Origin of the sequence: Vibrio sp. Vb2960, from assembly GCF_033337665.1 — a bacterium.
Classification (GTDB): domain Bacteria; phylum Pseudomonadota; class Gammaproteobacteria; order Enterobacterales; family Vibrionaceae; genus Vibrio; species Vibrio alginolyticus.
This window is the reverse complement of record NZ_JAWORD010000003.1, coordinates 1-57671: the sequence shown is the minus strand read 5'-3', so window position 1 is coordinate 57671 and position 57671 is coordinate 1. Positions and strand designations below refer to the sequence as shown.

Genomic DNA, 57671 nt, shown 5'->3' with positions numbered 1-57671 from the left:
ACCAAGCATAAAACAGGTCAAACGATGGAAGGGGTCAGTATGCACCGCAACGTTGAACCTGGTGACATTGTATTTATTGACCAGAGCTTCTTTTAAGTGACAGGGAATCAAATGAACGGGACTCATCCAAATAATCTCCAGATGAACAAAGTAGAACTGATTCGTTTTGGCCATCACTTCAAAGCGATTAAAAAGAATTGGCTAAGCATCGCAGCATTCACGCTTCTGTTCTCATTAACTTGTACTTGGTATATCTACTCCAAAGCATCGATATACCAAGCTACAGCTACGCTACTCATCCAAGAGGAGCAAAAAAGCGCCCTTTCAATCGAGGAAGTATATGGCGTCGACACGACAAAAAAAGAGTACTTTCAAACGCAAATCGCCATTTTAAAATCGAATCATATTGCAGATAAGGTCATTAGAGAGCTGAACCTCACCCAATTACCTGAATTCACAAGCTCAGGGGGGTTAAATAAAAAAATCGACCAAATAAAGTCGATTCCTTTTGTTCAAGACCTACTGAATGTGGCACCAAGCCCAAAAGAAACCGCGCAGTTTTCAGAGTCCTATTATCAGGCACTTCAAGCTTTCAGAAGTAAACTCGATATTGAGCCAGTACGTAACACCCAATTAGTCAGAATTCGCTTTCGTTCTACCGATCCTAAGCTTGCTACGACAATCGCCAACGCGGTCGGCCAAGCCTATATTGACGCAAATTTTGAAGCCAAATTGGTCGTTACACAAAATGCGGCTACTTGGTTGACAAATAACTCTCAAAAATTGGAGGAGCGATTACGTAACTCGGAGCAAGCGCTGCAAGAATTCTTGTTAAAAGAAGGGTTGATCGATATAAACGGTATTGATGAAATTTACGCAAATGAGCTAGAAGAACTCACTCGCAAGCTGAATATCGCTGTTAATAAGCGTATTGAAGCGCAGACGTTAATCCAACTGTTACGACGTAAATCTTCGCAAAGTTTAGACAGCTTGTTGTCAATTGATGAATTCGCTAATCAAGCGCAAATCCGCGATCTAAAATTGTCGGAAGCACAGGCAGCCAAAAATCTCTCTGAACTGGCACAGCGCTACGGACCTAAGCATGATCGAATGATTCAGGCGAAAGCACAGCTTGCTGAAATTCAATCAAGAACCCAGCAACTCATCCGGGACATTTCCTTCAGTAAGCAACAAGACCTTCTTGCTGCAAAAGCGCAAGAGGACATGCTTCGAGCAGAACTCGATAACAAAAAGTCAGACTTCCAATCGTTAGGGTCACAAAAAGCGCGTTACGAACAGTTAAAACGCGAGGTTGAATCCAATAAGGCACTCTATGAAGCGTTCTTAAATCGTGAGAAAGAGACCAACGCCACCAGCGACTACAAGAATGTCACTGCTCGCTTTACTGATAAAGCCATCATCCCTCTATTCCCGGTGGCACCACAACGAATCAAACTGGTACTAATTGCCACCTTTTTTGGCTTTGCCATTGCTTGCGCTCTGGTCATCATCTTAGAAACGATGCGAGAAGTTATCCGAAGCACAGCCGATGTGCAGGAAAAACTTGGTGTTACGTGTTTAGGTGTGATTCCTATGGTCAAAAAACGCAATTTGCGTAAAAACGGCGTCAGTTATACCGCGTATTTAGATGATGAAGAAAAGCTATTTAGTGAAGCTTGCCGCTCCGTCAGAACCTCGCTTCTGCTCAGATTAACCAACACGAAGCAAAAGATATTGCCCTTTACCTCTGCTATTCCAGAAGAAGGAAAAACATCGACCAGTATCAATATGGCGGTGTCGTTTTCAAAAATGGAAAAGGTGTTGATCATCGACTGCGATTTACGTCGACCTTCCATCGCAAAGCGATTCGGTATTGCTGAATCAAGCCCTGGCTTAACGCATATCCTGACGATGGATACGCCAATCAAAGATTGTGTTACACATATAAAAGAAGCCAACTTAGATGTATTATCGGCCGGCCTAATTCCGCCAAACCCACAGGAATTACTGGCTTCTGATCGCTTTAAAAAGTTGCTCGAACATTTTCAAAATAAGTATGACCGGATCATTATCGATACGCCGCCCCTACTGTCAGTGAGTGACGCACTTATTCTTGGTCAATATGCCAATGGTCTGATTACCGTCATTCGCTCAGAATCAACAAAATCATCACTGGTTAACCTTGCGTTATCTAAACAAATACAACACTCAGTTCCATCTCTTGGCGTCTTAATCACACAAGCCAAGGCCAAGGAAGGAGAGACGCTTTATGTCCAGAAATACGCCTACTAACGTAAACCTATCTTGGTACCAAACCTTGAAAAGCCAAGAACAGCCGGTATTGATCTATCAAATGGGCAAAGTAGGTTCGAGTGCATTAGAGCATTCCATTCCTAACTCGATTCACTTGCACGACCTTATGACCGTCGATGCGCAAAAACAAATATCCCCCGTTAGAGCGCAATTGCATAAACCTCAGATCAATGCGTTAAAGCGACGACTAAAGCGTATAACGATGAGCCATATGTTAAAGCGCAAAAAAAAAGTTCGAATTATCTCGCTGGTGCGAGAACCGATCGGACGAAATGTCTCAATGTTCTTTCAAGCACTTCCTTTTTGGATGGCGGACAAATATCTAAAGGATGACAGCGCAATACGTACCGAACGACCGCAATTACTCCAAGAAGCATTTGATAAGCACATGAATCATCAATATGCGCTGCAGTGGTTTGACAACGAGATCAAACAACTAACAGGGATTGATGTGTTTAACGAGTCTTTTAATCACGAAGTAGGCTATCAAACATACCATAACAATAACTTCTCACTGTTGGTCATTCGAAGTGACAAGCTAACGCAGGCTAACTCCGCAGTTGAAGACTTTTTAGGTTACCCCGTGGATGTTGTTTATGAAAATCAATCAGACAACAAATGGTACTCGCCACTAATGAAAGAATTCAAAACGCAATTTCAACCTACACCCGAGTACGTTGAAGAAATGCTGAATTCTAAATTGACGAAGCACTTTTTCTCAAATGCAGAAATCACCGACCTTAAACAGCAATATCTGACCAATTAATCATGAAAACCAAGATTCTACATATTATCAATGATCTTTCTCAGAACGGCGGTGCTCAGAAGTTCTTAGTCGACCTTGTTTTAGAACATAAGCCTGAATACGAAATCAAAATTTTGGTCTTGTGTTATGAAAATGATTACTTACCAATGCTATCCGCCCAAGGTATAGAGTGTTTTAACTGGCGCACATTGTCATTGAGTGAGAAATTCTCTTTGCTGCGTTGGCCGGATGTCGTTCACGGGCACCTCTACCCTTCCATTTACCTAGCGCTATTGGCGGTAGGTAAAAAACGAATCCAGACTGAGCACTGTTCTTATAACCGTCGACGTGACTATCCGCTGTTTAAGTTCATGGAATACGTCTTATATTGGGGCCACGACTTGACGGTCAGTATTAGTGAAAAAGTACAAGATGAACTGGTGAAGTTCATGCCTCGCTACCAACACAAATATCACGTGGTGCACAATGGCGTTGATTTAAAAAGGTTTTCTATGACGCCAAGATGCGCCAGCCACCTAATCGACAAACAAGTTATCAAGATTGGAATGGTGGGCCGACTTCACCAACATAAAGATCATGAAACGCTTATCCAAGCACTTATCCATTTACCAAGACGATACGAACTCCACCTTGCGGGAGATGGAGAAAAAAAATCGTCACTGCAAGCATTGGCAACAAAAATCAACGTCGCGCAACGTGTTCACTTTCATGGCGTAGTTTCTGACGTTCCAGCCTTTTTGAACGACATGGATATTTACGTGCAATCGTCGCACGTCGAAGGCTTTGGTTTGGCGGCGGTTGAGGCAATGGCAGCAGGCTTACCCGTACTATCGTCGGACGTACCTGGTTTGGATGACGTCACCGGACGTGCCGAATATTTATTTCAAGTTGGTAACGCCACTGAACTGAGCCAAAAAGTTCTCCAACTGTGTGAAAGTGTTGAGCGGTATAACGCTGCAAGTCAATACTCCGTCAATAGGGCCTCTCTCTACACCATCGATAAATTTCGTGAAGGTTACTATGGAATCTACCAGCAGCTTTGCGCCAACAAATAATTCCGCGCCATCGAGCCATCGCGCCTCATTGCTTGCAGCATGCCTATTAGCATTATTCTTTATTCCTATGAAGTTTCGTGCTGGAGGAATAGCGCTAGCCCCATCTGACATCGCAAGCCTTTTGTCCATTGGTTTTACTGCATTAGTGGTATTGGAAGGAAAAGCTGAAAAACTCATGCATCCCTGTATGGGGTTCCTCGTATTGTTCACTGGGTATGTGTTCATAAATGGTCTGCTAAATCGCGTCCCTTCAATGCCGCTAGTTATAGAAACTGTGCAATGGTTAGCGATTTTGTGCCTACTGAGCCTAATGTACGCCTATGGCGTGTTTGATGACGAACGGGTAATGGTTTATTTCACGTATCTGTTGTTTTTCATCTGTACGCTCGTTGCCTTATGGCACTTTGCTCAGGGTTATCAAAGCGGGTTTAAGTTACTCGGGGTAAGTAAATACGGGTTCGGTGTACTGTGCTCACTACTGTACCTTTATCGAGATAAAATTCGCGCTTTCCACCTTTTGATGCTCGTAGCTTTAGTATTACTGGTGTTGTCACAAGAAAGAAAAGCGCTACTTGGTTTTTGTCTGCTTTTCTTCTTTGACCAACTGCTCGTAAAAAACTTAATGAGAAAATCGCTCAGCGAAACGTACACGTGGACGATTTTATTAGCCTTAAGCTTCATTGTGTTTACTGCCGTCACAACCACACTCTACGTTGGGTTTGAAACGCTAGCAGACACATTGGAAATAACCCAAGAAGACGTCTTATTTGCCAACCAAAGTGAAGCCCGCTGGGTATCGAATCTTCATAGAAAACTTTTACTTGCCAATGGGCTAGATATTTTATTTCAACACCCGGTGTTAGGTGTCGGCGCGAAAATGTTACCCAACTTTATGATCAGTTACTTTAATTATGATGAGCTGGCGATCTACACCCACAACTTTGTGTTAGATACCGCAATTGAATACGGATTGCTTGGTATCGGTCTGCTGTTTGGTGGTTATTTTCTTTTTATTCGCTTTTGCTTCCGTAGTCTTAATGAAAACAGAAAAAGCCTATTACTTGCGATATACGCCCTCATCATGGTGTTTTTCGTTGCGGTAAACACCACCATAATTTTAATACTCTTATTACCCGTCATGATCAGCATGAGCAACGACTCAAGGGCCATTGCTCATACTTTTCCGGTAAACCATCACCACGAATATGAATAATCAAGGATAGGATAGATGAAGTATTCAATCTCTCGACAATTTGAAAAGAACCGAGAACTCCAAGCTGATAATTTTGTTTTAGTTTACCAAATGGGCAAAGTTGGCTCCTCATCAATTGAGCACACGCTAGGGGAGAAAAATATCCCGAGCTATCACATCCACACCTTTGATGATCACGAAGAATTTCACATGTATCACAATAAAAAAGACGTGAGTAAATTCTTCGACTTCCGAAACCGCGCACTCTATCGCTTAGTGCTCAAGCAGCGAAAACGTATCTTACAAAAACGCGAGCAGATTAAAATCGTTACGCTGGTCCGCGATCCAATCGCAACTGTCTTTTCTCGCTTCTTTCAAGATCTCCATTTGCAATTTATCGAAGGCAAAAAGAACGATGCAATTCACCGAGATATGGAAGTCACGTATCAGCACCTCGAGCATTGCTTTGATAACTATATCAATCTCAACTATTTTGCGGACTGGTTCGACAACGAGTTAAAGCGTAATTTCAATATCGATGTGATGCGCCAAGAGCTGGACAACACTCAACCTTTCTTCACATTCCAGAACGCTCAGGCCAACGTCATGCTAATCAAATGCGAACAGCTCAGTTCTCTTGATAAAGAAATCGGTGAGTTTCTTGAGTTGCAAGACTTCGTGCTAAAAAACAGCAACGAAGCGAAAAACAAGTGGTACTCCAATATCCACCAACACTTTAAGAATCACTACGACTTCTCAAAACTGTTCTATATGTACGATCTTCCCTTGTATCGCCACGTTTATTCAGAGCAAGAGCGTGATGCTTTTAAACACAAATGGATGCAAACACCAGGGACAAAATCATCATGAAGAAAGTACTCCATGTTACAGAAGCGTTTGGAGGTGGCGTTCAAACCGCCCTCTATAGTTATGTTCACTCATCCAGAGACGAGCCTTATCAACATTTCTTGCTAGCCAGAGCCCGAGAAAACGACTTGACCAATGAGAACAACCACCACATTTTCGTACAGACAAAGTGGGTAGAAGGCGGCTTGCTTCAATTTATTCGCGATGCAAACCACATGATTGCATCACTTGGTCCCGACGTCGTGCATTTGCACTCGAGTAAAGCGGGATTTCTCGGCCGATTTCTAAAGCTTGGCAAGGCACGCTTGGTTTACACACCGCACTGTTATGCCTTCGAACGTGAAGATATCTCAGAGCTTGCACGCCAGATCTATAAAGCACTAGAGAAAGTAAAATTGAGCAAAATTGATGTGGTTGCAGGCTGTAGCCAACGAGAGTGTGACCTAGCCATTAGCATTGGTGCGAAACGTGCCGAACTGCTCAACAACTACGTGTCTTATCAAAGTGAAGATCGTATAGAGCGAAACAAGCAAGAAGCGCTGAAGCTCGTTGTACTTGGTCGTGTCGCGCCCCAAAAAGATCCTCAGTTTCTTATCAGCACATTGCAGTTCCTTAATCGGTATGCGCTTAACCGCCCGATAGAGATCACATGGATAGGTGGCGGTGACCACGTACTCGAACAGAAATTACGCACTGAAAATGTGGATGTAACGGGCATGCTGCCTCGCGATGAGGTAGTTGAAAAGCTCAAGGGTTCAGACCTTTATCTACATACTGCAGCATGGGAAGGGATGCCGTTAACCATTCTAGAAGCATCCAAGTTACATCTTCCTATGGTTATTCGGACCATCGGCGCAACCAAAGATCTCAACTACCCGTTTTTAGCGCTCACACCTGAAGAAATGGCCAAGCAGATCGCGCATTGTGTCAATCATTATGAAGAGATCGATTTTCGCCAATATACAGCAGAATTAAACGATGCCTTCAGTGAAGAAAAACAGCGCCTCGCACTCAATAATATTTACGGTTAAATGCCCCTATGTTTCACACTGTTCAACAAAAATTACTGTTGATGCCCAGCGGTAAAAAAAGCTTGTTATCTACTGGATTAAAAACCGCAATCACGCGTGTGTTGAGTGCGCTATTTGCTTTTTTACTGACTCTGATTGTATCGAAGACCAGTGACGCTTCGACGGCCGGTCAATTTTTCTTTTTATTCAACCTAGTCTCGCTACTCGCTATTGTTTCTCAGCTAGGTTTTGATGTCTCGTTAGTTCGTTACAATGCGATCGCTTTTAATAACAAAGAGAAGCTTGAACAAAGCCAAAACTATAAAACCGCACTTTATCGAAGTATGGCATTTTGCTTGCTCGCCATAGGCGTTTTGTTGGCAGGGTTTAATCTGTTTCCAGAACAGCTAAACCAGACTCAATCACCAATGTATGCGATTACTTTATGCTTGCTTTGTATACCTTTCTTGGTGCTTGCGCAAACCAACAGTCGGGTGCTTCAAGCATGTAGAAAAGTCGTATCATCTCTGTTTGCGTTGCAGCTTGGGGTAAGCATGTTGATGGTCATTTTTGTCTTTGCCCTAGACTATATCGGTCAGCAAAATATCAACAATCTAATGACCGCACTGCTTTTAGCGAGCATAGGCGTCGCGGTCATATCCAGTGCCAATTGGCTTGGCTCAGATCAATATCAAACATCGGCTTTCGTACCAAACAAAAAAATGGTCGCTTCTGCCAAGCAAGTCTGGGTTGGCAGTATCTTCACGAATGTTCTTCAATGGGGAAGCCTTGTTATTGCGGGCTTTTTTATCTCAACAGCGGAAATCGGTTTGTTAGCCGCAGCCCAACGCACATCACTACTGATTGGCTTTGTGCTGATTACCATTAACTTTGTGGTCGCCCCGATGTTTGCCTCTCTCTACAAAGAGCGTCAAATGCGCAAACTGCAGAACCTGAGCCGCTTGGCGTGCCGAGCCAATGTTGGTTTAGCGATTGTACCCGTAATTATTTGCACCCTCTTCCCCGAGTTTGTAATGCAGTTTTTTGGTGAGGAGTTTCTCGCCGCGGCACCACTATTAGTCGTCCTTTCTCTGGGGCAGTTAGTCAATGTTGCGACTGGTTCAGTAGGTTTTTTATTATTAATGAGTGGTCATGAGAGAACCATGAAATACATTACAATTTCCTCCGGTACGGTGTCCATCTGCCTACTTGTTACGCTTTGTCAAATGTTTGGTGTGATTGGTGCAGCGTGGGCAATGGCAATTGGCATGGCTATCCAGAATTTAGCTGCACTGTACTTTGTAAAACGTTACTTAGGCTTCTTTCCAATAGGTTAATTATGGCTTTAATACTGGCACGCACGAGTTTTGTTTTAGTCCTGATGCTAACCGCTTCACTCTCTTTGTGGAAAAGCTCTGACCTACACCATACTGCTTACCTGCAAATGGAAACCTACTTAGGCGGATCAAGTACGCTTCACTTTACTTTCAGTTTATTGATCGGCTTTTTATCGGTCTTCACGTTCCCTTCTCTGGTGAGCTCGAATAAAACCGACGTTTTTGGGATTCGTCTTTTGCTACTGCTGTTAGCTATCGTTTCAATGGAAGAAATAAGCCAACTTTTTATTCCAAATCGATCATTTAGTTTTGATGATCTCAGCACCAACTGGATAGGCGTTATCTCAGGTTACTTTAGTGCCAAGTTAATTCGCTTCATCCGCGCTCGATCGTTCTAGTAATACAGGAATCTCTGGGGGATTTGGGTATATAATTACGCCAAACAACCAGACTAACGAGTACATCATGCCATCTCATCCAACCAAGATTACTTTTTTTGAATTCTTAACCCCGTTGATCACGTCAGGCAAAAAGACGATAACGATTCGAGATGAATCAGAAAGCCATTACGTTCCCAATACAGAAGTCGAAGTTTTTACCTTAGAAACGGATCGTAAAGTCTGCGATATCAAGATACGTTCTGTAGAACCACTTCACTTTGAAGATATTAATGAGTTTCATGCCGAACAAGAAGCCATCGAACTACCAAAACTCAAGCAGCTAATTCGAGAAATCTACCCAAATACCGACACGCTCTTTGTTATTGAGTATGAGCTGATTAAATAACCCACAACAAATACTAGACGACTGGTCTAATTCATTCTATAGTACACTTCATGAACGCAAAGACGAATGACACACGCCAACATATTCTCGACGTCGGATACGAGTTGATCGTAAACCGAGGGTTCACAAGTGTTGGTCTTTCAGAGCTATTAAAAAAGGCCGCAGTGCCAAAAGGCTCGTTTTATCATTACTTCAAATCCAAAGAACAATTTGGTGAAGCGATGATTCAAGACTACTTTACTAAGTATTTTGAGCGTTTAAACGCACGCTTTACCAATACTGAACTGAGTGGCTACCAACGCCTAATGAGCTATTTCGAAGAAATGGTCAAAGTAGAAGACGACGTGTGTAATGCGAACAAATGTTTATTGGTTAAGTTAAGTGCAGAAGTCTCCGATCTCTCTGAGTCAATGCGCTTGGCATTACGCCAAGGAGCAGACAAAACCATTCAAGCGATAGCGGATTGCATTGACATCGGCATTCAAGATGGCTCAATCCCCAATGGTGACAGTGCGTTATTAGCAAGGCAGATATACTACCTTTGGAATGGCGCTAGCTTGCTGAACAAACTTTATCAAGATCAGGCAGCATTGACGCAAAGTCTGACCTATACTCAACACTTACTGCAGAATACGCGCACTTGCCCATAATGGGCGGCGTGGAAGCAGAATGAACACCCTACACACGTTTCACTGTCAGAAAAAGCGTCAGTGTTAACACAGTAAACCTTCCCGCTTTAAATAAGCGGGATATTTTGAAACAAATACTAGACGACCGGTCTAATCAACAAGTGAGATAGATATGACTAACGCAACAAATCGCAGAATCGTACTCGCGTCACGTCCCCATGGTGCACCGACACAAGAAAACTTTCGTTTAGAAGAGGTAACGAAACCGACTCCGAAAGAGGGTGAAATGCTATTGAGAACGGTTTATTTATCTCTAGATCCATACATGCGTGGTCGCATGAGTGATGCCGAATCATACGCTGACCCTGTTGCAATTGATGACGTAATGGTCGGTGGTACAGTTTGTCAGGTAGAAGCATCAAACCACCCAGATTACGAAGCAGGTGAATGGGTTCTTGCCTACACTGTTGGCTGGCAAGACTACGCTATCTCAACTGGTGAGATGGTCATTAAACTTGGTAAAGAACCGCAAAATCCTTCTTACGCGCTAGGCGTTGCAGGTATGCCAGGATTTACCGCGTACATGGGTTTACTCGACATTGGTCAGCCAAAACCAGGGGAAACCATCGTGGTAGCAGCTGCTACGGGGCCTGTAGGCGCAACAGTTGGTCAAATTGGTAAAATCAAAGGTTGCCGAGTTGTTGGTATAGCAGGCGGAGAAGAAAAATGCCGTTACGCTAAAGAGGTACTTGGTTTCGATGAGTGTATTGATCACAAAGCTGAAGACTTTGCAGAACAACTGAAAAATGCCTGTGACAAAGGTATTGATGTTTACTTCGAAAACGTAGGTGGCAAAGTATTCGAGGCTGTAATGCCACTTCTGAATACAAATGCGCGTATCCCACTTTGTGGTTTGATTTCTCAGTACAACGCGACAGAGCTGCCTGAAGGTACCGACCACCTTCCATTACTAATGGGTAAGCTCCTGACCAAACGAATCAAGGTGCAAGGCTTCATCATTTTTGATGATTACGGACATCGTTACGGTGAGTTTGCGCAAGATATTAATCAATGGTTGGCAGAAGGAAAGATCCAATACCGCGAACATCTAGTACAAGGACTGGATAATGCGCCAGAAGCATTCATCGGTCTGTTGGAAGGTAAGAATTTCGGCAAGCTTGTAGTACAGATTAACGACCCATTATAAAAAGGGATATGTAAATGATTAAACTTCACCACCTCAATCAGTCTCGTTCAAAGCGCATCATTTGGTTACTGGAAGAGCTAGATGTAAATTACGAGATTGTACCCTATGTCCGTGATTCCGTGACCTTCATGGCACCGCCAGAACTAAAAAGTGTTCACCCATTAGGAAAGTCACCTGTTCTTGAAGATAACGGCGAGATTATCATTGAGTCGGGTGCAATGACCGAATATTTGATTGAGAAATACAGTGACGGAGCCTTTGCTCCTGAGCGCGGTACAAAAGCACACACAGAATATTTGCAATGGATGCACTTTGCAGAAAGCTCCGCAATTTTACCTATGCTGCTAAAAATCTTCGTAAGCAAAGAGCCAAATGAAACTCAGTTTTTATCAGGCTATGCCGACAAGGAAGCAATGAATGTACTAGGCTACTTCGAGCAATCCTTAGAAGGCAAAACTTACCTAGTAGAAGAGCGTCTGACTGGCGCAGACATCATGATGTCTTTCATTGTCGAATTGGTTCAAAAGTTTGGTTTAGTTAATCACTTCCCTAATATTGAACGTTATGGGAAACAGCTCGCGACACACCCAGCATTTGCAAAAGCTGAACAACTTGAAGTGAAGTACTCTTAATTACTTCCCCCTTTCGCCCCTTTGATGACACGTAAAACTTCATTTAAGGGGCGATATTACTAGCATCGCAGACACGCTAACTGGATAGCGCTCCCCCCAGTCAATCGTATTCGAGAACGTCGATTGTTATGTCAATCAAGCTAATGTAGTAAATTTCTGATTCTAATATAGTTTCGATCATAGTCACCATCTATTGAATTGATAAGCAATATCAGTTTTCTCCTCCAGCTTTTCCGTAATAACCTCCTCTACAGTTTCTAAGGTATTGAGCCCTGGAGGGGGAAGAAAAATGACAAACAAGAAATTGACTACAGCAGCAGGTTGCCCTGTCGCACATAACCAAAACGTTATGACTGCAGGTCCTCGTGGCCCTCAACTATTACAAGACGTTTGGTTCCTTGAAAAATTGGCACACTTTGACCGCGAAGTGATCCCTGAGCGTCGTATGCACGCAAAAGGTTCTGGTGCTTACGGTACGTTCACAGTAACGCACGACATCACAAAATACACTCGCGCTAAAATCTTCTCTGACATCGGCAAAAAAACAGAACTATTTGCTCGCTTCACTACCGTAGCTGGTGAGCGCGGTGCAGCAGACGCAGAACGCGACATCCGTGGTTTCGCACTTAAATTCTACACTGAAGAAGGTAACTGGGACTTGGTTGGTAACAACACACCAGTATTCTTCCTACGTGACCCACTAAAATTCCCAGACCTAAACCACGCAGTAAAACGCGACCCTCGCACTAACATGCGTAGCTCTACCAACAACTGGGATTTCTGGACATCACTACCAGAAGCATTCCACCAAGTGACTATCGTAATGAGTGACCGTGGTATCCCAGCGTCTTACCGTCATATGCATGGTTTTGGTAGCCACACATTCAGCTTCATCAACGCAGAAAACGAGCGTTACTGGGTGAAATTCCACTTCAAAACTCAGCAAGGCATCAAAAACCTAACTGACCAAGAAGCAGAAGCAATCGTAGGTAAAGACCGCGAAAGCCATCACCGTGACCTTTACGAAGCGATTGAGCGTCAAGACTTCCCTAAATGGAAGATGTACGTACAGATCATGCCTGAGCTAGAAGCGGATGAAGTCAACTTCAACCCATTCGACCTAACACGTGTATGGTCTCAAAAAGATTACCCACTGATCCCAGTTGGTGAGTTCGAACTGAACCGTAACCCAGAAAACTTCTACGCAGAAGTTGAGCAATCAGCGTTCAACCCAGCAGCAGTAGTACCTGGTATCGGCTTCTCTCCAGATAAAATGCTACAAGGTCGTCTGTTCGCTTACGGCGATGCTCAGCGTTACCGTCTAGGTGTGAACCACCATCAAATCCCAGTGAACGCACCTCGTTGCCCTGTTCACAGCTACCACCGCGATGGCGCAATGCGCGTTGATGGCAACTTTGGTTCAACACTGGGTTACGAGCCAAACTACAAACAAGAATGGGCAGAGCAACCAGATTACTCTGAGCCACCTCTACGCATCAATGGCAACGCTGATCACTACGATCATCGTGTAGACGAAGACTACTTCAGCCAAGCGGGTGACCTATTCCGTCTGATGAGCGAAGAGCAACGTCAAACTCTGCTCGATAACACAGCTCGCGCAATGGACGGTGTACCAGAGTTCATCCAACAGCGCCACGTTCAACACGCATACCAAGCGGACGAAGCGTACGGCAAAGGTCTTGAAATTGCACTAGGCTTAAACAAGTAAGCGAACGCTGCAATCATTACACTGTGTGATTTAAAGACGAAAAAAAGGAGGTGCTCTACAGCACCTCCTGATTTCAAATCACTAATCCTTAATCACAAGTCACAAACCATGCTCAAGGAGATTCATTATGATTAACTTAGATTTCTTTAAGCTCTTTGATACCAAAGAACTGTTTATCTATTACTGATTCATCAACTACTGATTTTTAGCTACCGCTTTGATCAGTACTGATGTATCCATGCGACCTAAACCATCACGTTGAAGGTCTGCGTATTGCTCATCCACTTTCTTAGTCAGTGGAAGTTCTAGACCCACTCGCTCAGCTTCTTGCAGACAGAAACCTAAGTCTTTGCGCATCCAATCAATAGCGAAGCCAAAATCGAACTTGTCTTCAGCCATCGTATTTGCGCGGTTTTCCATCTGCCAAGAACCTGCAGCGCCATGCTTAAGCGTTTCTACAACTTGAGCGATGTCCAAGCCTGATTTTTGTGCCAGCAACAAAGCTTCACTCAGCCCTTGTAAAACGCCACCAATACAGATTTGGTTTACCATCTTACAGCGTTGACCCTGACCGTTTTCACCCAGTAGCGTCATCTGCTTCGCGTACACATCCATCGCCGGAGACACACGGTCAAAAATGCTTTGTTCACCACCACACATGATGGTTAGAACACCATTTTCTGCGCCCGCTTGACCACCAGAAACTGGCGCATCAATGAAGTGATTACCGTACTTAACACACGCTTCAGCCAGCTCAACCGCTAGGTCTGCAGAAGTCGTCGTGTGATCCACTAACACTGCATCCGCTTTCAAACCGACCAGAATGCCTTCTTCACCGTAAACAACGCTACGAACGTCATCATCATTACCCACACAGGTAAAAACAATGTCACAGCCTTCTGCGGCTTCACGTGGTGTTTCACAAGCCACACCTTGGTATTCTTCAGCCCACTTATCGGCTTTCGCTTTTGTGCGGTTGTATACTTTGGTTTCAAAGCCCGCTTTACTTAGGTAACCAGCCATTGGGTACCCCATCACACCCAGACCAATAAATGCTACTCGTTGTTTTTCCATTGCACGCTTCCCTTAGTTCACCTGACTGAAATGTTTCGTAACATGCTACTAAAGAATTGAAATCATTACTCGTGATTTCTCTTTCCACGGTCTCGATGATCCAGTATTTCAGTTCGTTTATTGCGCCTTCTACACCCCTTTACTTGACGATTAGCATAACAGTCAAAGCACTTAAAAAGGTTTACTACTGCTTAGCATGGAACATCGCTTGCCCACTCTTGTCCTTATTCGACCAGAAATTGATGTTGAACTGAGCATCATCGCTCATCTCAATACGGTGCCAGTACTGCGGTGGGCTGGTAGCAAACTGGCCTGCATTAATCACCACCACTACTTCTGCTTCTGTGGCATTTTCATCAGCAAAGCCGTAGTAAGTCACTTGCCCTTCCATGACGCAAAGCTGTCCAAACACTCCCTCAGCGGTATTGTGATGAGTCAGTAGCGCTGGTGGCACATTGTCTTTAGTGAAGAAAGGCGTTGAACGTTGAACAGTCCAGTCTTTAGGAATTCGTAGATGCGACATAATAATACCCTCTCTAATTACAATTCTTTTCGTTTAAATCGGTTAAGCCTGAGCGGCTTGAGACAACTCTCGAAGCAATGGAAATGCTTGGCTGACTTGTTCGCCCGTCACGACGAAGCCCATGAGTCCGCTATTTTCATCTTCAGCCTTTGCGGCAATACCAGTTTGAGAAATCTGCACACTCCAATTCGTCACCGAACTAAAATCGCCCGCCAGTTGAATTGGGTAGCTCGGCGTTTTCACCTTTACCATCATAGGCGGTAGTTTCAACTCTGCTTCTTGCCCCAGTAGTTGTTTGCCCAAAGCATTGGCACTTAGCACGATCGGTTGGAGGTACGGCATCATTCGACCTTGGATCTCAGCACAATCGCCTAATGCGAACACATTGGCTGCTGATGTCTGTAATCGAGCATCCACCTCGATGCCTTTATTGACACTCAACCCACAAGCCTTCGCTAACCAAGTGTTAGCACGTAAACCCGCAGCTGAAATCACTACATCGGCTTCGATTTCCTTACCTTTGCTCAAGCTTGCCACCAGCGAATCATCCGAGTGATTGATCGCGACAACTCCAGTCTCTAAGGCAAGTTGAATACCTTGCTGCTTAAGTTGGTTCTCCAGCGGCAATGCAACAAATTCAGGAATCAAGTTAGCGAGCAAACGGGAATTTGGCTCAACCACCGTAACGGCTTTACCACTGGTTGCGAGATCCATGGCGATCTCGACGCCGATCAAACCACCACCCATTACTAGAATTCGTTCCGCGCGGCTAATTTGCTCTTCCGCTAATTGATATTCTTGCAGCGAGTTCAGCGTTATCACCTCAGGTGCTGCACCACCAGATATTGGCGGCACAAAGGCTTTCGCGCCTGTCGCAAACACCAGTTTGGAATAAGGATAGGTTTGGCCGTTGGCGACCACTTGCTGAGCTTGCACGTCGACATGCTCAACCTTGGTATGGGCGAACAGTTCGATGTTGTGTTCCTGTGCAAACGCCTCACCACTTTTAACTACCAAGTCTCGGGCAGTTTGCTTGTTACTGAATACATGACTCAAATCGGGCTTGTTGTATTCCGCGCCATCATCAGCAGTAAACACTTGCAGCGGAATATGTGCGTCCATTCGACGCACTGTTTTCACCAATTGGTAAGCCGCAAAGCCGCTACCAATAATCACAATAGGTGCTTGCATATTCCCTCCTAACCGTTGTATTCAACGAAAACGTCTTTACCTAAATGGCATTCTGGGCACAAGAAGTAATCTGGCACTTCCGACCAAGCTGTACCCGGTTCAACACCTTGGTTAGGCTCGCCTTTAGCTGGGTCGTATACCCAATTACAAACCGTACAAACCATGCATTGACAACCTGCAGGATGCGCCTCGGTACTAGGGTTGCTAGGAGCAGTATCTACTACCGCCTGTGTTGTAGCTGGCGCAGCAGGTTGTGATTGAACTTGTGGTGCAGACGCAGCAATTGCCGGAGAAATAACAGGACTTGTCAGGTCATGCTTTGCCCATAATTTCGCGATGTTTTGACCATGTTCGCGACATTCACGCATCGCTTTACCATCTGGTCGCCATTTGGTTTTCAAACTCACTGCGGTTTCAAAGCCTGCGTCGGTCAATCGAGCATGGATACGCTCCACCGCGCCACCATTCCAACCGTAACTACCGAATGCAGCGGCTTTCTTCGCTTTAAAGCGCAGACCGGTAATTTCTTCTAGCATGCCTGCGATCTTCGGCATCATGACGTTATTCATGGTAGAAGAACCAACCAAGATGCCTTTTGAGCGGAATACGTTGGCGAGAATTTCATTCTTATCATGCTTAGAGACATTAAAGACTTTGACCGCCACACCAGGATCGACATCGTGAATGCCTTGCGCGATTGCATCGGCCATCATTCGAGTGTTGTTTGACATTGAATCGTAGAAAATCGTAATGCGATCTTCTTGATAATTGTCTGCCCATGCTAAGTATTGCTCGATGATTTGAACCGGATTATCGCGCCATACAATACCGTGTGACGTGGCGATCATGTCGACAGGCAAATTGAAGCTCAGCACTTCTTTGATTTTTGCGGTTACCAAGCTGCTGAATGGCGTTAAGATATTTGAGTAGTAACGCAAACACTGTTCCATCAACTCATTTTGATCCACTTCATCATTGAACAGACGTTCATCGCAATAGTGCTGACCAAATGCGTCATTGCTGAATAACACTGCATCGCCCGTTAGGTAAGTCATCATGCTGTCTGGCCAATGCAGCATCGGTGCTTCCACGAAGACTAATTGCTTACCGTTACCAATATCGATACTGTCGCCCGTTTTTACGGTTTTGAAGTTCCACTCAGGATGGTGGTGATGACCCACAATCGAATCAATCGCCGCTTCTGTACAGTAAATTGGCATGTTCGGAATCTTCTCCATCAATGCCGACAATGCGCCTGAGTGATCTTCCTCTGCATGGTTTACCACGATAAAGTCGATAGACTTAAGGTCGATTTCCATCTCTAAATTTTGGATGAATTGTTGACTGAATCGATGATCGACCGTATCAATCAATACGGTTTTCTCTTCACGAATTAGATAACTGTTGTAGCTGGTACCTTTTGTCATTTTGTATTCTGTACCGTGGAAGTCTTGAACTTCCCAATCGCGTTGACCTACCCAGTGGATGTTGTTTTTTACGTGAATTGTCATAATTACTACCTTGAATGACGGGATAAACAAAAATAATTTCTTCTTGTATTGCACTGGGCGCGCCAACTTTTAATTGCTATATATTTCAATATCTTAATTAAAACCCAACTTTAATGACTGTCATTTAGACACAGTTGAAAATAGTCATTTAGACACTACAATAGTCATATTGACACAATCGGTATTGGCTATGACTTCTTTAATCGCGCAATGGCTACACATCACGCAAGACCTTAACTCGGCGCTCACTCAACAGGCTCGCTTTGATACGTTATTAACCACGATTCGAGACGTATTGAAGTGTGACTCTTCTGCCCTTCTTTTGTATGAAGACCAGCACTTTAAACCTTTAGCGATCAATGGATTGGCGAAAGAGGTCCTTGGACGCCGTTTCTCCATTGAGCAGCACCCAAGATTAGAAGCCATTGCCCGAGCAGGCGATATCGTGCGCTTTCCCTCCGACAGCGACTTACCTGATCCATACGATGGCTTGATTCCAAACCACGATGACAAACTACATGTCCATTCCTGCATTGGTTTACCTTTGCTGATCGACGATCAACTGATTGGTGCCATTACGATTGACGCCTTCGACCCCAACCAATTTGATGGGCTACGCAACCAAGAGTTACGTTTTGTCAGCGCGTTGGCAGCCGGTGGTCTACACACTGCACTCCTACTAGAACAACTAGAGACACAAGCGAGCCTGCCACGTGATTCTTACGCCGAGAAACGCACCTTAAGTAATGAAATCATTGGCAACTCTCAGGGTATGAAGAATCTTCAAGAGCAGATTGATGCCGTCGCCGATACGGAACTGTCTGTGTTAGTGATGGGAGAAACAGGCGTAGGTAAAGAGTTGGTTGCCAGCGCTATTCACCATCGCTCTAGCCGCTCTAACAATACCTTGGTTTACCTCAACTGTGCGGCGCTGCCAGAATCAGTCGCGGAAAGCGAGTTGTTCGGACATATCAAAGGCGCATTTACGGGCGCAATCAGCAATCGTAAAGGTAAGTTCGAACAAGCCGATGGCGGCACACTGTTTTTGGATGAAGTCGGCGAACTGTCGTTAGAACTGCAAGCTAAGTTACTTCGAGCCCTACAATACGGCGACATTCAACGTGTGGGTGATGACCGCCATATTCGAGTCAACACACGCATTGTCGCCGCCACTAACCGTATATTGCATGAAGAAGTGACTGCTGGGCGCTTCCGAGCCGACTTGTATCATCGTTTAAGCGTCTTCCCGCTTCATGTTCCACCTCTTCGTGAACGTGAAGACGATGTGGTGTTACTCGCAGGCTTTTTTGCCGAACGCTTAAGAAGCAAATTGGGCTTGAATAGCATTCGTTTGTCTCCCACTTTGGTGCAGACACTCAAAGACTATTCATGGCCAGGCAACGTGCGAGAGCTTGAACATGTCATTAAACGTGCTGGTGTTTTGGCAAAAGCGCGTACCCACGCCATGGACATTGAGTTAGTTGAGCAAGATTTTGATATTCGAACGCCGAATCAGAACATCAAGAACGTTGAAAAAACGGAACAAAAATCTCGGCTTGAGCTACCAAAAGGCGGATTAAAGCCTGCCACAGACGCCTTCCAAAAAGCGATGATTGTTCGAGTTCTGGAAGAAAACCAAGGCAACTGGGCAGCAACGGCACGTCAGCTTGAATTAGATAACGGCAATTTGCACCGATTAGCAAAACGGCTGGGGATAAAATAGACACTAACGAATATCACCTAATATGGCATATTCATCGCCAAATAAAGAGCCGATGCCCAACCGCTCACTCAGCCCACTATAAGTAGTGAGCTGAGTGCTCAGATAGAATAGCCACCTAAGTTTGACGGTATTTTCTTCTAAATTTTATTGTCTTGAACCACCTCACAGATTTAATAACCCTTAACAATAAACACAATAATAGTTAAGGTATTTTTATGAGCCAGATCTAATAAAATTAAATATATAGTATTTATTTTAAGAATCTAAACTTTCAAAGTTCATCATAATAAATACAACCTCTATGTATACACTTTACCTTCAAAAAACATCAAAATATAATCCCTTCGATAAAAACACTTAAATGAATTTAACTGTATAAAAGTGAGGAGAATAAAAATATGGGATATGGGGCGACAGTATATTCATTAGATACTGAAAAGGTTTTTAACGTACTAAAGAATGAGCGTAATCCAGAGCTAGAAAAAGCCATCATGGAAAGGTGTCAAGACTCCTTTAAAGTGATTAATGAAATGCTGGAAAGTAGTGGCGAAAGCATCCGAGCTGAAGAGCTTCTTATGCAGATGCTGTCTGAAGAGATAAAATACAGTCACTTGGGTTACGCCTATGCTTACTTGCTTGAAGCTATATGTAAGATAACTGGTTATTACTTATCCAATAACTCTTGGTATCCTTGCGATGTAAACGATTTCTGCGATATTCCATTCACTAATACCGATTATCCTATAAAATTCCCATTCCCTGACGATTTCCCTGTTGTTTTTATGATAAAAAATCAAGATATTCACCAAGATAACGTTGACTTCGGAGGCTTATCAGAGCAACAAATATCTGAAGTCAAGAGCTGGTACACTCATGCAGTCGTAAACAATCGTGATTTGGTATTATTTTATTATTAATTTTAACTATTAATAAATTATCCAATAGTTAAAATAACAATAGAATATTAATAAAACTCTAGCTTATATTAAGATAGAGTTTTATCTATTTAACTGAATTTTATAATTTTAAAAACATTATATTTCACACCTAATTTATAGACTCTGTGTATAGTGTGTTCAGAGGCAATGTGAACTCATAGGATCAAAATCAAGTTCTAATTTTTAGAAGAAAAACCGATCGGCTTGTGTCAAAATGCGCCATCCCAACCAAAAAGTCTTAATGTAATGAACTACCAAGCTGCTATTTTTGATATGGATGGTTTGCTCCTTGATACTGAGCGCGTCTGTATGCATATTTTCCAAGAAGCATGTGAAGCCCAGAACCTACCCTTCTATAAAGATGTTTACCTTTCAATCATTGGTCGCAATGCAGCGGGCATTGAAGTGATTTTTCGTAAAGCTTATGGGGATGATCTTGACCGCTTACACCAAGAGTGGCGCGACCGTTACGACGCTGTGGTTAAGCACCAAGCGATACCGGTAAAAGAAGGGGTGATTGAGCTGCTTGAGTGGTTGAAAGGCCAAGGGTTGCCAATTGCAGTCGCCACTTCTACAGCAAAAGAAGTGGCACAGAAGAAGTTGGAGTTCGCGGGCCTAAGCAAGTATTTCGACAACTTAACGACAGGCTGTGAAGTGTCACACGGCAAACCTGATCCAGAGATCTACCTGCTTGCAGCAAGTCGTCTAAGCGTAGATCCAACCAAATGTCTCGCCTTTGAAGATTCAAATAATGGCGTACGTGCTGCGGTAGCAGCGAACATGATCACTTATCAAATTCCTGATTTGGTTGAGCCTTGTGACGAAATAAAGCAATTAGGCCATACTGTCGCACCTTCACTGCATGATGTGTTGCACACGTTAAAGCAAACTCGCTAGGCCTACTTGTCGTCTGTTCTCTAGAAGCTCAGCAATTTAGCTGAGCTTCTTTCTTGAAACCTCTCCAATACCGTAAAACCAAACAATTCTGCCACCCGTTTAGAGAGATTATTTTCACCTTAACTCTGGCTAATCACGACTTTTGATTTAACTCACGCAATCGCATGAAATAAGGCATTTGAGTGATCAAATAGCGGAACTGACCAGTACAAGCTTGCAACAAAACGTCAATATACCGATTGAAGCACGTTTTTGGAGTGAAAATTGGCTGATAATGAGAACTATTGGATAAGATCAATCCAAGTCAGCCTAAAATACAAAATGGAGAGTGTTATATGTCTTTACGTTTATTAGCAACAACCTTCGCATTAGTAGGAATGAGCTTTGGTGCCCAAGCCAGTGCCGAGTGTGAAGTGTCATTAGATGCTAACGATATGATGCAGTTTTCTACTAAAACATTGAGCGTACCAGCCACTTGTAAAGAGGTAAAACTAACGCTGAATCACACAGGTAAGATGCCAGCGCAATCGATGGGTCACAACGTGGTCATCTCTGACACAGCCAACCTACAAGCAGTCGGTACTGATGGCATGGCAGCTGGAGCAGAAAATAACTACGTAAAACCAAATGATGATCGCGTCTACGCTCACACAAAAGTAATTGGTGGCGGTGAAAGCACCAGCATTACGTTCAGTACTGAGAAAATGAAAGCCGGCGGTGACTATTCATTCTTCTGTTCGTTCCCGGGTCACTGGGCAATCATGCAGGGTAAATTTGAGCTAAAATAAAAGATTTAGCCAAGCCAAAAGAAGACTCATTATAGGGAAGCCAAGGCTTCCCTTTTTGATAGATAAAATAGCAATTGAGAAAGGTCTAACACGTCTGGAAACGTGACCAAGAAACTAGCAAGTAAGAAACCCTTGCTCCACTGAGATTAAGTTCTTTTACGAAAACTCATGGGTAAAAATCGGATTTTTGTTTTGCCTTTCCGAAACACTACTAAATGATAAAAGTCATTCAATACCATGTAACTCTTTCCAGTTTCCTGGATGAACCACATAGCCGAACAGAGCATGCCCACCATAAACCAATTCAGTCCCTTCCGGTATCCACAGCATCTGACCTGGGTGCACAAAATGTGTTTCACCATTTGCGGTCAGCTCGAAACAGCCTTCAATCACGAAAATAACTTCATCATAAAGCACTGTCCAAGCCACTTTAGCGCCTTCCCATTTAGCAAAGCCTACGCCTATGTTTGGTGAAATTTCTGGGCTTAACGCCCTTGCAACATACGCCATTCCCGGCGTATCACCACGAACATTGAAATCTAGGTTTTTACTATCAACGAGTTTGACTTGCTTCATAATTCACTCCGGCTTTGCCATTTTGCTAATTGGATACATGTTTTTACTCCCAAACCTAAAAAAGGCTCTGGCGGATTCAAACAAGGCATTCCTGTCACTTGCTGTATGTCATCCAATGATTTAGATGTCGCACCAACGACATAGTCAGCTAACAGTGTTCCAGAAATGGTTCCCCACGCAGCACCAACACCATTGTCGCAAGCGCTGGCATAAACACCTTCATCTAATTGACCAAAAAAGTTAGTAAAGTTACGAGAGATGGCATACACCCCACCCCATGTGTGAGTAAATGGTACGTCGGCCAGCTCGGGATAACGCGCCAGAAAGACCTGACGATGATCGTCGCGAATTTGTTCTCTGACTTTATCGTTCATGCTTGAGCCATATTTCGGCACGTGTTTGTAAGTATTGCGGATCAAAATACGTCGATCGGCGGTCATACGTAACGTCGTTCCCGCATGATCAGCTGGAGTTAACCCCCAATTCAGCTCACCTCCGTATCGCTGCATTTCTGCGTCGGTTAATGGACGCGTCCAGCTTGCAAACGTCATCACTGGAAGTAGTCTGTTTTTAAGATAACCAAACTCCCGAGTAAAAATGCTGGTCCCAAGCAGCAGTTCAGGGGCTTCAACAGAGCCACTATCTCCATGTAATACCCAGCAACCGTTTTCTTTACTGAGCTTGCGGATTGGCGAGTTCTCTAACACCTCGACGTTCTCTGGAAGGCTTTCCCCTAGCCCACGCACCAAAGCAGCAGGTTGCATTAAATAACCACCTGGCGTGTAAATTGCGCGGCTGTAGTAGTTTGTTCCCAAGACTCTCGCCAGCTCACTGCCATTAACATGGAAGTATGGTTCGCCAAGGTCTTTCATTAGGTGCTCAAAGTGATCGAGATACGCTTCACCGCGCGCCCCTACGGCTCCTTGATATTTGCCCTTTGCTGACCACTGACAAGAAATACTGTGCTTCGACACTAAAGTGTTTAGCTGAGCAATCGCAGAACGGTTGAGTGATAATAACTTTTGCTTGTGCTCAGGGTCGGGATGCTCAAGTGAAAACTTATGAGGCAAATCGATAACAAAGCCCGAATTTCTTCCTGAAGCCCCTTGGCCGATACGTTGCGCATCAATCAGTATAATTCGTGCATTAGGCATAAGTTCAGCTAAACGTCTTGCCATAGCTAGGCCTGCGAAACCGGCACCTAACACGGCATAGTCAGCACTTTGTTTACCTTTTAACGCCGATTTTTCTGGAATACTTGGCAACGCATGGTACCAACCACACGTCACGTCATCATTGGGTAAATGAATCATCTTTTTTCTCCGCTACGCTGCTGACAGTTTCAATGACAATTGATCTAGCCAAGGGCCGCGTAATGACTGTACTTTTCTTCCTAGCAACGCAAAACCGAGCATTGCTCCTTCTGGTGAATAAAACGCAGCGGTCAATTCATCTGCTTGGTTCTCGATGTACCATTGTCCCTGTTCTTCAGCGGCTACCGGGAAAATCGTGAGTGGAAGAATCGGCGTTTTTACAATCACTGGAGTTGGTGTTAACGAGATAGGGGCGACATCGCCTAGCAAGCTTTTCGCTACAGAAGGGATCATTTGATTAATCGGTGCAATATAGGGCTGCCAACCTTGCTCAGTTTCAACACAGTCACCTAGCGAGTAAATATTCTCATCACTCGTCTGGCCGAATTGATTCACTTTAATGCCACGGCCCACTTCGAGCCCTGCTTGCTCAGCCAGAGAAACATTTGGCTTGAGTCCAACCGCGCTCAGCACTAGATCTGCTTCAATCTGCTTGCCACTGTTTAGATGTAAAACCGCACTAGATTCCGACCTTGGTTCGATTCTGGTGATACTGTCTTGTAGAGCCCATTGCACGCCTCGATCGGCAAGTGCGCTTTGTAATGATTCACCCAACTGTTGCGGGATCAAACGCTCCATTGGCCATTGACCCAACCCGATAACTGTTACTTCATAACCGCTTTCGATCAGATCATTTGCGAACTCACAGCCAATTAAGCCATCACCTAGGATCGCGATGCGCTTTTTGTCTTGCAGCTCCGCTCTGAAACGGCGGTAATCAACTAAGTCGTTCACACTCATAACCCAAGAGCGATCGCCCTCAATTGGGATTTCAATCGGTGATGCACCTGTTGCCAGTACCAAGCGGCTGTAGGCGTATTTACCGATGGAGGTATGTAACGTTGAATTGGCACGATCGATCTGTTCAACACGGGTATGCGGGTAAACTCGGATATTGAGACGGCTTTCCCACTCCAACGCGCTCTCACTTTGTAGCGCGTCGCCGTCTTTATTCATGACCAGTGCATTAGACAATGCTGGTTTGCTGTACAAAGCGCCATCATCAGCGGTAAAGACAGTGATCGGAACCGTCTCAGATTGCGCTCTAAGTGCCGCCGCCAACTGGTAACCACTGTGGCCACTACCGATGATAACGATAGGGTCATTTGAGAATACAGGTTGAATAACTTCAGATGGAAGAGGCTGAGCCGTATTTGGCTGAACAGACGCTTCTACCGACACCGAAGACACAGCTGCAACCTCTTCTAGTGGCGCATCGTCGGTGATTTCGATCATTTCAAAATCGGCCTTACCCACTAAACAGTCAGGACATAACCAGTCATCCGGTACATCTTCCCATGCTGTTCCTGGTGCAATGCCATCGGATGGCCAACCTTGTGCTTCATCATAGATTAAGCCGCAAATAATACAGAGCCACTTTCTCATCACTTATACTCCAACTACCTTGTTCAGAATTTCCGTGTTTACAAACCGTTGTCAGATTTGTTGTGATTCCATCAACCTCGCCCTAGCTTGTGGTCTGAAATCCAAGCCGGTACGAGGTGATGAAAATACAGTTACACGGTACCTATACGTTGCTGTCTTGCTGCAAACGAATGGCAATATTGCGTGTCTGGACATAGCTATAAATCGCTTCTTGTCCTTTTTCTCGCCCAAAACCGGACAAGCCCACGCCACCAAATGGTGTTTCGATACCACCAGCAAACCATTCATTGATGAACACTTGCCCACCACGCAGTTGCTGCGCCACACGCAATGTTTGGTTTAGGCTTTCACCAAAGACACCAGCGACTAGGCCAAAATCGGTGCCATTCGCGATTTCAACAGCCTCTTGATCGGTTTCAAACGGCGTAATTACCAGTACAGGACCAAACACTTCTTCTTGAGCAATACGCATATCTGGTGAGGCTTCAATCACCGTCGGTGCCACAAAGTAACCCGACAAATCAGGGGCGTAGCCACCCGTTAGGATGTTCGCGCCGTCGGCTTTTGCTTGTTCTATCATTTCAAGCACGCGCGCTTGTTGATCAGCCGATACCAACGGTGTTATATCCGGCTGGCTTTCGCCTTGGCCAATGGTTAGGCTTTTTGCCATTTCCACAACCGCCGCTTTTACTTCTTCATAACGCTCTTTTTGAATTAGCAAACGAGACATTGCCGAACAAACTTGACCAGCGTTAAAGAAAATACCGACTTGAACGCTTTGTAAAAGCGTTTCGAGACTCACATCTTTCAGTGCGATAGCGGCCGATTTACCACCCAGCTCCATCACCGATGGAGTAGCGCGTTGCGCTGAATCTTTCAGTATGCGTTGGCCGGTCGGCACAGAACCTGTAAAGACAATTTGATCAACATCTTGATGCTGCACCAAGTGGCTGCCAACTACGGAGCCTTTGCCACATAGCAAGTTAATCGTGCCTTTTGGGAAGCCCGCTTTTTCAATCGCTTTAATCAACAACGTCATAGCGAGTGGGGAAATCTCTGGCGATTTGATCACCACTGCGTTACCAGCAGCTAATGCAGGTGCTAATGAGCGTGCACAAATAGAAACTGGGAAATTCCACGGCACAATCTGCACTGACACGCCAAACGGCACATATTGAGTGAAGTCGACATAGTCTTTACCCAACGGAATTGACGTGCCTTCCAGCTTGTCGGCCATGCCAGCGTAGTATTCGAAGTAACGTGCCGATTCTAAAAACTCATCTTTGGCATCTTGCAAAGATTTCCCATTTTCACGGCAGGCAACTAGCCCACCTTCATCAACCATTTCACGAATAGCCGCGGCGGCTTTTAACATCCACTCGGTTCTGACGGCTGGACGAACGTCCGAAAGAAGACCTTGCTTGACCACTCGACGTGCCGCTGCCATTGCGCGGTCGGCATCGGTGATAGTGGCTTCTGCAATCGTCGCATACGCTTCGGCTGTGCCAGGGTTCATGACGGTCAGCGCTTGCTCTGAATCGCACCACTCACCATCAATATAATTAAGGTAATGCATCATATTACTGCTCCAGTGCCGCTTTCACTTGCTTTGCCAACCAGGTTTGGAAGAAATGCGTCGGAACATCCATTTCTGGTGAGAACACACCACCACCAAAGCCAGGTGAGTAACGACCTTCCTGCATGCCCTCGACCGCTCCAATATCTTCGCCGAATACGACTCGCCATGACTCAACGGTAGCAGTACGGCACGCAGCGAACTCATCTTTCGTTGCTTCATCACCCACATAGAAAACACGTAGGTGCTCAACACTCTTATTCGCAGTGATTGGTTCAATCATCATCGCAAAGGCATGATCGGCTTGAATACCAAGCAACACGTTTGGAAAGAGTGCAACGTATTCTGCATGACGCAGTTTATCTTCTGGCCAGCTTGGAAATTTAGGTAAGTGTGTTCCTGCAGTATCAGAGAGGTTGTATGCGAGACTACCTTGGCCAGCAAAACGCTCTGCAAACATGATGTTGTAGTGATCCTCTAGGCGAGAATAACTATTCAAACTCGGATGCACCCAAGGTAAGTGGTAAGCTTCACAGTAGTTCTCTACGGCAAGCTTCCAGTTACTTTTCACTTCTATCTCTAAGTTGCCACCCATGTTCACGCGGCGAAGAAGCCCTAATCCTTCTTCACCTAAGAATTGCTGCCAACGTTGCTCTAGCGGCGCGATATGCTCTTCAAAGCTTTCTGCTTTGCCCGATAAGTTGACGAATACCATGTCCATCCAAACAGCTGAACGAAGTGGCTTAAGGCCATGCTTTTCACACTTAAATCGGTCATCTTTGTGTTTTGCGATACCACCGATGTGTGGTGTGCCTTTTAGATTGCCGTCAAGATCGTACGTCCATGAATGGTAAGGACAGCGAATCATGCCTTGAACTTCGCCTGCCTCATGAACCAGCTTCATACCTCGGTGGCTACACACGTTGTGGAAGACTTGGACTTCACCTTGACGATTTCTCATCATGAGTAGTGGAAGATTCATGAAATCAAGTGGCATTACATAACCATTTTTAAGCAGGTCTGATGCAAAACCAATGCATACCCAAGTGTTACCAAACACCTGATCACGCTCAAAAGTAAAATACTCTTCGCTGGTGTAGGCCTGATTCGGCATTCCTGTTGCTTCACTGATTGGGTTCAGTACATTATCAACAAGTTCAACAGGAATAATGGTTTGGTTGACATTGCTCATATTCTTATCTCCGAGAGTCGAGTTGCATCCAGTGCGTACAACATCGTGTTGTGTTAGTGGAGATGATTTTGATTAACAACCCGGCAACAAACAAACGACTTTTTCGCCGGGCTTGGATGAGTTTTTGTCATTCATGCATTGATCTTGAACAAAAAACAACCTTTTAATTAACAATGATCTTCTTGTCATGATTAATACTCATTAACCGATGAGTATTAATCAGTTGAAACACAAAAGCCCTCTCTCTACTCTCTTTCAAAAATTAACAATAACGCAACAAACAATAACGCTAAAACAAACGCACTGTGAGGGATGCCTATGAGAGCAACATCTGGGATATTGAAAGGACTCAATCCGACTGTGACAATCGCATCAAAGATCGTCGTTATCGGTTTTGTACTTTTCTGCGCCATTCTCGCCAACCAAGCGGGCCAATACTTCGAAACGATTTCCGGCATTTTGCTGCAGAATATGAAGTGGTTTTACATCGGACTTGTTTCACTCGTTGTCGGTTTTCTTCTTTACCTTATGGTTAGTCGATATGGACATATTCGTTTGAGTAAAGATGACGAAAAACCAGAGTTTAGTTATTTGTCTTGGGTATCCATGCTTTTTTCCGGAGGCATGGGGATAGGCTTAATTTTCTGGTCGGTCGCCGAACCGATGTGGCATTACGCTGACAACCCATTTACTCAAGGCCTGACCAATGAAGCCGCAACAACATCAATGAAACTGACATTCTTTCACTGGGGTCTACATCCTTGGTCTGTCTTTATTATTGTTGCACTCGCATTAGCCTACTTTTCCTACCGTAAAGATCTGCCTTTTACCCTACGCTCTATCTTGTACCCTTTGATTGGCGATCGTATTTATGGGCCTATCGGGCACACGGTTGATATCCTAACAGTCGCGGTGACTGCTTTCGGTATCTCTCAAACCTTGGGGATGGGAGTTATCCAAATAAACTCTGGTTTGAATCAAGCCTTTGGTCTAGACATTAGTTTGGGGATTCAACTCTTTATTATCGTTTCCCTTTGTACTTGTGCGGTTGCATCGGTGCTATCTGGTGTAGGGAAAGGTATTCGCCGTTTATCAGAATGGAACATGCTGCTTTCACTCGCACTCGTGCTGGTCGTACTTTATATTGGCCCAACTCGCTATATCTTAAATACGCTACTTGAAAGCACGGGGCTTTATGCACAAAACATTGTCGGTATGAGCTTATGGAGCGATGCACAGAATGACTCTGGCTGGCAAAACTGGTGGACGGCTTATTACTGGCCTTGGTGGATGACTTGGGCGCCTTTCGTTGGCATGTTTGTAGCTCGTATCTCTAAAGGACGCACAATACGTGAGCTTATCGGCGGTGCTCTCATCGTACCCACGCTGATCACATTCTTATGGATTTCAGTATTTGGTGGTGCAGCGTTGAAGGTAGAGCAAGACGCTCGTGTTGCTCATCAAGAGCAAGTCACTGCGGCACAAGAAGCCAAACAAACACCACCTGCGGATTTTTCTGGCGGCCCGATTCTTGAAGCGACTAAAGCCGATACGACACGCGCTTTGTTTACGCTATTCGACAATCTAGATACAGGTATGTTTGGTAAACTACTTAGCGTGCTTGCGTGTCTATTGCTCGGTACTTATTTCATTACCTCCGCAGACTCGGGTACCTTGGTTCTATGTACCCTCGATGCCGCTGGGCACAGTGAGCCTCCTACCTCTATACGCGTATTGTGGGGGATCATGATCGCAGCCATTGCGGGAGTACTTCTATACGCAGGAGGGTTAAAAGCAATGCAAACGGCCTCCATTATTGCCGGTTTCCCTATCGCCATTTTTATCGCGGTGATGAGCTTAACGCTGTTCCATAGTATTCGACGCGAACCTAAGCCATGGGCAATGCTTCCAGACCACGTTCACCCAGAGCAAGAGAAACTTGATGGTCCTGTTGAACCGCTTGTTGAAAGCAAAACTGTGGCTTCCGAGCCTATCGCTTCAACATCCTCGCTGAAAGATGATTCCACACTTAATCAGGGACCAGTACTAAGTTAGTGCGTCGTTTCATCAATCAATTAAAACAAAGCGGGAACTGGTACTCCCGCTTTTTTAACATTACCAAACTCTGTTATTTTCTCTGCTTATTGATTTAAGCTAAGCCTCGATCACCTACCTCATCTGGCAACTGATGCAAAAGCCATTCTCTAAAACGTTTGACGCTGGCTGGGATTAAACCTCTATTTTTAGGTTCAAGCATAGAGAAATTGGAAGGTGTTGAAAGCACGTGTTCGACTGGCCTAACCAAAGCGCCGCTTTGTAAATAGTCGTCCACTAATGACCCCCAGGCTAACGCGATTCCCTGACCATTAATTGCCGCTTGTAACAGCATTGGATAGTTATTGATGTTCATGCGATTACGAGGCGAAATATTTGGCAACCCCACACTTGCAAACCACTGCTCCCAATTCACCCAATCTCTTTGAGACTCTTCCAGATAGAGTAACGTTTTATTGAAGATTTCTTCTGGCTCACTAGGCTGGCCGATTTTCTCTAAATAAAGCGGGCTACACACAGGGAATACTTCTTCTGAAAATAGCGTTGTCACATCCATTTCCGCAGGTGGAGTGCGACAATAAAACAAGGCGAGATCGCAATCTAATCGGCGTAAGTCCAACACATTATCTGAGGCCAATATTCTTATATCGATGTCATCATGTTCATTTTGAAATTGAGCAACCTTAGGCAACAACCACAAGGCTGCCATTGCATTTGTCGTCGCAACCGTGATCTTTTGTTCGCCCTGCCATTTCTTCACTTCACCCGTGATTTGAGCAATATCGAGCAAAGATTGGCTGACAGCTTGATAATATTGAAGACCTGTAGGCGTTAAATTAATGCTTCGATTGGCTCGCGTGAACATAGCCTTGCCTAAGTATTCTTCTAATTGTCTAATTTGGCGACTGATAGCACCTTGGGTCACGTTTAGCTCGTCAGCGGCTAACGTAAAACTCAAGTGCCGCGCCGACGCTTCAAACGCAACGAGGCTATTTAAAGGTGGGAGGGGTTTGATTTTCATGTATCTTCCAGTAAGGCAGTATTGTAATTATTTTTATTCCCGGCAATCTTATGTTGCACGTGGATAATGCCATTCTGGACAACACCCCAAAAACGACAATTTATAAATGATAAAAAATAGAGATGAATCATAAATTGTTGTGAGAGAGACTGCCGTATACAGTTTCGTGGCTACAACGCGCACAAAAAGAGGAGCAGTTACTCCTCTTTTGCCTAGCCTTTTGCTCACTTTCTTCGAGTTAGCCCATTTACCCTATTGCCAATTTAGTGCTCGCGTAACGCGCTTTTTTCTTTCTTGGACTGGCTAAGAAGTACGCTAATGTAAGAGGCCCTAATCGTCCCATAAACATCATGAAGATGATCACTAACTCACCTGGTTCGGACAAACTGCCCGTTAAGCCTCGCGATAACCCAACCGTACCCAGTGCCGAGACCGCTTCGAACATAATGTCTAACATAGACGCTTTCTCTGTCAGTAACAGCGTGAATATGGCAAACCAAGTCACCCCCACCGAGATCAGAGTCAGCGCCAATGCCTTGCTGATGGTCTCTTTGGGAATCTCGCGTTGAAAGGCATAGGTTGCTTCATCGCGACGCAAATAGCTGTAAGTTGCCAAGACCAATACCATAAATGTCACAACTTTAATGCCACTTGCCGTACTCAATGATCCACCGCCGATAAACATCAACACCAGAATGATCGCCGTTGTGGCATCTTCCAACTGATCGATAGCTAAAGTGTTGAACCCTGCCGTTCTTGGCGTCACCGCTTGAAACCACGATGCCCACCATTTCCCTGCTTCGCTCAACGGGGCAAGCGTGTTGGGGTTGTCATATTCAATCAGATAAATCGCGATAAGTGCCACCACGTTAATGATCATCGTGCCTAAGATCATCATTCGACTGTAAACGGTGAGTCGATGCCAACGGCGATTGCGTTTTAAGTCAATCCAAACCGAGAAGCCTAAACCACCAATAATGAACAAACTGGTAATGGTGAAGTTAACGACCGGGTCGTCCACGTAAGGCATTAAGCTATCGGCACTCAACGCAAAACCTGCATTGTTAAACGCACTGATGGTGTAGAAGAAACCATGGAACAAACTGGTTTCCCAGCCCAGCTCTTCACTCCAATAAACGCTCAAAATAGTGAAACCAATAAGTTCAACGAGCAGAGCGAACATCAATACAGATTTAGCAGTGGCAATGAGTGTCGATGAATCAGTCTGGTTGAACGCCTCTCTCGCGACTGCTCGCTCCAAAAAGCCAATTTTTCCGCCCAGAGCCAGCAAGGTCACGATAGCAAACGTCATCAAACCTAGGCCACCACATTGAATCAGGAAAGCAATAACCACTTGCCCAAAAGGCGTAAACGCCGTGCCCGTGTCCACCACAACTAATCCCGTCACCGTAATGGCCGATGTTGCTGTAAACAGGCTTTGAATCCAAGTGATGGGCTCTGTGGTGGCAATCGGCAGTTTGAGTAAAACCGTGCCGAGCATGATCAAGCACGCAAAGCTGAGGCTAAGTATTAATGGCGGTGCGCCCAACAATTTTTTGCCCGCTTTGGGTTTTCGCTCGATGGGGATAATAGAGGGATGCCACAAAACCATGTTACACCAACCTTGGAGCGACGTATTTCAGCTCAGCGCGACTACCACAAAGCAACAGCGTGTCGAACTCATTAAGCACAAACTCATCATTGATATTGGTGTAGACGGCTTCTTCGCGCTTCACCAAGATAGGCTGAATGTTGTAACTGCCTCGGCTGATCAACTTAGAAAGCGGCGTATCGTGCAGATTGGATTTAACGTGGATTTCCACCACATACAAACCATGACCCATTTCCAAATAGTTGTTCACCATCGGATAGTTGAGTGCCTGCGCGACTCTTACGCCCATCTCCTCTTCCGGATGAATAATGCGTTGTACACCAAGCTTAGACACTATGGTGTGGTGTGCTTTGGTGCTCGCTTTGACCCAAATAGATTTCACACCCAGATTTTTCAGCGCCAGCGTACACAACAAACTGGCTTGCATGTCTTCGCCAATCGCCACCAACACCACATCACTGTTCGCTAGCGCTAACTCTCTGAGTGCACCTTCGTCTGTTGCGTCACATATGACCGCTTGCGTTAACTCTTCGACGTATTTTTCGACGATTTTCGGGTCGCTATCCACCCCCGTTACGGTGTGTCCAAGATGAATAAGTTCTAAGCTGGCGGCAACGCCAAATCGCCCTAAACCAATTACTGTAAAGTGAGCCATATCAATCCCTAACTGTGTTTTATGTATAGAAAATGCTAATGCGTTAAGGGCTAGGCTGATTTTCCGTCACGAAAAATAGGCAACACGAATCCTGTTCGAGTGCCGATAACCAGCACTAAACCTTGGCATTAACGTTGATTAAATTTGGAATTTAGTGGTGCTTGGACGTCTCAAGCACTAAACGATAACCCAGCCCCGGCTCGGTTTTTAAAAGTCGCTGTTCGTCAGCACTATCGTTCAGTTTTTTGCGTAGTTGACTCACTAACACGCGTAAGTAGTGAGTGTCTTCGACATGACTTTTTCCCCAAATCACCGCTAGCAAATGAGTTTGCTCAATGAGTTTTCCCGGCTTGAGAATCAACTGTTCAATGAAAGAAAATTCTTTCTTGGTGAGTGGAATTTCCCTCTGATCCAACCAAAATTGGTGGGTGCTTTTGATGATTTTGACTCGGCCAGCCACCAGCTCATCAGCGACGGTTTGCTCATCCACCAAATCTCGAACCAGCACTTTGATGCGCGCGATGAGCTCTTTTACGCCAAAAGGCTTGCTCAAGTAATCATTCGCGCCCGCTTCTAAAAGGCGGATTTTTTCCTCTTCTTGATCGCGAGCTGTCAGCACTAGCACTGGCGTTTTATAGGTCTGACGAAGCGTAGTGAGAAACTCCGTCCCATCGCCGTCGGGCAAGCCTAAATCTAGCAAAATGACGTGCGGCGAATGCGCTTCGAAACACGCTTTGGCTTCTGAAATGGTACTCGCGCCAATGTAATCAAACCCTTCAGCAGACAGCGAAATTCGAATAAAGGTATGAATGCGAGGCTCATCGTCCACGACTAAAACTTTGTAACTCACGCCTGCTCTGCTCCTGGATTGAGTGGAAGTCGAATGCGGATCAGCGTCCCTTCTGATACTGGCATAGATTGAATCTCTCCTTGGTGTGCGATGATGATGCCTTTGGCAACCGCGAGTCCCATTCCGGTGCCTGAATCGGCCGATTTGTTGTTCGCGTCGGAATAGAAAAGGCTGAATATTTTTTCCGCATCTTCAGCTTTGATGCCAATCCCCATGTCCCGAACATCAATCACGCACGACGAACCCTGTTTAGAAAGTGAAACCTCAACAGATTCATTCTCTGGTGAAAATCGCATGGCATTATCCAACACATTAAAAATAGCTTGTTCGATGAGCGAACGACTTACTGATAAATAACCAACGGAATCATCCATATTCATGGACACTTTCTCGGTGTAATTCGGCAAACGAGAAACCGCATCCCGCACAATATCTGCAATCAGCTCATCTTTTTTGGTAATTTTTAATGTGCCGTGCTGGAGCTTAGTCGCCTGTAAGAGGTTCTCGATATATTGATGCAAGCGATGGCTTTCTGAAGTCGCACTGTCGAGCAATTCTTTACGCTCTAAGTCATCGAGCTTGGGCATGTACTCGTTGAGTGTGGTCAGTGTTCCAATAATGGTTGCTAGCGGCGTGCGTAGGTCATGGGACACCGATAGCAGGATGCTGTTTTGCAGCTTGGTTTGTTTTAACTCTCCCTGCTGGCGACGATAAAGATCCGCAAAGGTGCTGGTGATAAAAGCCACCACCATAAACACGACTAAATTAAAAATGTCTTCCGGACGAAACATCTGCAAAGAGTAACGAGGCGTCGTGAAAAAGAAGTTGAAGCTCAACGCTTCGATCACCGCCGCCGCATAAGCGAATCGCGAGTTGCATTGAAACGCCACTACCACGACCGCTAACTGTAAAATCAGCAGGACTGCGGCTGTAGAGCCAAACAGTTGGTCTAACAGCCATGAGACGACAACCGCACCAACAATCACGGTAGTAGAAAAGAGAAAGGTGTTATCTCGCCATTGAACAAACATAAAATACATCAACCAAAATTCGATGTAGAAAACTTTAGCAAAAGCCCATTCGGAGTTCGCGTAAAAAAAGCGTAAAAAATTCAATAACGACAGTGAGTTATAAACATAATCATCATTAAGTTAGCCTAACTCAATGAATAATCACAAGTTAACGTTGCCCATTAACGCCTACTTACTCGGTATAAACGACAGACACAAAAAAGAGGAGCATTTGCTCCTCTTTCGTGTAGCGTCATATTAGATGACTTGCAGTTGAGCATCACCTTGCTCAGACAAAAATCCGCCGGTTTGATGCTTCCACAACTGAGCGTAAACCCCACCCAATTGCAGCAGCTCGTAATGCGAGCCTTGCTCAATGATTTTGCCGTCATCCATCACAATCAAACGATCCATCGCGGCAATCGTTGATAAACGGTGAGCAATCGCAATCACTGTTTTTCCTTCCATTAGTACTTCAAGGTTTTCTTGAATTGCCGATTCTACTTCTGAATCAAGTGCAGACGTTGCTTCATCCATGATCAAAATTGGCGCGTTTTTCAGCAGCACGCGAGCAATCGCCACACGTTGACGCTGACCACCAGACAGCTTCACACCGCGTTCACCCACTTCAACGTCATAGCCAACGTTACCTTGCTCGTCTCGTAGAGATTGAATGAAATCATGGGCATGTGCTTTCTCAGCAGCTGCGATAACGGCATCCATTGAAGCATCTGGATCACCGTAAAGAATGTTCTCTTTAATTGAACGATGCAGCAAAGAGGTGTCTTGCGTGATCATACCGATGTGTTGGCGAAGCGACTCTTGTTCGACTTGAGAAATGTCCTGCCCATCAATACAAATCTTACCGCTATTTACGTCGTAAAAGCGCAGCAACAAGTTGACCAACGTGGACTTACCTGCCCCAGAGCGACCGACAATGCCGACTTTTTCGCCCGGTTTGATAGTCAGATTCAAGTTCTCAAATACCGCCTTCTCGTCACTGTAGTTAAAACCTACGTGATCAAAGCAGATCTCACCTTGGGAGATTTGCAAAGGCTTAGCATTTGGTACGTCTTTCACTTCAACATCGTTTGAAATCGTATTAATACCGTCTACTACTGTACCGATGTTTTCAAACAGTGCGCTAACTTCCCACATGATCCACTTCGACATACCTTGTACGCGCAATGCAATACTGATGGCAATCGCAATAGCACCAATTGTTACAGCGTGATCTAGCCATAGATAAACCGAAATGGCACTAATAGACATCAGCAGCAAATAGTTGATGGCATCCACACTAAACAGTAAACAAGTCACCATGCGCATTTGGCGGTAAACCGTCACCAAAAATTGCTTCATGCTGCTTTCTGCGTATTCCAACTCTCGTTGCGAGTGCGCGAATAGCTTTACGGTAGATATGTTGGTGTAAGAATCGACAATGCGCCCAGTCATTACAGAACGAGCATCCGCTTGCTCTGTCGCTACTTGTTTCATTTTAGGGATAAAGTAGAACTGGATAACCGCGTACATTCCTATCCAAATCACAATAGGTAACATTAGCAAACCATCGGCTTCGCCCATCATCCAGAGCATCGAAAGAAAATAAACGCTGATATAAACCAGTACATCCACCAGCTTCATGACCGTTTCTCGTACCGCTAACGCACTTTGCATCACTTTGGTCGCAACTCGGCCTGCAAAGTCACGCTGGAAAAATCCAACCGCTTGTTTTAGCAAGTAACGGTGAATCAACCAACGGATAGACATCGGGTAGTTACCCAATAACGTTTGGTGCATCACCATTGAGTGGACAAAACCGAGAGCTGGCATCACAACCGCCACTAAGAACAGCATCATTAGCATGCGATCACCCTGGTCTTGCCAGAATGTTGCGCGATCTTGATTAGAGAGAATATCGACGAGCTCGCCCATATAACGCAACAGCGTCACCTCAGTAATGGCAATAAGCGCACTGAACACAGCCATAACGAGTAAAGGGGCTTCAAAGCCACGAGTGTAAAAACGACAAAAGCCAAATAGCGTCTTCGGTGGCTTTTCGGTTTCCATCTGGGGAAAGGGTTGGGTCAGCTTTTCAAACCAATTGAACATAACAATGACTTTAGGTACCGCGAATGAATTTGCGAACGTTTTACTATCTTTTGATACAAAAGTCAGTAAAATACCGAAACAAAAGCTCAAATGATAATAATTACAATTAAGCTTAGCGTTAATCATAATTATCGGGAATAGATTTATGCAAAAGAATAACTCACTGACCATCGCTATCCGCAACGCGTTGGTTTGTGCTTTAGCACCTACAGCAGTGGTTGCATTCACAGCACAAGCTCAAGAAGACGTCGTACAAGATGACGTGATTGCCATGGAGACCATAACGGTCACCGCGCAAGCACTTAAAGTAGAAACCCCTGCAGCAGAAACGCCGCGCAGCGTATCTATCATTTCTGAAGATGAACTTCGTGTTCGTGCACCGAAAAAGCTAGATGAAGCATTACGCTACACGTCTGGTGTAACCGCTCAGCCTTATGGCGCAGACAACGACACTGATTGGTTCAAAGTTCGTGGATTTGATGCAGCGACTTACCTAAACGGCAACCGCCTATTCCGCGATGGTTACTACACATGGTTGGTCGAACCTTACGGCCTAGAAAGTGTAGAAGTCGTTAAAGGTCCATCGGCTATTCTGTTTGGTGAATCGGCACCAGGCGGTATCGTGAATGCTGTTCAGAAAAAACCAACGTTTACGCCTCAAGGCGAAGTAAAAGTCGAAGTTGGCAACAACCAACACCAATCCGTAGGTTTTGACATTGCTGACGAAGCAAACGACGCAGGCACTGTGCGCTATCGTTTGGTTGGCTTGATGACAAGCCAAGACGGTGAACTGGACAGCACAAATAACGAGCGTTTCTACCTAGCGCCAAGTGTCGAGTTCGACATTTCTGACCGTACAATGCTGACCGTTTTGGCAACTTACCTTCATGATGACGGTGTACCAACTAACCCATTCTTCCCGGCAGCAGGTACTCTGATTGGTTCTAACTTTGGCAAAATCGATCCTTCGACTAACCTTGGTCAACCAAACTACGATAAATACGAACGCACGCAGTTTTCTCTGGGTTACTTACTAGAGCACGACATCAATGACACGTGGTCACTCTCGCAAAACCTCAACTACGGTTCGAATGAGTTGTACTTGCGCAGCTCTTACGCGTTCTCAAACAACGATCCAGCGAAAGAAGAGTTAACGCAAGGCATCGTATTCCGTGACGGAAAAAACCAGAGCATCACGTTCGATAACAATGCTGTCGGCAACTGGATGACAGACAACGCAGAGCACACAGTGCTTATCGGTATGGATCTGCAATTCCACAAAACCGATGGCGACGAGCAAGACAACTATGCATTTGGCACTATCAACCCGTGGAACCCAGTTTACGGCAACTTCACCCCTCTTGATCCTGCCAACAACGTGAAACGTGAGATTGAGAAATCTCAAGCAAGTCTCTATTCACAATACCAATTGAAACTGCATGAACAGTGGATTGGTAACATCGGTGCTCGTTACGACTGGGTGAAAACAGAAAACTCTGGCAAAGGCGCTACCGTTGATCAAAGTGAATCTCGTGATGATGGTCAGCTCTCTCTAAGTGCGGGTGTGATGTACCTTGCAAACAATGGCCTGTCACCTTACGCAAACTACTCTCAGTCGTTTGAAGTGATCAGCACTATTGATGCGGCAACCAATGAACTTTACAAACCGCTGGAAGGCGAGCAAGTAGAAGTGGGTGTAAAGTATGAGCCAAGCTTTATGGGTGGCTTTATCAACCTTGCATGGTTCGACATCACGCAAAAGAACGCGTTGGTCACTAACCCATCAACATGGATTGCGACACAAACAGGTGAAGTGACATCTCAAGGTGTTGAGCTAGAAAGCACGGCGCAGCTAACAGACGATCTAAAACTGATGGCAAGCTACACCTACACTAAAGCGAAAACAGATGAGAGCTTTGGCCAAGGTAAAAAACAAGCCGCACTTATTCCTGAGCACCAAGCTTCTGCATGGGTAGACTACAGCGCCTACAGCCTGATTCCAGGCCTCAATATCGGTACTGGTGTGCGCTACGTAGGTGAGTCAAAAGATAACCCTAAGAGCTCGAACCTAACGGTTCCTTCAGTCACTCTTTGGGATGCGTCAGTCACTTACGACATCACTTCACAGTGGCAAGCACAGCTAAACGTGAACAACATCCTAGATAAAGAGTTTGTTTCAGGTTGCGATTACTGGTGTTACTACGGCCAGTCTCGCTCTGTTATGCTAAACGCAAACTACCGCTGGTAATTGTACTTCTACTCCCCTCTATTGAGGGGAGTTTTCTCCTAAGAGCCATCCATGTTTCAACTGTCTAATATTGAGATCGTGCGAGGTGGACGTCAGATCCTCGGCATCGAACAACTTAACATCCCAACAAATGAGCTAACGGTCGTTTTAGGCCATAACGGTTCAGGTAAGTCGACACTGGTGAACCTGCTTTCTGGTCAAATGTCGCCAGATAAAGGTACGGTAACACTAAACGATACTTCCCTTTCATCACTTAAAACCAAAGAGTTGGCAAAACAGATCGCCTATTTGCCACAAAAGCTGCCCTCTTCAGCTGGTTTAACGGTCGAAGAGCTAGTGCGCTTAGGTCGCTTTCCGTGGCGTGGGGCACTTGGTCGTTGGAAAACCGAAGACAAACAGATCATCACGCAGGCTATGGAACGAACAGGGGTTACACCTTTTGCTCAAGCTTTGGCGGATGACTTATCGGGCGGTGAGCGCCAACGTGCTTGGGTGTCTATGCTACTGGCTCAACAATCGCCAATTTTAATTCTCGATGAGCCAACCTCGGCGCTCGATGTTCACCATCAGTTTCAACTAATGGCGCTGCTGGCAGAACTGAATCGAACCGAGAATGTAGGCATTATCGTGATCCTGCACGATCTGAACTTAGCACTGCGCTACGCCACCCACATTGTTGCGCTCAAAAAAGGTAAAATTGCCTTCGAAGGCAACGCCGACATGTTGTTAGACGAGGCACGCCTTTCTAAACTATATGAGTCACCAATTAAGCTGATTGAGCACCCAAGCCCGGCTAACACATTAGCGAGCCAAAAGGTGGCTGTTGTATGCGCATAATGGCTCGTTTACTTACCGTGGTTACACAATCTGCTTTTCTCCTCGCATTTTTTATGACCAATGCACATGCAGTCATCACCGTTACCGATGAATATGGTGAGCATAGTTTTGAGCACGCGCCACAACGCGTTGTTGCCTTAAACTGGGACATCTTAGAACAAGTTTTGGCGCTAAACGTAGAACCAATCGCAGCCCCAAATTTACCAGGCTACCGCCAATGGGTCGTCAATCCAACTGCACCAGAGTCAATTGAAGATATTGGAACCCGAGCAGAGCCCAACTTAGAAAAAATAGCCAGTTTGAAACCAGATGTCATCCTTGCTGCGTCTCCACAGCAAGACTTGATTCCGTTACTCAAACAAATTGCTCCGGTAATCTATTTACCTAATTTTTCTGAAAATGAGGCCGCAGCTGAAACGGCCATTCGTCACTTTCGTACGCTCAGCAAGCTATTCAATAAAGAGGCACTTGCTGAACAGAAACTGGCAGAATTAGATGCTTCATTTGCGCAGATGCGCCAGCGAATTCGCCACTATTACTCTGCTCCACTCAGCGTTCTTGTGATGCGATTTTCAACCCCGAATACTGTATTACTTGCAACCGAAAACTCCACCACTGACTACGTGGTTAGAAAACTGGGATTACAGGCTCCAATTAAAGAGGACCCACGTGCGTGGGGAGTAAAGCAAGATCGAATCAATCGGCTTCAGAGCCTTCAAAACAGCTACGTTCTCTACGTACAGCCTTTCCCAGAAGAACGAAAACTGAAAGAGTCGCCACTTTGGCAAGCGATGCCGTTTGTGAAAAAGCAGCGGGTAAATTCAGTCAGAGCAGTGTGGGCGTATGGCGGTGCCATGTCTTTGCAATACACCGCTGAAGCGATTACCGACAGTCTAATAGAGTTGGCACCAGAACAATGAGAACGAAACATTATATTGGTTATCTGGCGCTGATTACGTTACTTAGCGTCTTTAGCCTACAAATTGATACTAATTTATCACTTTTCGAACAATGGCAATTATTAACAAAACCAGAGGTAGCAACCGAGTTTCGTGATGTATTCTTTACGCAAGCGCAGCTTCCTAGGTTAAGTATGACCCTGCTTGTTGGTGCCATGCTTGGTCTCACCGGCAGCTTAATGCAGCAATTAACGCAGAATAACCTCACCTCGCCGTTGACTCTTGGCACCTCTTCTGGTGCTTGGCTTGCATTAGTCGTGGTAAATATTTGGTTCGTCGATTGGGTAGCCGATTACTCTGCATTAGCCGCAATGGTGGGGGCTTTAGTGGCGTTTGGCCTGATCGTATCAATTGCAGGTGTGCGTAACATGACAGGTTTGCCGCTGGTCGTTTCGGGGATGGTGATCAATATCTTGCTCGGTTCTATCGCCACAGCCATTATTATTTTAAACGCCCAGTTCGCACAGAATATTTTTATGTGGGGAGCCGGAGATCTTTCTCAATACAGCTGGGATTGGTTTGAGTGGTTATTGCCTCGCTGCGCTATCGCAATCGTAATTTTGATCGTCGCACCACGTATTCTGACCTTAATGAAACTAGGACAAGAAGGCGCAGCAGCCCGAGGCTTAGCGGTATTACCCGCGTTTGGTGCGTTAATGGTGATGGGTATTTGGCTGGTATCTGCCTCAATCACCGCAGTTGGCATTATCAGCTTCATCGGATTACTGACACCCAATATTGCCAGAGCGATGGGGGCAAGAACACCGCGCGACGAATTGATCAGCAGCATGCTTTTGGGCGCAATGCTACTAATCATCACAGACTCTGCCGCTATTTCGCTGAGCTTATGGTTAGAGGAAACCATTCCTAGCGGTGTAGCGGCTGCAGCTATTGGCGCTCCCGCTTTAATTTGGTTTACTCGTAAAAAGCTGACGGCAACCGATCAACTTAACCTTTCAATGAGCCAAGGAAAAACGGCGCTTTCTAAACGCGCGGTATGCAGCATTGCGCTATTCAGTCTGGTTGGGATTCTAGCTTACTCATTCGTTACCCATGGTATAAACGGAATTCAATGGTCTGTGCCAGGTGAGTTCCAATGGCAATTGCGTTGGCCGCGAATGTTAACCGCACTTTCTGTCGGTATTGCGCTATCCGTTGCCGGAATCATTTTGCAACGCATTGTTTATAACCCTCTGGCAAGTCCCGATATTCTCGGTGTGTCTTCCGGAGCCACGTTTGCCATTATAACGACAGGAGTCATCGCTGGGTCGCTTCTCTCCGCATTTAGCTGGGGTATCGCTTTTTTCGGAAGTATGTCCGTATTGATGTTATTGCTGATTATCGGTAAACGAAGCCATTTTAATCCATCTAACTTCGTGTTGTCCGGCATCGCACTAACGGCACTACTAGAAGCTCTTGTTCAATTTTCGCTAGCTCAAGGTTCTGGTGACAGTTACAAAATTTTATTGTGGTTAACTGGTTCAATTTATCGAGTCACAGCCCACACCGCACTGATGTTATGTTTGGCCATAATAGTTCTGCTTGCCGCTGTATTCTCGATTTCTCGTTGGCTAACACTAATTTCCATCGGGCGACAATTCTCAAATGCACGAGGGCTTAACCCTACCGTAGCCAATACGCTTATGCTCACCATCGTTGCTTTGTTATGCGCCTTTTCTACGGCTACAGTTGGTCCAATATCTTTTGTTGGCTTGGTCGCTCCCCATATGGCGATGATGTTAGGAGCAAGAAAAGTGAAAGAGCAACTGTGTGTCGGTGCCTTAATTGGCGCAACCCTAATGTTGTGGGCAGATTGGCTAGGACAAATCGCTATTTATCCAAGTCAGGTCGCAGCTGGCACGTTGGTCGCTATTATAGGCAGCACTTACTTCCTATTTTTAATGCTGAAGAGTAAATTCAGCTAAGTTGGGAATATTGTTACAGCCCAAAAATACGCTAAGAAAAACAAACCCCGCTATTTTGATAGCGGGGTTTGAAATTAAAGGCGAAGTACGATGCTCTATTCTTCTCGCACTACAGGAAAACGCTGCTCATAAAGTTCCATAAAGTCCTTACGAATTAAGTGCTCTAAGTGGTTCGCTTTATCGGTTGGGCAGAAAATCATCACGTGCAGAATTTGTTCACCATTAATGTTGCTAGAAATATGCATATGTGGCTCAGAACCAGGAAGGTCAACACCGGCATGTTTTTCAATCATCGCATTGTAACGATGTGCAACATCAGCAAAGTAACTGCAATGTTCTTCAATTTTATCAGTTAAAATCGGTAACAGTGGATACAAATTGACGAAGTCTTTCACCACTACAGAAAAGTTGTGGTAAACGTACCGCTTCATGAAGTTGAGGTTCTTTACTGGATAGGTAAAGAACATACTATTAGGCAATGTCGCTGTTTTGCCGGTGTAATGATATTGCCCATGATGCAGGTCGATCTCTTGAATCACCGTCGCCATCATATTGTGCTCAATCACTTCACCACACAACTTTCCGACCTCAATCCAGTCTCCAACGCGAAAAGAACGCGAACTTGCTCTTTGAATCGAACCCGTAAAACACAAAATGATTTCTTTGGATGCCACTACAATGGCAACGGCAATCGCCGTTACACTCAGAGCAAACTCGTTAATTTCTGATTGCCATAAAATAAATAAAATCAGTAATGTAACAGCAAAGGTGCCATTTTTAGTTCTGGACATCCAACTACGCTGATCTTCTGAGAGAAAAGCGTGATCACCACGAATCATCGATAAAATTGCACGACGAATTAACCACATAATCGCAAAGATCAGTGCGGTAAAAATCAATTTATGAGTGAGAAGAAAATCGACAACTAACTGCACTTTCTCCATTCCACGGCTCCCTCGAATAAAAATACGGCCCAGTAACAGCTAACGATAACAAATTATTTTGTCTGTTGTCCGTGCTCACTCAAGTCTTTTTGAAATTACTCCTCTCTAAAGGCGCGATTCATGCTTTCCGTAATTGGCTTTATTAGGTAGCTCAATGGCGTTCGTGGCTCAGATAAAATCAGCACTTCGGCATTCATGCCTGAGGTTAAACGATGTTTTGTCACGTCTTCCGGTGAAATTGCAATTCTAGCGAGATAAAAATCTTCTTGGTTTTCTTGCGAGAGCTTATCGGCAGAAATCGTCAGCACAGTACCGTCTAAAGGTGCCAACGTCCGTGCATTCAGAGCGGTCAGACGAACATGCGCTTGCTGGCCTGGATTCACTAAATCAATATCCTGAGGATTAACACGAGCCTCGACTAACAACTTATCGTCTTGCGGGACCAGTTCTAGTAACGTTTCACCCGAGCCAATCACACCTTTTTCGGTAAACACTTGCATGTTGACTACGCGACCAGAAATAGGTGCGTTGATCGTTGTTCTTGCGACAATATCTTGAGCGGAGCGATATTCTTCCCGAATTGCGACAATTTCCGTTTTGGTATTTCGTAGTTCCTCGACAATCTCATTCAGCCTTTCAAGCTTCAACTCTTCAATTTGCGCTAGGTTCTCATCTAACCTTTTTCTAACGGTGAGCGACTGCCTATCTAACTGGCTTAAGGTACTTCTCACCTCCGCTGCTAAGCGCTTGAGTTGAAGTAAAGTAGATTTTCCCGAGAAACCTTTTTGCACCAAGGCTTGGTTGCTGTCTATTTCTTCAGCAATAAAGTTGAGCCGTTCCGTCTCAATCACTTTGGTTTGCTGAAGGTTTTCAAGCTCTAAATTTGCTCCAGAAATACTCTGCTCAATGATACTCAGTTTACTATCAAAGAATCGCTTTCTCGCTTCAAAGATCTTGTTTTGAACCAGTTGTGCTTCTTGTACGATATCGACACGGGGAATGCTTTCAAGATCATCAGACCATACAATCGTTGGAAGCTCATCAAGCTCCGCACTTAAACGGTTTTCCTTTGCTAGAGTATGGATAAAACGACCACTTAACGAGTCCAACTTAGCCATAGCTTGACGCTTAGAAAGTTGAATTAATAACTGACCTTTTTCGACTAAATCCCCTTCCTGTACATATAGCTTTTCAATAATACCGCCTTCTAAATGCTGAATTTCTTGTCGCTTAGTGAGAACTGACAAATCACCATAAGCAATCGCTGCACTTTCTAATTTGGCTGTTACAGCCCAGTAGCCAAGACCTCCAAGAAAAACACTTAAGGTCACCACACCGAGTAAAATTGGTTTTCGAAAGCTTAGTCTCGCTTTGGGGCTAAAACGATATACGATCTCAGTAGAACTCTGATTAACGGTTGGCAGTTGATTGCTCATTTCTTACCCTTGGGATATCTGTTCTTTCTTCGCCCATCAAACGTTTTAATACTTCATCTTTAGCGCCGTATAACTTGACTCGGCCGTCAGCCAAATACAACAGCCTATCCATTTGTCGCAACGTACTCGGATTGTGGGCAATGACGATAATCGTTGTACTCTGTGCTTTTAAATGGGCAATCAAACGTTGATAAGCAGCCTCTCCCTCACCATCGAGGTTGGCATTCGCTTCATCGAAAATCACAATAGATGGGTCGCCATAAACGGCTCTTGCAAGAGCGATTCTCTGCCTTTCCCCCCCAGATAAACCACGGCCATTTTCACCAATAATGCAATCATAGCCTTTGTTTTTCTTGAGTATTAATTCATGACATCCTGCTAGTTGCGCCGCCTTGATGACTTTAGCGGGGTCTTCTTCTTTAAAGCGTGCGATGTTCTCTCGAATTGTGCCAGGAAATAACTCCACCTCTTGAGCGAGATACCCAAAATGTACGCCGCGATCTTCAGATGCCCATACGGAGACTTCCATACCATCAAGAGTCACTTTACCCGCTAACGGCTTAACCGTACCTAATAGCAGCCGAGCAAACGTCGATTTACCCGTACCAGAAGGGCCAATCACCCCAACAGCAACACCCGGAGGAATCGATAAGCTGAGCGATGAGAGCACTGGTTCAGTTGCTCCAGGATGGCGATAGGCCAGTCCGGAAAGCTCATAGTGTCCTTTTGGTTTAGGCAGTGGCATATCTGATTCATCTTGGCGCACGATCGCATCGATTTCTTTCAACCTTTTATAGGCGCCTTTAGCAGACATCGCGCTTCGCCACGTGCCTATCGCCTGCTCCATCGGCGATAATGCCCGACTCATTAATATGGAGCTCGCGATCATCGCCCCCGCCGTTATCTCATGTTGGATAACTAACCATGCACCACCTCCCAGTAAAAATATCTGTAATGAGCCACGCACAAACTTAGAAAAGTTAGCCATGTAGATAGACTTACCTGCAACTCGCTCTTCAAGCACATTCACTTCGCTCACGCGCGACTGCCACTTCTCTAAAAATGCATTCATCATCCCCATTGCGAGAATTGAATTGGAGTTTTGCGTGGCTAATTCTGCGTTGTTGATATGAGAAATCGCTCTGACTTCGCTCTCTTGCATTGTTTTACGCGTCATTAGCTCATTAAGTAGACCTAGGCTAAACAATACGATAGATCCAAGTAACGCGATGTGACCTAGTATCGGGTGCAATAAATACACAAATAAAATAAACAGCGGTGTCCAGGGCGCATCCAACAGTGGATAAGGTGCTTGACTGCTCAAAAAGCTTTTGATGTTCTGAATGTCTCTCAGAGTTTGCGAGGTATAACTCTTCCCGGTATGTGATTGATATTGAATCGTGCGCTTGAGCATGAAAGCGGAGAGTTTTGTGTCCATCCAATAACCAAAAGATTTACTCATTTGTGCTCGTGCAATGTCGATGATGGACATGGTTAACAGCGCGACAATTACGATGACAGTGAGCAAGAATAAAGTATCGGTTGAGTAGGAGGATATCACCCGGTTGTACACTTGAAGCATGTACAGCGGAATCGAGAGAACCAATAAGTTGATAAAAAGGCTAAAAACGATCAGCAAGCCCGCAAGCGTGCATAGTTTTTGTTTCACTTCTTTGAAAACCGTTTTTTGCACGACTACTTCCGTTTAACGTGAAAATTGTAGGCGCCAGAAATACTAGCGCCTAGCTTAAGGTAACCTCAAATCGCTCTAGAGTGTCCGATTAGTTCACCTCTGCATGGCAGAGCCACGCAAACTAATTCCCATCCAGAGTTATTTTCAGTCGTTTAGATTACGAACAGATCAGCACCATAGGTATTGATGTCAGTTTCAGTCACGCCAATAAGTTTCACTGTTAGATCAGCCCCATCGGTAAACACTGCATTCCCAACCGCATCGTAGCTAAAGCTTAAATCACCAAAATCAGTGACAGAGTCGCTAATGATGTGCAAAGAGTCTTCACCAATGGTGAAGTCAACAACTTTGGCTTCGCCATGGCCACCAAACTTATCCGTGAACACAAACTTATCGCCATTGCTGCCGCCAACTAAAACGTTGTCACCAGAACCAGCAACAAGAATATCTTCACCGACACCACCATTTAATTTATTGTCGCCCAGCAAACCCAACAGCAAGTCATTACCGGTACCACCGCCGAGGTAGTCGTTTCCTGTACCAGCCCTAAGGATGTCATCTCCAGCACCACCAGTTAGGCGATCATCGCCGTCGCCGCCGATCACATAATCATTACCGCCACCGCCAACAAACGAGTCATTACCACCAAAACCGATAAACAAATCATCGCCGCCATCGAAATCAGCAAATTGGTTATTTACACCTGCATCGCCTAAATACGTGTCATTGTCACTTGCGCTCATTTTTATTCCCTCTTAGCTTATTAATTGAATAGACCTTCTGTTCCACGTCTGACTAGATTCGTCACGACATGAGAAGTCTAATAGTCAACTGAATAGGAATAAGTTTGAATATGGGATGATATTTCAGACTGACATTTTAATAATAAATATAAAATTTAGTACTTTATAGAGTATTTTCTTTTTATTACAGCAAGTTAATACTAGTACTACAGGTTTCTCTTAGCCCAACTTGTAGCTTGCGTACGGTTCTTTACTTCTAACTTTCTAAAAATATTGTATAGATGTGATTTAATAGTATGCTCGCTGATAAATAAAGAATCAGCGATTTCCATATTTGAACCACCTTCTTTCAACATTTTTAAAACCTGAACTTCACGCCGAGTAAGCTCAACCTCAATAGCAGGTTCGATAATGTTATTTGCTTCTCTACCTCGATAATAATTTACTAGCTGATCAAGTAATCTTCGAGACAGCCAGTTATCCCCTTTTATTATTGCTTTTAATCCCTGACAAACCTTGTCCATTGAATCTCCTGGACCAAATATACCTTTTACATGAGGCCAAGAAGCGAGTTCTTCTGTGTCTAAGTCATAACCTAGATTAAGCATTATGGTTCCTAGCACTTTATTACTATCTTTTAAATAAACTAAAGTTTCGGAAGGAATCTCAACTGAAAAATCAACAAGCAAAAAGTAGCGTTCCGGAATGAGTTCATGATAGCTAGGGTTTTTAGTATCAATGATCGTTATTTTAGTTTCTGTATTTTTAGAAAGCATTTCCTTAAAGTTTTCACTCTGTAAACTTTGTTGAGTGAGCATTAGGATTTCAGGCTTTTCCATATACTGTTCCATAATGTTTCTCATACTTTCAGTGACTTAACATTCTTAAATTAGTAGTTAATCGTCAGCACTTAGTTTGATATGTAAGTGCTAGTTCACAGAGTAAAGTTATTTGCTACTTTTTTAAATTCTAAAGTTATTAAAAAGAGAATCAAAAAAAGTGTTTCTCATAAAAGAAACACTTTTAACACATTCAGGTCACAGAAATTATTAAGAGTTTACTAAATTAGGCAACCTAATATTGCAATAGCATTACACCGTTAACGAGTTGTCTGAAATATTTTCCTTTGCCCAAATAAGTGCTTGAACTCTATTTTTCACATCAATCTTCTTGAAAATATTATGTAAATGCGTTTTTACCGTATTCTCGCTGACAAATAATTGTTCGGCGATTTGTTGATTGGACGCCCCCATGGAAAGAAAGGTAATTATTTGTTGCTCTCGTTTGGTCAGAATAGCGGAAACATTCTTATTTATAGGTTTGCAATGTCGACGAAGGTAAGTAATGTACTGCTGAGAAAACTTACGGCTGAACCACATATCTCCTTGAAGCACCTTACCAATACCAACTTGCAACGTTTTTATATCATCAGAGGTATAGAAAATACCGGCCAAAGTACGCCAAGCAAAGAGATCTTCTGTCGATATGGATTGCTCACAATTAATTAAGATTTCAAGCGTGTCTTTCTGCTTGGCCGCTTTAAACTCCGCATAACGGCGAAAAATTTCATCCGTGATCACGCTGCAATCAACAATAATGGCTGATGCAAGAGACTCATGTAACACTCCGTGAATCAGATTATCTGGCGTGATTAGAGCAACACTAATACCGAGTTTGGTCTCCAATACATCTTTCAACAGAGATGACTGTAGACTTCCCTCCGTGATTAAAATAACGTTTCTTTTTTTTTGCTGCTCCATCCTGATCGCATTCCCTTGGTCGTTTTTATTGAAATACGCAATAGATTTAGATAGAGCGGTAGTATTGTCAAGTATGAAAATCACTAGTACTAATTAATAACTCATTGAAGTGTCAATAATTTTTAAGTGGCAAGTATGTGAGAGGTATTAGCATTTTTCAGACATTAAAAAAGGGAGTATAAACTCCCTTTTTGTGTTTGAGCAGGTGATTTAATCACGCACGTTAGAGGCAAAACACCACCTAACTTAGTGGATTGGAACTGCGTTTTTTTGGTTAAACTTACCAAAGTGTTGTTCTAACACTTCTGGCGTCAGCTTACCTTCCGCTTCCAGCTTTTTCAGCTCAGCGACGATCGCTTTTTGCTCTTCTAGCGACGGCAGTTTTACTTCTGGCTCCTGAGCGGTTTCTTGAGAAATTTGCTCTAGTTCTTTTTCGAAGTCATTCATAGTACTTACCTAAAATTAATGATTGAACTTTTAAACTTCGCCTATTCTATCCAACTCTATAACTTGAAGCTACCAACCATCTTGTCCAAACGAGAAGAGAGCGCTTGAAGATCGCGACTTGCATCCGCCAACTCTTCTGCTGTCGCGGTTGTCATTTCATTTATCGCGTTGATTTCTTCGATATTTTGATTAATGGTATGCACCACCGTGGATTGCTCTTCCGTCGCCGTTGCAACCTGTGTATTACGATCAGAGATGTCGGTGATTCGTTCAGAAATACTGATTAATACCTCGACTGCTTCATCGGTAGAAGTAACCCCTTCTATGGTGACCGCTTTGCCCGCTTCCATAGCACTTACCGCGTCTTGTGCGTCACTTTGAAGCTGATTGATCATGCGCTGAATCTCTTCTGTAGAATCAGCCGTGCGTGAAGCTAGGTTTCTTACCTCATCAGCAACAACCGCAAAACCACGTCCCTGCTCACCAGCACGAGCAGCCTCAATTGCAGCGTTTAGCGCAAGTAAATTCGTTTGCTCAGAGATGTCACGAATTACACCCAGAATCGAGCCAATATCTTTGGTTGTCGATGCCAACTGCGTAACAACAATATTGGTTGTTTCAACATCATCGGCTAGGCGGCTGATCACCTCTTTTGCTTTCATCACAACTTCTCGACCAGTTTGAGTGTTATCTGAAGCCTGATTTGCCGTATCAGCAGCGGTAGCAGCGTTCGATGCAATTTCACTGATGGTCGCACCCATTTGGTTGATAGCTGCAACTACTTGAATGGTTTGATCACGCTGCTCTTGGCTGTTGTCGTGTGTGGATGTTGCTTTCGTTGACACACTTTCTGCCGCTTGACTTAATGAGCCACTGGTTAAAGCAACCTCTTTCATCGTGGCATGAATCTTCTCAATAAATCCATTAAAGCCTTTTGAAAGCTGAGCAATTTCATCATTACCCTTAATTTCAATACGCTGCGCCAAATCGCCTTCACCTTGCCCAAGGTCGGTAAAACGATCGGCAATCAGTCGGATTGGTTTCGTAATGCTGTTTGCTAACCATACGCCCATGAGGATGAATACAACGGCAACAATGATGGTCGTAAACAGCATTTTTTTAGCTGTCGCATTCAGGTCAGCGAATACTTCATCAACGGGAACCACGCCAATAACAAACCAGTTCATTGAAGGAACATACAAACTAGAAACAAAAGTATCCTGCCCTTCAAACTCCACATTAATTAGGTTGAAGCTATTTTTGTTCAACAGCGCACTTGCGTCACTACCAAATAGTTTAGTGATAGAAGTTTGGTTCTTACCTTGTTGGCGGTGTATTTGAATCTGGCCTTGTTCATTAGTGAGGAACACGTAACCCGTATCTTCAATTTTAAACCCATTGAGCAAAGCAACCATATCTCCCATAGATTTAGAGAGACCTGACATTGATGTACCATTAATATCTTGGAAATTGGCAAACATTTTCACTTCGCCATTTGCCTCTTGGAACACACTCACGGACGTTTCTTGACCAGACGACGTAAATCCAAAGAACCAAGCATCTTGCGTTCGGTTAAGTTGACGTAAGAATCCGTTTTGATTCCAGTAATATGCCGTTTGACGATTCGCTACCGACGCATCATTAAGACCATACTGTGATTTAACGTTATTGAGCTGCTGAACCAACTGAACTTCTACTGACGGATCACGGTCTGTATTAGATAGGGCTTCAACAATAAATTCGTTTGTAGCCAGCTGTTTTGCCGCTTGTTGCATTTCGACAACTTCGCGGTCAATTTCGGTATTGATTTGCTGCAACATCGCAGGTAGCTCGATGTCAATAAGACGATGGCTCAATACATCTCTCGCATGACGCTGAGCCATAACACCAACAATGATTGTTGATGCTAGAACAGCAAACGTAATGCCAAGTACAACCTTCTGTTTGATGCTCAAGGAATGAAGTTTCAACATATTCGGACCTTTTAAAAGAATCACTTGTTATTGGCCCCACAAGGGGAATCAGGTGCATATCTCATGACACGCACACCACGGAATCTTTATCGGCTCATATGTACAAAACTAGAGGCATTTCTCATTATATTATGAAAAATAAATGTAACACACTGTCAAATAAGCACTTTCAGAGATAGCACGTACTTGCAATTCTCTGTAGCGTCCCAATATTGAAAAGATAAATTGCAATAGAGCGTTGGAACTTTTTTCACATGGAAAATGACCAATACTCAACACGAAAATCATATGGATACCGAGAGTCCAAAGCATGCATAAATCTAACTTCGAAACTCTTCAGCAATACTTAGAGTCGCAGATCATCGGACAGCAAGATCTGGTAAAGCAACTGCTTGTTGCGCTTCTTGCGGATGGGCATATTTTAGTTGAAGGCCCTCCTGGGTTAGCAAAAACCCGTGCAGTAAAATCACTCTCAGACTGTGTTGAAGGCGACTTCCACCGCATTCAGTTCACCCCTGATTTGCTGCCAGCCGATTTAACCGGCACCGATATCTTCCGTCCCGAAACCGGAGAATTCACTTTCCAATCAGGTCCTATCTTCAACTCGCTTATTCTTGCGGATGAGATAAACCGTGCGCCAGCCAAAGTACAAGCGGCAATGCTTGAAGCAATGGCAGAGAAACAAGTCACAGCAGGTCGTCATACCTACCCGCTGCCAGAGTTGTTTTTGGTTATGGCAACTCAAAACCCGATAGAGCAAGAAGGGACCTACCCCCTTCCTGAAGCGCAGCTAGACCGCTTTTTATTGCATTTAGAAGTGGAATACCCAGATGCGGAGCATGAGCTATCTATCTTGCGTATTAACCGCGGAGAAGCAAAAGGCGAAGCAAAGGTTGAACGCCCAATGTTAAGCCAACAAGATATATTCACCGCACGTAAAGAAGTGTTGGATATTCATATGGCGGAAACGATAGAGCAGTACATCGTCCGTTTAGTTATGGCGACACGTCAAGCCAACAAATATGACACTGAGTTGGACAAGTGGTTGTCAATGGGTGTGAGTCCGCGTGCTACCATCGCTCTTGATCGCTGTGCACGTGCGCACGCTTGGCTTGCTGGTCGTGATTTTGTCTCTCCGGAAGATGTTCAAACCATGGCTTATCCGGTACTGCGCCACCGTTTATTATTGAGTTACCACGCTCAAGCTGAAGGCATTACGGCAAACCAGGTCATCGATAAACTGCTAAACCTTGTTGGCAGTGCATAAACGAGTGAGTGATATGTCCGCTACACATTCATTACCACCTCATGCGAATGGGGTGACATTAACCCTTGAAGAGCTGCTCCAATATCGCACTCAATCTGTACGTTGGTTACCACCAGCACAGAGTCTCTGGTCGCAGATGAGTGGTAACCATACCAGTCGCCAAAAAGGGCGAGGTATGGATTTTATGGAGGTGCGCCAATATCAACCTGGCGACGATATTCGCAGCATTGATTGGCGAGTCACCGCTAGGACCGGTAAAGCACATACGAAGTTGTTTGCAGAAGATAAAGAGCAAGCGGTCATTCTTTATCTTGATCTAAGTTCTAGTCTACATTTTGGATCTAAGTATGTACTCAAATCCGTTCAATTGGCCCACTTTGCCAGTGTTCTAATTTGGCTAACTCTAGCTAAAAAAGATCGCATCGGCGCAGTGATTGATGACGGACATCAATGTCTTGAATTTCGCCCCTCTTCTTTACAAAGACAAGGGCTGCGGATTCTTAACGCCATAGTCGACATACATAATGCGCAAGTAACTCGTACTGCAAGCAACGACACTCGTACACTGCCGTATACACAAGTATTGGAGACACTTCATACGCTCACCCCAAAAGGCAGCGAATTGGTTATGCTCAGTGACTTTGCCCACGTAACACCAACGGAACTGGCACAACTACGTCGACTCAAACAACACAATAGCGTAAGGGCTGTTCAGTTTTATGATCCGTTAGAAAGAGGCGAAACAGACTTTAGAGGTCAAGTGAAAGCTTCGGATGGGCAGCATAGTCAATGGTTTAACTTTGGCTCTAAAGGACAACGAAGAGAACTCGAAAGCCATTTTACCCAACATCAAGAAACCATTAAGCAGCAATGCCATTCAATAGCAATTCCATTTAACACGCTATCAAGTGGCTGGCCCTTAATTTCACAATTAAGCTAACAAACTGACAAGCAGTATTTATTAAGCAGTAATAATAATGACAACAAACAACCAAAGCCTAGACCTTGAACCTTTGATTTTGCCAAACGCACCGGATTGGTTTCCGCTCGCTTGGGGATGGTGGGTGGTGCTTGCAGCAACCTTGCTGTTCGTTTTCGGCATTTGTCTTTATGTGAGATGGCGTAAAAAACACTTACGCGCAAAAAAGACAGCATTAACACTTTTAACTCAACCTACCGCGCCTCATACCCCCTCCTCTGCTATGGAAATATTGCGCCAGGCAGCATTGAGTTACTTTCCGCGTGAAGAGATCGCACCATTAACCGGAATCGCTTGGTATGAATTTCTCGATAGCCATACCAAAGAAAGTCGATTCGTAGACAAACAACATCAGTGGCAAGAAGCGTTGTATCAGAATTCTTCCCAAGGGCAGCATCAAAGCTTGGTAGACGATTGTGTCTTTTGGATAACCTACGCTTTACCACCAAAGAAAAAGGCAAATAACCGTGACTGAGCAAACACTCATAACCGATCTTGCCCAATGGCTAAACATTGAATTTGTCTGGTGGTGGGCACTGTTTTTGTTGCCCATCCCCTGGCTGGTATACAAGTTCCTGCCACAAGAATCTCAACAAGCCGAGATCAAATTGGCGTACTTACCAACCAATGAGAATCGCAGCAAGCCTAAGCAAGCGCTGCAAAAAGCACTTTCAATCGCGATCTGGGGCCTTCTTGTCGTCGCTTGTGCGCGTCCAGTTTGGTTTGGTGATCCCGTTGAATTCCAACCCAAATATCGGGACTTGATGTTAGTCGTCGATCTGTCCGGTTCGATGCAGCAGGAAGACATGGAACTCAACGGCGAATATATCGATCGCCTCACAGCAGTCAAAAAAGTTCTGTCTGATTTCGTAGCAAAGAGAAAAGGTGACCGTCTCGGAGTTGTTTTGTTTGGCGACCATGCTTATTTGCAAACACCACTCACTGCAGACCGAAAAAGCGTCATGCAACAGATTAATCAAACCGTCATCGGTTTGGTTGGTCAACGAACCGCCATTGGTGATGGTATTGGTTTAGGCACAAAAACCTTTGTAGACAGTGATGCTCCCCAACGAGTCATGATTTTGCTCAGTGACGGCAGCAATACTGCAGGGGTGCTCGAGCCGCTAGAAGCAGCGAAAATTGCGAAAAAATACAACGCCACTATTTACACCGTGGGCGTGGGCGCTGGTGAAATGATGGTGAAAGAGTTTTTCATGACTCGCAAAGTCAACACCGCAGCCGACTTAGATGAACAAACACTGACTAAAGTGGCAGAGGTGACAGGTGGACAATATTTTCGAGCGCGAGATACAGAAGAGCTCGAAAAGATTTATGACACCATCAACCAGCTAGAACCCGTATCTAGCGACACACAAACTTGGCGCCCACAGTCTGAATGGTTTCCATATCCATTAAGCGCTGCATTTGTATTATCGGTATTGTTATTCCTATTAAGGAGAAAACATGGCTGAGTTTATTTTCCTCAATCCTTATTGGCTTTTGGGGCTCATCGTGCTCCCTATCGCACTCTTGCTTAATCACAAATTTAGAGCCCAAAAGTCCACACTGATTGCCCCTCACCTAGCGCGGATGCTCGGACAAAACACGCAGTCTAAGCATTACTTCACTCTATGGGGTTTAGCTTGGGCAATAACTTGCATTTCATTAGCGGGGCCAAGCTGGCAGTCTAACGCTCGACCAAGCTTTGAGTTAAACCAAAATCGTATCTTGGTGCTTGATATGTCTCGCTCTATGTTTGCTACAGACATCAAACCCAATCGGCTAGCACAAACACGTTATAAGGCGCTCGATTTGCTGCCTAAATGGAAAGAGGGAGCCACTGGACTTATTGCTTACGCTGGCGATGCCTATAACTTAAGTCCACTGACAACTGATTCCAGTACGCTTGCTGGCATTATCGAAAATTTGTCACCAGAGCTGATGCCTTTTCAAGGGGCAAACCTGCCTGCCGCGATTGAACTGGCGATCAATCAGTTTTCTCAAGCCGGCACGCAACAAGGCGATATCATCGTGTTAGCGGATGATCTTGATATGTCAGAGCTGTCTCGCGCGTTAGATTTAGTCCAAGGTACAAAGTTTCGCATTTCTGTTCTTGCCGTCGGGACTCCTAACGGTGCGCCTATCGCGCTGCCCGATGGCTCTCTGCTAAAAACTGCACAAGGCACAACCGTCGTAGCGAAAACAAATCTGAAAAATCTACAAACGCTAGCGAATAAGACTGGTGGCCTATTTGTTCCTATTCAACACACCAACCGTGATGTTGAAAACATCGCGGCCTTTACCAATAACATTGGTAGCCAGCTTTCTGCGACCCAAAGCGAAGAAGTTAAAACTGATTCTCGTCTCAACAGTGGCTTTTGGTTACTGCCGTTGTTACTTCTTCCTGCGGCTTTACTGTTTCGGCGCGGCCTGATTTGGATGGTAGTTGCGACTGTAGTCCCAGTAACGTGGACACCGCATGCAGAAGCTAATCCGTTCTTAAATGCCGACCAACAAGGAGCGGAACTCTACAAGCAAGGTGAGTATGAACAGGCGCAAAACCTATTTACAAACCCAAGCTGGAAAGGAGCCGCCAGTTATCAAAAAGGTGACTACGAAGCCGCTATCGAAGCATTTTCTCATGATGCCTCCCTTAACGGCCGCTATAACCTCGCCAACTCGCTCGCTCAAAATGGTCAATTAGAAGATGCGGCTGATTTGTATAAAAAGCTGCTAGAGGAAAAGCCTAACTTTGAAGCCGCGAAGAAAAACCTATCGGTTGTAGAAGAAAAGCTAAAACAGCAACAGCAACAGCAACAGCAACAGCAACAGCAACAGCAACAGCAACAGCAACAGCAACAGCAACAGCAACAG

General features: G+C 44.7%; 51 protein-coding genes and 1 pseudogene (1 of these 52 running past the window's edge). 28 read left to right on the top strand and 24 right to left on the bottom strand.

Annotation, left to right across the window (positions count from 1 at the left end):
• From R7O03_RS03575 to R7O03_RS03510, 14 genes are all read left to right on the top strand, one after another.
• Positions 1-96: the final stretch of a polysaccharide biosynthesis/export family protein gene (locus R7O03_RS03575; protein ID WP_005375265.1), read on the top strand. Its footprint begins 438 nt before the window's first position; the window shows 96 of its 534 coding nt (coding positions 439-534); its start codon lies off the left edge, out of view; its stop codon occupies positions 94-96.
• Positions 97-111: 15 nt separating this feature from the next.
• On the top strand, positions 112-2292 hold the full coding sequence (locus tag R7O03_RS03570; RefSeq protein WP_005385847.1) for a GumC family protein: 2181 nt from the start codon (positions 112-114) through the stop codon (positions 2290-2292).
• On the top strand, positions 2270-3079 hold the full coding sequence (locus R7O03_RS03565) for a putative capsular polysaccharide synthesis family protein (RefSeq protein ID WP_065275440.1): 810 nt from the start codon (positions 2270-2272) through the stop codon (positions 3077-3079). The genes R7O03_RS03570 and R7O03_RS03565 overlap by 23 nt, the downstream gene beginning before the upstream one ends.
• Positions 3080-3081: 2 nt before the next feature.
• A complete protein-coding gene (locus R7O03_RS03560) occupies positions 3082-4134 on the top strand; it encodes a glycosyltransferase (RefSeq protein WP_318131503.1) in 1053 nt (350 codons plus the stop codon).
• The gene (locus R7O03_RS03555; protein ID WP_318131501.1) at positions 4100-5347 is read left to right on the top strand and encodes an O-antigen ligase family protein; all 1248 of its coding nucleotides are present in this window, start codon (positions 4100-4102) and stop codon (positions 5345-5347) included. The genes R7O03_RS03560 and R7O03_RS03555 overlap by 35 nt, the downstream gene beginning before the upstream one ends.
• 15 nt (positions 5348-5362) lie before the next feature.
• A complete protein-coding gene (locus R7O03_RS03550) occupies positions 5363-6196 on the top strand; it encodes a putative capsular polysaccharide synthesis family protein (RefSeq protein WP_017821256.1) in 834 nt (277 codons plus the stop codon).
• A complete protein-coding gene (locus R7O03_RS03545; RefSeq protein WP_005385852.1) occupies positions 6193-7224 on the top strand; it encodes a glycosyltransferase family 4 protein in 1032 nt (343 codons plus the stop codon). The genes R7O03_RS03550 and R7O03_RS03545 overlap by 4 nt, the downstream gene beginning before the upstream one ends.
• A gap of 8 nt (positions 7225-7232) precedes the next feature.
• Complete coding sequence (locus R7O03_RS03540; protein WP_213867405.1) at positions 7233-8540, top strand: oligosaccharide flippase family protein; 1308 nt, start codon at positions 7233-7235, stop codon at positions 8538-8540.
• A 2-nt stretch (positions 8541-8542) separates the two neighbouring features.
• Positions 8543-8938 (top strand): VanZ family protein, encoded by a 396-nt coding sequence (locus R7O03_RS03535; protein ID WP_033906760.1) that lies wholly within the window; start codon positions 8543-8545, stop codon positions 8936-8938.
• A 67-nt stretch (positions 8939-9005) separates the two neighbouring features.
• Positions 9006-9326, top strand: coding sequence for a N(4)-acetylcytidine aminohydrolase (yqfB, locus tag R7O03_RS03530; protein WP_005385855.1), 321 nt, complete (start codon positions 9006-9008; stop codon positions 9324-9326).
• A gap of 50 nt (positions 9327-9376) precedes the next feature.
• A complete protein-coding gene (locus R7O03_RS03525) occupies positions 9377-9976 on the top strand; it encodes a TetR/AcrR family transcriptional regulator (protein ID WP_005385858.1) in 600 nt (199 codons plus the stop codon).
• Between the two features lie 151 nt (positions 9977-10127).
• The gene (locus tag R7O03_RS03520; protein WP_115386773.1) at positions 10128-11162 is read left to right on the top strand and encodes an NADP-dependent oxidoreductase; all 1035 of its coding nucleotides are present in this window, start codon (positions 10128-10130) and stop codon (positions 11160-11162) included.
• A gap of 14 nt (positions 11163-11176) precedes the next feature.
• Positions 11177-11794: a glutathione S-transferase family protein gene (locus tag R7O03_RS03515; protein ID WP_005375238.1), complete on the top strand. Its 618-nt coding sequence runs from the start codon at positions 11177-11179 to the stop codon at positions 11792-11794.
• A 289-nt stretch (positions 11795-12083) separates the two neighbouring features.
• The gene (locus tag R7O03_RS03510; protein WP_033906756.1) at positions 12084-13523 is read left to right on the top strand and encodes a catalase; all 1440 of its coding nucleotides are present in this window, start codon (positions 12084-12086) and stop codon (positions 13521-13523) included.
• Between the two features lie 195 nt (positions 13524-13718).
• Here the strand turns inward: R7O03_RS03510 and R7O03_RS03505 are convergent, their stop codons facing one another.
• The 4 genes from R7O03_RS03505 to norV form a co-directional block, all read right to left on the bottom strand.
• Complete coding sequence (locus R7O03_RS03505; protein WP_017821261.1) at positions 13719-14597, bottom strand: NAD(P)-dependent oxidoreductase; 879 nt, start codon at positions 14595-14597, stop codon at positions 13719-13721.
• Positions 14598-14781: 184 nt separating this feature from the next.
• Positions 14782-15120 carry a DUF1971 domain-containing protein gene (locus R7O03_RS03500; RefSeq protein ID WP_005375231.1) on the bottom strand — a complete coding sequence of 113 codons (339 nt, stop codon included), beginning with the start codon at positions 15118-15120 and terminating at the stop codon, positions 14782-14784.
• A 42-nt stretch (positions 15121-15162) separates the two neighbouring features.
• On the bottom strand, positions 15163-16311 hold the full coding sequence (gene norW, locus R7O03_RS03495) for an NADH:flavorubredoxin reductase NorW (RefSeq protein WP_137283057.1): 1149 nt from the start codon (positions 16309-16311) through the stop codon (positions 15163-15165).
• Between the two features lie 8 nt (positions 16312-16319).
• The gene (gene norV, locus R7O03_RS03490; RefSeq protein ID WP_411977460.1) at positions 16320-17822 is read right to left on the bottom strand and encodes an anaerobic nitric oxide reductase flavorubredoxin; all 1503 of its coding nucleotides are present in this window, start codon (positions 17820-17822) and stop codon (positions 16320-16322) included.
• Between the two features lie 190 nt (positions 17823-18012).
• On the opposite strand from norV, the gene norR reads away from it, so the two are divergent.
• The 4 genes from norR (at position 18013) to azu (ending at position 22168) form a co-directional block, all read left to right on the top strand.
• Positions 18013-19545: a nitric oxide reductase transcriptional regulator NorR gene (gene norR / locus R7O03_RS03485; RefSeq protein ID WP_318131498.1), complete on the top strand. Its 1533-nt coding sequence runs from the start codon at positions 18013-18015 to the stop codon at positions 19543-19545.
• Positions 19546-19943: 398 nt separating this feature from the next.
• The gene (locus R7O03_RS03480; RefSeq protein ID WP_005375218.1) at positions 19944-20462 is read left to right on the top strand and encodes a hypothetical protein; all 519 of its coding nucleotides are present in this window, start codon (positions 19944-19946) and stop codon (positions 20460-20462) included.
• Positions 20463-20729: 267 nt separating this feature from the next.
• The gene (locus R7O03_RS03475; protein ID WP_318131496.1) at positions 20730-21380 is read left to right on the top strand and encodes an HAD family phosphatase; all 651 of its coding nucleotides are present in this window, start codon (positions 20730-20732) and stop codon (positions 21378-21380) included.
• 335 nt (positions 21381-21715) lie between these two features.
• Positions 21716-22168: an azurin gene (gene azu / locus R7O03_RS03470; RefSeq protein WP_005375211.1), complete on the top strand. Its 453-nt coding sequence runs from the start codon at positions 21716-21718 to the stop codon at positions 22166-22168.
• A 225-nt stretch (positions 22169-22393) separates the two neighbouring features.
• On the opposite strand, the gene R7O03_RS03465 is transcribed toward azu, so the two are convergent.
• From R7O03_RS03465 to R7O03_RS03440, 6 genes and pseudogenes are all read right to left on the bottom strand, one after another.
• Positions 22394-22744: an ethanolamine utilization protein EutQ gene (locus R7O03_RS03465; RefSeq protein WP_053303838.1), complete on the bottom strand. Its 351-nt coding sequence runs from the start codon at positions 22742-22744 to the stop codon at positions 22394-22396.
• Entirely contained in the window at positions 22741-24057 is a 1317-nt protein-coding gene (locus tag R7O03_RS03460) for an FAD-binding oxidoreductase (RefSeq protein WP_318131493.1), read from the bottom strand. Before R7O03_RS03460 ends, R7O03_RS03465 begins: the two co-directional genes overlap by 4 nt.
• Positions 24058-24069: 12 nt before the next feature.
• Positions 24070-25353 (bottom strand): NAD(P)/FAD-dependent oxidoreductase, encoded by a 1284-nt coding sequence (locus tag R7O03_RS03455; RefSeq protein ID WP_318131543.1) that lies wholly within the window; start codon positions 25351-25353, stop codon positions 24070-24072.
• A pseudogene (locus R7O03_RS03450) lies at positions 25342-25503 on the bottom strand (rubredoxin); the annotation flags it as partial. The gene R7O03_RS03455 and the pseudogene R7O03_RS03450, both read right to left, overlap by 12 nt.
• Positions 25504-25645: 142 nt before the next feature.
• Entirely contained in the window at positions 25646-27082 is a 1437-nt protein-coding gene (locus R7O03_RS03445) for an aldehyde dehydrogenase family protein (protein ID WP_318131491.1), read from the bottom strand.
• Between the two features lies 1 nt (position 27083).
• Positions 27084-28271 (bottom strand): aromatic ring-hydroxylating oxygenase subunit alpha, encoded by a 1188-nt coding sequence (locus R7O03_RS03440; protein ID WP_017635305.1) that lies wholly within the window; start codon positions 28269-28271, stop codon positions 27084-27086.
• 318 nt (positions 28272-28589) lie between these two features.
• Here R7O03_RS03440 and R7O03_RS03435 point away from each other — a divergent pair, with 318 nt between their 5' ends.
• The gene (locus tag R7O03_RS03435; protein WP_308387845.1) at positions 28590-30326 is read left to right on the top strand and encodes a BCCT family transporter; all 1737 of its coding nucleotides are present in this window, start codon (positions 28590-28592) and stop codon (positions 30324-30326) included.
• 94 nt (positions 30327-30420) lie between these two features.
• Here R7O03_RS03435 and R7O03_RS03430 read toward each other — a convergent pair whose 3' ends face one another.
• From R7O03_RS03430 to R7O03_RS03405, 6 genes are all read right to left on the bottom strand, one after another.
• Positions 30421-31347 carry a LysR substrate-binding domain-containing protein gene (locus R7O03_RS03430; RefSeq protein ID WP_054578636.1) on the bottom strand — a complete coding sequence of 309 codons (927 nt, stop codon included), beginning with the start codon at positions 31345-31347 and terminating at the stop codon, positions 30421-30423.
• A gap of 247 nt (positions 31348-31594) precedes the next feature.
• On the bottom strand, positions 31595-32959 hold the full coding sequence (locus R7O03_RS03425) for a TrkH family potassium uptake protein (RefSeq protein ID WP_047123275.1): 1365 nt from the start codon (positions 32957-32959) through the stop codon (positions 31595-31597).
• 1 nt (position 32960) lies between these two features.
• Complete coding sequence (locus R7O03_RS03420; RefSeq protein ID WP_005375180.1) at positions 32961-33614, bottom strand: potassium channel family protein; 654 nt, start codon at positions 33612-33614, stop codon at positions 32961-32963.
• Between the two features lie 151 nt (positions 33615-33765).
• Complete coding sequence (locus R7O03_RS03415; protein WP_213912065.1) at positions 33766-34464, bottom strand: response regulator transcription factor; 699 nt, start codon at positions 34462-34464, stop codon at positions 33766-33768.
• Positions 34461-35504: a DUF4118 domain-containing protein gene (locus R7O03_RS03410; RefSeq protein ID WP_318131542.1), complete on the bottom strand. Its 1044-nt coding sequence runs from the start codon at positions 35502-35504 to the stop codon at positions 34461-34463. Before R7O03_RS03410 ends, R7O03_RS03415 begins: the two co-directional genes overlap by 4 nt.
• Positions 35505-35732: 228 nt before the next feature.
• A complete protein-coding gene (locus R7O03_RS03405; protein WP_042521744.1) occupies positions 35733-37586 on the bottom strand; it encodes an ABC transporter ATP-binding protein in 1854 nt (617 codons plus the stop codon).
• A 145-nt stretch (positions 37587-37731) separates the two neighbouring features.
• Between R7O03_RS03405 and R7O03_RS03400 the strand changes: the two genes are divergently transcribed.
• Genes R7O03_RS03400 through fhuB form a run of 4 tightly spaced genes read left to right on the top strand, consistent with a single transcriptional unit; the run spans position 37732 to position 43555 of the window.
• Positions 37732-39834, top strand: coding sequence for a TonB-dependent siderophore receptor (locus R7O03_RS03400; protein WP_318131488.1), 2103 nt, complete (start codon positions 37732-37734; stop codon positions 39832-39834).
• Positions 39835-39885: 51 nt separating this feature from the next.
• Positions 39886-40671: an ABC transporter ATP-binding protein gene (locus tag R7O03_RS03395; RefSeq protein ID WP_005375174.1), complete on the top strand. Its 786-nt coding sequence runs from the start codon at positions 39886-39888 to the stop codon at positions 40669-40671.
• Positions 40662-41591, top strand: coding sequence for an iron-siderophore ABC transporter substrate-binding protein (locus R7O03_RS03390; RefSeq protein WP_318131486.1), 930 nt, complete (start codon positions 40662-40664; stop codon positions 41589-41591). Before R7O03_RS03395 ends, R7O03_RS03390 begins: the two co-directional genes overlap by 10 nt.
• Positions 41588-43555: a Fe(3+)-hydroxamate ABC transporter permease FhuB gene (gene fhuB / locus R7O03_RS03385; protein WP_064376404.1), complete on the top strand. Its 1968-nt coding sequence runs from the start codon at positions 41588-41590 to the stop codon at positions 43553-43555. The genes R7O03_RS03390 and fhuB overlap by 4 nt, the downstream gene beginning before the upstream one ends.
• 95 nt (positions 43556-43650) lie before the next feature.
• Here the strand turns inward: fhuB and R7O03_RS03380 are convergent, their stop codons facing one another.
• The 8 genes from R7O03_RS03380 to R7O03_RS03345 form a co-directional block, all read right to left on the bottom strand.
• Positions 43651-44499 carry a mechanosensitive ion channel family protein gene (locus R7O03_RS03380; protein WP_005375171.1) on the bottom strand — a complete coding sequence of 283 codons (849 nt, stop codon included), beginning with the start codon at positions 44497-44499 and terminating at the stop codon, positions 43651-43653.
• A gap of 95 nt (positions 44500-44594) precedes the next feature.
• Entirely contained in the window at positions 44595-45935 is a 1341-nt protein-coding gene (locus tag R7O03_RS03375) for an HlyD family type I secretion periplasmic adaptor subunit (protein ID WP_064376403.1), read from the bottom strand.
• On the bottom strand, positions 45910-47628 hold the full coding sequence (locus tag R7O03_RS03370; protein ID WP_025768544.1) for a type I secretion system permease/ATPase: 1719 nt from the start codon (positions 47626-47628) through the stop codon (positions 45910-45912). The genes R7O03_RS03375 and R7O03_RS03370 overlap by 26 nt, the downstream gene beginning before the upstream one ends.
• A 152-nt stretch (positions 47629-47780) precedes the next feature.
• Positions 47781-48371, bottom strand: coding sequence for a calcium-binding protein (locus R7O03_RS03365; protein WP_005375168.1), 591 nt, complete (start codon positions 48369-48371; stop codon positions 47781-47783).
• Between the two features lie 206 nt (positions 48372-48577).
• Entirely contained in the window at positions 48578-49234 is a 657-nt protein-coding gene (locus R7O03_RS03360; protein ID WP_005383910.1) for a LuxR C-terminal-related transcriptional regulator, read from the bottom strand.
• A gap of 228 nt (positions 49235-49462) precedes the next feature.
• Positions 49463-50131: a LuxR C-terminal-related transcriptional regulator gene (locus R7O03_RS03355; protein ID WP_021707603.1), complete on the bottom strand. Its 669-nt coding sequence runs from the start codon at positions 50129-50131 to the stop codon at positions 49463-49465.
• Positions 50132-50377: 246 nt separating this feature from the next.
• Positions 50378-50578, bottom strand: a complete 201-nt coding sequence (locus tag R7O03_RS03350) for a restriction endonuclease subunit S (RefSeq protein ID WP_005375165.1) — start codon at positions 50576-50578, stop codon at positions 50378-50380.
• Between the two features lie 56 nt (positions 50579-50634).
• Entirely contained in the window at positions 50635-52551 is a 1917-nt protein-coding gene (locus R7O03_RS03345; RefSeq protein ID WP_171342473.1) for a methyl-accepting chemotaxis protein, read from the bottom strand.
• Between the two features lie 310 nt (positions 52552-52861).
• Between R7O03_RS03345 and R7O03_RS03340 the strand changes: the two genes are divergently transcribed.
• The 5 genes from R7O03_RS03340 to R7O03_RS03320 all read left to right on the top strand — a co-directional run.
• A complete protein-coding gene (locus R7O03_RS03340; protein ID WP_017635415.1) occupies positions 52862-53818 on the top strand; it encodes an AAA family ATPase in 957 nt (318 codons plus the stop codon).
• Positions 53819-53831: 13 nt separating this feature from the next.
• Positions 53832-54758 (top strand): DUF58 domain-containing protein, encoded by a 927-nt coding sequence (locus R7O03_RS03335; RefSeq protein WP_318131484.1) that lies wholly within the window; start codon positions 53832-53834, stop codon positions 54756-54758.
• Between the two features lie 37 nt (positions 54759-54795).
• A complete protein-coding gene (locus R7O03_RS03330; protein WP_262629584.1) occupies positions 54796-55272 on the top strand; it encodes a DUF4381 domain-containing protein in 477 nt (158 codons plus the stop codon).
• Positions 55265-56269: a vWA domain-containing protein gene (locus R7O03_RS03325; RefSeq protein WP_213967605.1), complete on the top strand. Its 1005-nt coding sequence runs from the start codon at positions 55265-55267 to the stop codon at positions 56267-56269. The genes R7O03_RS03330 and R7O03_RS03325 overlap by 8 nt, the downstream gene beginning before the upstream one ends.
• The coding region (locus R7O03_RS03320) for a VWA domain-containing protein (protein WP_318131481.1) at positions 56262-57671 on the top strand (1410 nt) is incomplete at its 3' end. The genes R7O03_RS03325 and R7O03_RS03320, both read left to right, overlap by 8 nt.

Bases quoted from the DNA above. Each gene is read 5' to 3' on its own strand.
- R7O03_RS03440 (WP_017635305.1), bottom strand. From the start codon at position 28,271: ATGAGCAATGTCAACCAAACCATTATTCCTGTTGAACTTGTTGATAAT.
- R7O03_RS03540 (WP_213867405.1), top strand. From the start codon at position 7,233: ATGTTTCACACTGTTCAACAAAAATTACTGTTGATGCCCAGCGGTAAA.
- R7O03_RS03460 (WP_318131493.1), bottom strand. From the start codon at position 24,057: ATGATTCATTTACCCAATGATGACGTGACGTGTGGTTGGTACCATGCG.
- R7O03_RS03525 (WP_005385858.1), top strand. From the start codon at position 9,377: ATGAACGCAAAGACGAATGACACACGCCAACATATTCTCGACGTCGGA.
- R7O03_RS03565 (WP_065275440.1), top strand. From the start codon at position 2,270: ATGTCCAGAAATACGCCTACTAACGTAAACCTATCTTGGTACCAAACC.
- R7O03_RS03520 (WP_115386773.1), top strand. From the start codon at position 10,128: ATGACTAACGCAACAAATCGCAGAATCGTACTCGCGTCACGTCCCCAT.
- norR (WP_318131498.1), top strand. From the start codon at position 18,013: ATGACTTCTTTAATCGCGCAATGGCTACACATCACGCAAGACCTTAAC.
- R7O03_RS03515 (WP_005375238.1), top strand. From the start codon at position 11,177: ATGATTAAACTTCACCACCTCAATCAGTCTCGTTCAAAGCGCATCATT.
- R7O03_RS03425 (WP_047123275.1), bottom strand. From the start codon at position 32,959: ATGGTTTTGTGGCATCCCTCTATTATCCCCATCGAGCGAAAACCCAAA.
- R7O03_RS03550 (WP_017821256.1), top strand. From the start codon at position 5,363: ATGAAGTATTCAATCTCTCGACAATTTGAAAAGAACCGAGAACTCCAA.
- R7O03_RS03395 (WP_005375174.1), top strand. From the start codon at position 39,886: ATGTTTCAACTGTCTAATATTGAGATCGTGCGAGGTGGACGTCAGATC.
- R7O03_RS03410 (WP_318131542.1), bottom strand. From the start codon at position 35,504: ATGTATTTTATGTTTGTTCAATGGCGAGATAACACCTTTCTCTTTTCT.
- fhuB (WP_064376404.1), top strand. From the start codon at position 41,588: ATGAGAACGAAACATTATATTGGTTATCTGGCGCTGATTACGTTACTT.
- R7O03_RS03355 (WP_021707603.1), bottom strand. From the start codon at position 50,131: ATGGAGCAGCAAAAAAAAAGAAACGTTATTTTAATCACGGAGGGAAGT.
- R7O03_RS03375 (WP_064376403.1), bottom strand. From the start codon at position 45,935: ATGAGCAATCAACTGCCAACCGTTAATCAGAGTTCTACTGAGATCGTA.
- R7O03_RS03390 (WP_318131486.1), top strand. From the start codon at position 40,662: ATGCGCATAATGGCTCGTTTACTTACCGTGGTTACACAATCTGCTTTT.
- R7O03_RS03505 (WP_017821261.1), bottom strand. From the start codon at position 14,597: ATGGAAAAACAACGAGTAGCATTTATTGGTCTGGGTGTGATGGGGTAC.
- R7O03_RS03380 (WP_005375171.1), bottom strand. From the start codon at position 44,499: ATGGAGAAAGTGCAGTTAGTTGTCGATTTTCTTCTCACTCATAAATTG.
- R7O03_RS03480 (WP_005375218.1), top strand. From the start codon at position 19,944: ATGGGATATGGGGCGACAGTATATTCATTAGATACTGAAAAGGTTTTT.
- norW (WP_137283057.1), bottom strand. From the start codon at position 16,311: ATGCAAGCACCTATTGTGATTATTGGTAGCGGCTTTGCGGCTTACCAA.
- R7O03_RS03445 (WP_318131491.1), bottom strand. From the start codon at position 27,082: ATGATGCATTACCTTAATTATATTGATGGTGAGTGGTGCGATTCAGAG.
- R7O03_RS03555 (WP_318131501.1), top strand. From the start codon at position 4,100: ATGGAATCTACCAGCAGCTTTGCGCCAACAAATAATTCCGCGCCATCG.
- R7O03_RS03420 (WP_005375180.1), bottom strand. From the start codon at position 33,614: ATGGCTCACTTTACAGTAATTGGTTTAGGGCGATTTGGCGTTGCCGCC.
- R7O03_RS03345 (WP_171342473.1), bottom strand. From the start codon at position 52,551: ATGTTGAAACTTCATTCCTTGAGCATCAAACAGAAGGTTGTACTTGGC.
- R7O03_RS03350 (WP_005375165.1), bottom strand. From the start codon at position 50,578: ATGAATGACTTCGAAAAAGAACTAGAGCAAATTTCTCAAGAAACCGCT.
- R7O03_RS03435 (WP_308387845.1), top strand. From the start codon at position 28,590: ATGAGAGCAACATCTGGGATATTGAAAGGACTCAATCCGACTGTGACA.
- R7O03_RS03340 (WP_017635415.1), top strand. From the start codon at position 52,862: ATGCATAAATCTAACTTCGAAACTCTTCAGCAATACTTAGAGTCGCAG.
- R7O03_RS03455 (WP_318131543.1), bottom strand. From the start codon at position 25,353: ATGATCGAAATCACCGACGATGCGCCACTAGAAGAGGTTGCAGCTGTG.
- norV (WP_411977460.1), bottom strand. From the start codon at position 17,822: ATGACAATTCACGTAAAAAACAACATCCACTGGGTAGGTCAACGCGAT.
- R7O03_RS03430 (WP_054578636.1), bottom strand. From the start codon at position 31,347: ATGAAAATCAAACCCCTCCCACCTTTAAATAGCCTCGTTGCGTTTGAA.
- azu (WP_005375211.1), top strand. From the start codon at position 21,716: ATGTCTTTACGTTTATTAGCAACAACCTTCGCATTAGTAGGAATGAGC.
- R7O03_RS03570 (WP_005385847.1), top strand. From the start codon at position 112: ATGAACGGGACTCATCCAAATAATCTCCAGATGAACAAAGTAGAACTG.
- R7O03_RS03335 (WP_318131484.1), top strand. From the start codon at position 53,832: ATGTCCGCTACACATTCATTACCACCTCATGCGAATGGGGTGACATTA.
- R7O03_RS03510 (WP_033906756.1), top strand. From the start codon at position 12,084: ATGACAAACAAGAAATTGACTACAGCAGCAGGTTGCCCTGTCGCACAT.
- R7O03_RS03360 (WP_005383910.1), bottom strand. From the start codon at position 49,234: ATGAGAAACATTATGGAACAGTATATGGAAAAGCCTGAAATCCTAATG.
- R7O03_RS03545 (WP_005385852.1), top strand. From the start codon at position 6,193: ATGAAGAAAGTACTCCATGTTACAGAAGCGTTTGGAGGTGGCGTTCAA.
- R7O03_RS03405 (WP_042521744.1), bottom strand. From the start codon at position 37,586: ATGTTCAATTGGTTTGAAAAGCTGACCCAACCCTTTCCCCAGATGGAA.
- yqfB (WP_005385855.1), top strand. From the start codon at position 9,006: ATGCCATCTCATCCAACCAAGATTACTTTTTTTGAATTCTTAACCCCG.
- R7O03_RS03465 (WP_053303838.1), bottom strand. From the start codon at position 22,744: ATGAAGCAAGTCAAACTCGTTGATAGTAAAAACCTAGATTTCAATGTT.
- R7O03_RS03400 (WP_318131488.1), top strand. From the start codon at position 37,732: ATGCAAAAGAATAACTCACTGACCATCGCTATCCGCAACGCGTTGGTT.
- R7O03_RS03475 (WP_318131496.1), top strand. From the start codon at position 20,730: ATGAACTACCAAGCTGCTATTTTTGATATGGATGGTTTGCTCCTTGAT.
- R7O03_RS03330 (WP_262629584.1), top strand. From the start codon at position 54,796: ATGACAACAAACAACCAAAGCCTAGACCTTGAACCTTTGATTTTGCCA.
- R7O03_RS03560 (WP_318131503.1), top strand. From the start codon at position 3,082: ATGAAAACCAAGATTCTACATATTATCAATGATCTTTCTCAGAACGGC.
- R7O03_RS03365 (WP_005375168.1), bottom strand. From the start codon at position 48,371: ATGAGCGCAAGTGACAATGACACGTATTTAGGCGATGCAGGTGTAAAT.
- R7O03_RS03500 (WP_005375231.1), bottom strand. From the start codon at position 15,120: ATGTCGCATCTACGAATTCCTAAAGACTGGACTGTTCAACGTTCAACG.
- R7O03_RS03535 (WP_033906760.1), top strand. From the start codon at position 8,543: ATGGCTTTAATACTGGCACGCACGAGTTTTGTTTTAGTCCTGATGCTA.